Source organism: Yersinia sp. 22-579 (genome assembly GCF_030433455.1).
GTDB classification, from domain to species: Bacteria; Pseudomonadota; Gammaproteobacteria; order Enterobacterales; family Enterobacteriaceae; genus Yersinia; species Yersinia enterocolitica.
Genome location: NZ_JAUJTZ010000009.1, coordinates 1 through 57,671, shown reverse-complemented (window position 1 = coordinate 57,671; position 57,671 = coordinate 1). Strand labels below are relative to the sequence as shown.

Genomic DNA, 57,671 nt, shown 5'->3' with positions numbered 1-57,671 from the left:
CGATGACCCGCCCTTTACCACCGATCTGGGTTACAACATATTGGGACCAACCACCAGGTGCTGCGCCTAAATCGACCACAGTCATACCCGGTTTAAAAAGCTTATCGCTCTGTTGTATTTCATCAAGTTTAAACCAGGCGCGGGAGCGTAGCCCCTTTTTCTGTGCCTGAATGACATATTTATCGCTAAAGTGTTCTTGTAACCAGCGACTGGAGCTAGCCGAACGCTTTTTATTAGACATCTCTTTTTCCAACTATCTTAATTAAGAGCCCGCGCATCTCTTGCTTAGCTCGCGTAAACTCCCTCTCGGCGTAGACCGATTTGGTGATACACATGAGATGGCGGTAGAATGAACCGTTTTCAATCCCAACTTAAGCAAAAAAGACGATGAATCTGAATAACAAACAAAAACAACACCTGAAAAGCCTGGCCCATCCGTTAAAGCCAGTAGTGATGCTGGGCAACAACGGGTTAACCGAAGGGGTGCTGGCTGAAATCGAACAAACGCTGGAACATCATGAACTTATCAAGGTGAAGATCACTGCAGAAGAGCGTGAAACCAAAGCCCTAATTGCTGATGCCATCGTGCGTGAGACCGGTGCCGTTAACGTCCAAATCATCGGTAATATTTTAGTGCTCTATCGCCCAGCAAAAGAGCGCAAAATTATTTTACCGCGTTAATGACGCTTGTTTTAGAGAAAAGGTGCCATGCACTTTGTTCTGATAAAAGGCCGCAAGCGGCCTTTTACTTTTCTTTACAACTTCATTTTTTATAAACAATGTGTACTTACTATTCAGATGAACAAGTATTACACATAATCTACGGTAAGAATTTCATATTCTACTTCGCCACCTGGAGTACGAATAACAACCACGTCATCGACTTCTTTACCAATCAGGCCACGAGCAATAGGTGAGTTAACTGAAATAAGATTTTGTTTAAAATCAGCCTCGTCATCACCTACAATCCGGTATTGCTGCTCTTCTTCAGAAACCACATTTAATACACGTACAGTGGCACCAAAAATAACGCGGCCATTATTTGGCATTTTAGTGATATCAATCACCTGCGCATTAGAAAGCTTCGCTTCTATTTCTTGAATACGACCTTCACAGAACCCTTGCTGCTCACGGGCTGCATGATATTCTGCATTTTCTTTTAAATCACCATGCTCACGGGCAGTGGCGATATCAGCGATAATTTTAGGGCGGCGAACGCCTTTTAAATAATCCAGCTCTTCGCGCAGTTTCTCTGCGCCATTTACCGTCATCGGAATCTGTTTCATCTTTTAAATACCTCTAAATCTATCCTGTTCAAAAAACCGTCATCCTAACGTTTTCGAATGAAAATACGGCTAGTTTGATGCCCTACCCGCCTCCAGGCGATAAACAAAAAAAATCACCCCGGAGCCAAAACCCCAAGTCAGGATCAATTTTGCATTTTGATATGCATTTTAACGTAGAGTTCCTTTAGGGTCATCGTTTACTTTCGCCCTCGTTGCACCGTAGTATGGCAACACGTTATTCAGCAGTTATACCGAAATTATGCATTTTTCACGAATTGTCAGTGGATTGGCCTGTGCTATTGCGATCAATATCAGCATATCTAATGCCAATGCGGCTCAGGTTGAGAATTACACACAATATCTGCCTGATGGGGCAAATCTTGCGTTAGTCGTACAAAAAATCGGGGCCACAACCCCAGCAATAGACTATCACGCTCAGCAGATGGCATTACCTGCCAGTACGCAAAAAGTCCTGACTGCGCTGGCGGCATTATTGCAGCTTGGGCCAGATTTTCGCTTCAATACCACATTAGAAAGCCACGGCACGATTAGTGATGGGATTTTACGTGGCAATTTGATCGCACGTTTTGATGGCGACCCCACTTTAACACGCCAGCAATTGCGTAATATGGTGGCGACATTAAGAAAATCGGGTGTAAAACAAATCGCCGGTGATTTGATTATTGATACGTCGGTGTTTGCCAGCCATGACAAAGCTCCAGGTTGGCCGTGGAACGATATGACACAGTGCTTTAGTGCGCCGCCTGCGGCCGCGATTGTCGATCGTAACTGTTTTTCTGTCTCTCTTTATAGCGCACCGAATCCAGGTGACATGGCATTTATCCGAGTCGCATCTTATTACCCGGTGCAGATGTTTAGTGAAGTTCGCACCTTAGCCAAAGGTTCGCCTGATGCGCAATATTGCGAATTAGATGTGGTGCCTGGTGAATTAAACCGATTCACCCTGACCGGCTGCCTGACACAGCGCAGTGAACCGCTGCCTTTGGCCTTTGCAGTACAAAATGGGGCCAGCTATGCCGGTGCTATTTTGAAAGATGAATTAAAAAAAGCTGACATCCAAATTGATGGCAGTTTACGCCGCCAGACGACCCCCAATGCCGCTGGAACCGTATTAGCTCAAGCTCAATCAGCGCCGTTACATGACTTGCTGAAAATCATGTTGAAAAAGTCTGACAACATGATTGCTGACACCGTATTTAGAACCATTGGTCATCAGCGTTTTGGCGTGCCGGGAACATGGCGCGCCGGTGCTGATGCGGTACGCCAGGTGTTGCGACAAAAAGCAGGTGTGGATCTGGGGAACAGTATTGTCGTGGATGGGTCGGGCTTATCACGCCATAACCTTATTTCACCGGCAACCATGATGCAGGCCTTACAGTATATAGCTCAGCATGATCAAGAGCTTAACTTTATCTCAATGCTGCCATTATCAGGCTACGACGGCACATTACGCTATCGTGGTGGGTTGCACGAAGCGGGTGTTGACGGCAAAGTTTCAGCTAAAACAGGCGCATTACAAGGCGTCTACAATTTGGCCGGATTTATTACTACCGCCAGTGGGCAACGCATGGCTTTTGTGCAATTCTTGTCAGGCTACGCTGTGCCACCTGAAGATCAAAAAAATCGCCGCGCGCCATTGGTGCGTTTCGAAAGCCGACTGTATAAAGACATTTATCAGAACAACTAAAAACGATGAAACTACTGATTGTCGAAGATGATGAACTACTGCAACGAGGGATAGCTATGGCGCTGACCAGCGGAGGCTATGCCTGCGACTGTGCTGGCACCGCGGCACAAGCGCATAGTTTGTTACTCTCCAGTCAGTACAGCATGGTTATTCTCGATCTCGGTTTACCGGATCAGGATGGCGCAGTATTGCTGCGTCAATGGCGACGCCAACACATCACGCTACCCGTGCTTATCCTCACTGCTCGTGATGCCCTTGAGGATAGAGTTGATGGGCTGGATGCCGGAGCTGACGATTATCTGATAAAACCTTTCGCTCTGGCAGAATTATTGGCCCGTGTACGAGCGCTGATCCGCCGCTATCAAGGGCAAAGTGACAATCTGATACAACAAGATGACCTGAGCCTCAACCTATCAACACAGCAAGTGTGTTTGCAGGGGCAGCCGCTGGAAGTCACACCAAAAGAATTTGCGATTTTGTCGCGTTTAATCATGCGAGCGGGTCAAACCGTCAATCGTGAGTTATTGCAACAAGATCTGTATACCTGGAATGACGATCTTGGCTCCAATACGTTGGAAGTACATATCCACAACCTGCGGCGTAAATTGGGCAAAGATCGGATCCGGACAGTTCGGGGTATTGGCTATCGGCTGGAAGCACTATGATGGTCAGTATGCGGCGTCGTCTCATTTTAATGTTAGCGTTAATATTACTGATTACCCAGTTAATCAGTGCATTTTGGTTGTGGCATGAAAGCCAAGAGCAAATCAGCTTTTTGGTTGATGAAACGCTGAGCGCCAAAGTGCGCAATGAGCGGGTTGATACTGAAATAGCTGAGGCCATAGCCTCACTGCTTGCACCGTCACTCATTATGATGACGATTACCCTGCTGCTTTCTTTCTGGGCCATCAGTTGGATAATTCGACCACTGGATCAATTACAGCAGAAATTGGCTGAGCGCTCCGCAGATAACCTGACCCCTGTCGTCGTAAACAGTGACATGCAAGAAATTGTCTCTGTGACTTCTACCCTTAATCAATTGCTATCCCGACTCTCCAATACCATTGCGCAAGAGCGCCTGTTTACCGCCGATGCTGCACACGAGCTACGTACCCCCCTTGCCGGTATCCGGCTGCATCTTGAATTAATGGAACAGCAAGGTATTGCTGAAAGTAAGTCACTTATCAGCCGAATTGATTTATTGATGCATACCATTGAACAGCTATTGATGCTGTCGCGGGCAGGTCAGAATTTTGCCAGTGGCCTTTATCAGACATTGGATTGGATAGAGAACGTGGTACAGCCACTGAAAGAAGAGCTGGAAGAAATGTGTGCTCAGCGTCAGCAAAGCCTATGTTGGGAACTCCCCTCTGATGCTCAAACTCAGGGCGATGCCACATTGCTGCGTTTAATGCTGCGTAATCTGGTTGAAAATGCACATCGCTACAGCCCGGTCGGCAGTCAAATTTCAGTCAAACTGTCTTCTGAAGCACAGGGGACTCTGTTGCAAGTCATGGATGAAGGGCCAGGAATAAAGCAGGAACAAGCAGGTGAACTGACGCAGGCATTTCGTCGCATGGACCAACGCTACGGCGGCAGCGGCTTAGGGCTGAATATTGTGATCCGAATTGCCCAACTGCACCAAGGCAGGCTAACGCTGGAAAATCGTTCTGACCGTTCAGGGCTAAGAGCACAATGCTGGATACCGGCGACCACACACAGCTAAACGAGTTTAATAATACCAGCGCTCCTCTTGCAAACAAAAGGGCCACCACGAATGGCAGCCCTTGTTCACATCCTACTTCACTGACGTGCAACTACTGGGAAACTTAACGTTCGTAGATGAACTCTACGCCGTCATCATCTTCTTCATCCCAATCATCGTCGTCTTCTGATTCTGCTTCAGCTTCCACTTCAGCCAGTTGTTCACGATGATAATCGTCCCACATGAATTCAACTTTTTCTGGCGCGCTTTCAGCAATAGCCATCGCTTTAGGTTGTGAGTTCAGGAAGTTCATTACATCCCAGCATAAGGCGTTCACGTTATCGCGATTCGCAGCTGAGATCATATAATACTTATCTTCCCATCCCAGAGCTTCTACGATGGCCTTAGCGCGTACTTCAGCTTCTTCCGGCCCTACCAGGTCAATCTTGTTGAAAACAAGCCAGCGTGGCTTCTGGGCAAGGTTTTCGCTGTATTGTTGCAGCTCATTAATAATGATTTTGGCGTTTTCTACCGGATCAGATTCATCGATCGGAGCTAAATCCACTAAATGCAATAGTACGCGGCAACGTTCCAAATGTTTGAGGAAACGAATACCTAAACCAGCACCGTCAGAAGCACCTTCAATCAGACCAGGGATATCTGCCACCACAAAGCTCTGCTCGTGATCCATACGAACCACACCCAGACTTGGGATCAGCGTGGTAAATGGATAATCAGCAACTTTTGGTTTAGCAGCAGAAACGGCGCGAATAAAGGTTGATTTACCGGCATTAGGTAAACCCAACATACCCACATCAGCCAGTAACAGCAGCTCCAGCATCAACTCACGAGTTTCGCCTTCCGTCCCCATAGTTTTCTGACGAGGCGCGCGGTTTACTGAGGATTTGAAACGGGTATTACCCAATCCGTGGAAACCGCCTTTTGCCACCATTAGGCGCTGACCGTGGCGAGTCATATCGCCAACAATCTCACCAGTACCTTGATCCAGTACACGAGTACCAACAGGGACTTTAATGGTAATGTCTTTACCGCGTTTACCGGTACAGTCACGGCTCTGCCCATTCTCACCGCGCTCAGCACGGAAAGACTTCACAAAGCGGTAATCAATCAGTGTGTTGAGGTTTTCATCAGCCAGCAGATAAATATCACCACCATCACCACCATCACCACCGTCAGGACCACCATTAGGAATATATTTCTCGCGACGGAAACTGACACAACCGTTACCACCGTCACCGGCTACAACCAAAATTGTAGCTTCATCTACAAACTTCATTTACTTTCTCCGTAAATCATTCACCGAGCTGCTATTTTTGCGCAGCAACCCGATTTATTTCTGTCCGACGTGGCCACCAACGGTGCCCAATTGCGGAAAACATTGCACCTGCCACTACCACGAATGCGCCTACGTATCCCACAAAGTTAAGAGATGGTGCGGCGAACATATCTGGCCAGGCCAGCGCCAATAAGATTGAAAAGAACAAGGTAAACAGCGGCGTCAATGTGACGAGTGCACTTACCTGCGCGGCCTGCCAGCGCGCCATGGCTTCAGCCAAAGCACCATAACCAACCAGGGTATTAACCCCACAGAACAGTAAACAGGCAAACTGCCACCCATTTAGCTGAAAAATAACGGCGGGCTTTGCTAATGGGAATAATGCAATTGCACATAAAGTGTACAACAATAATAAGATTTGTTGCGATGCCATACGCCTTAATAGCACCTTCTGGGCAACACCATAGCTGACCCAGACAACCGCTGCACAAACCCCCAATGCCACGCCAAGGGTATAATCAGTCATGCGAGTAAAGAGTTCATGCAGACTAGTATTAAAAAATAACAGCAGCCCACAAATCAGCATGACCGCACCGATAACCTGGGTGATGCGCATCCGCTCTTTTAAAATCAGCACACTGGCAACCATCATCCCGACCGGCGAGAGTTGCCCGATAACCTGAGATGTGGTCGGGCTGAGATATTGTAATGATGAGCTGAAGAAGATGAAATTCCCCAGCAAGCCACAAGTCGCAACTATCAGTAATACTAGCCAGCGACGTTGGCGAAAAAGTTTAAGAGAAGGCAACTGACGACGCGAAGCCAGAATAATCCCCAAGCCGATAGCCGCCATCATAAAGCGATACCAAACAATGGTATAAGGCTCCATGACCTCGAGTACTTGCTTCATTGCAATCGGCAAGGCACCCCAGAATACGGCAGTGGTTAGTGCCAAAAAAATACCTAAACCAGCCTGCTGCTTCGTATCCATTTTTTACCAGGGGGGTTAACCCAGAAATGTAAAAAGCCCCGCAACGAAATTGCAGGGCTTACATCTATTTACAGGACGCGAAAAACTTATTCAGCTTCGATGCTGATAAATTTACGGTTTTTCGGGCCTTTAACTTCGAACTTGACTTTACCGTCTTTCAAAGCAAACAGAGTGTGGTCTTTGCCGCAACCTACGTCGATGCCTGCATGGAACTTAGTGCCACGCTGACGAACGATGATGCTGCCTGCCAAAACTGCTTCGCCGCCAAAACGTTTTACGCCAAGACGTTTACTTTCGGAGTCACGACCGTTACGAGTCGAGCCACCAGCCTTTTTATGTGCCATTTATCCGCTCTCCTAAATCTTAAGCGCTGATACCGGTGATTTTAACATCAGTGAACCACTGACGATGACCTTGCTGCTTACGGTAATGCTTACGACGACGGAATTTAACAATCTTAATCTTCTCGCCACGACCGTGAGCAACGACTTCAGCCTTAACCACGCCACCGACAACTAAAGGAGCGCCGATATTGATTTCTTCACCGTTAGCAATCATCAGAACTTGGTCAAACTCAACAGCTTCACCAGTTGCGATGTCCAGCTTTTCCAGGCGAATGGTTTGACCTTCGCTTACTCGGTGTTGTTTACCACCACTTTGGAAAACCGCGTACATATAAAACTCCGCTTTCCGCACACTCCACTTTTGTAGTCCAGAGCGCACTATAAATATTCACAATAGGGCGCGAATTCTACGCAAAAATGTAGTGAATGACAAGTATATAATCAGCCCAAGAGAAGAAAAAAAGCACAGTTTCTTACATCTCGTTTATTTGATGGATTTTTCAAGTACAATCATGGTCTCAGGGAACGTCATGTAATAATGTGGGCGGTAATCTCGTCGCAGTTAAAGAGAAAAACAGCTGAATATAACAATGAACCTAGAAAAGATTATCGACTTAACCGCGCCAGATATGGCGGCTGTAAACACAACCATTCTCGATCAATTGAACTCTGATGTTGTCCTCATCAATCAATTGGGTCATTACATTATCAGTGGCGGTGGGAAACGTATCCGTCCCATGATCGCGGTTTTGGTGGCTCGAGCGCTTGGCTATCAAGGCACTAAACATATTACGGTCGCGGCATTGATTGAATTTATCCATACAGCAACTCTGCTGCATGATGATGTCGTCGATGAATCAGATATGCGCCGTGGTAAGGCTACAGCCAATGCCGCCTTTGGTAATGCTGCCAGTGTATTGGTGGGCGACTATATCTATACCCGCTCATTCCAGATGATGACCAGCCTTGAATCGCTGCGTGTTCTTACATTGATGTCAGACGCAACCAACGTGATTGCGGAAGGTGAAGTTTTGCAGTTAATGAACTGCAATAATCCTGACATCACTGAAGAAAACTATATGCAGGTCATTTACAGCAAGACAGCCCGCTTGTTCGAAGCAGCTTCGCAGTCGGCGGCGGTCTTATCCGATGCGACTGAAGAGCAGGAACTCGCCTTACAGAATTATGGCCGCTATCTTGGCACCGCTTTTCAACTTATCGATGACCTGCTGGATTACAGTTCAGATGGCACCACTTTGGGTAAAAATACCGGTGATGACCTGAACGAAGGCAAACCAACCCTCCCTTTACTGCATGCAATGCACAATGGAACGCCAGAGCAAGCCGCAATGATTCGGCAAGCCATTGAAGAAGGTAATGGCCGCCATTTACTCGAACCCGTATTAGCTGCAATGCAGCAGTGTGGCTCACTCGATTATACCCGCCAGCGTGCTGAAGAAGAGGCAGATAAAGCCATTGCTGCTTTGCAGGTTCTCCCTGAAAGCGATTATCGCCTGGCTTTAGAAGGTTTGGCGCATATCGCCGTACAACGTTCGTTTTAAGAAATTATATGGAAACTCCGGTGTCATTGCCGGAGTTATCCATTGGCAACAACCCCTGCACTAATCTGTCGTCAACCGCTCTATCAAGCTTTTAGCGCCCTCACGAAAAATAAACGTAATGACTTGCTCACGTTCAGCCTCAGTAAAGTGATAATACGCTTCAACCCAGAGAACCAGCGGGTCCTGTCGTGTTGTTGTATATTGAGCAGGGTCTTCCCTTAACTGTAATGAATTCAGTATAGTGGGAGGTAAACTTTCAATATGGTACTCGACAGCCTTGCCTTGAACACCACGGCGGCGGCGCTGTTCCCATCCCTCACGTTTAGCCATGAGGTTAACTCCTTGTGGTGATGACGGTAGCCCATCAAGACCGGCCAATTCCTTAGCGGCAAACCACTCTTTTTTCATGGTGTTGCTTCCTAATATGCGTTACGACACAAAAAAGGAATATTTAGAAAACATTTAAAATCTTTCAGAAAATAAATGTTAGAATACTTCTAAATGATTACTTTCTGTTCACCGTATGATTAACAATGTACCGTTATTTATATCACTAACACGCCAGCGGCTTAGAAAAAAAAAGGATTAAAGATGATTTTAAGGAAATCTGATTGGCACCCAGCTGACATCATTGCGGCACTACGTAAAAAAGACACCACTCTGGCAGCAGTCTCTCGAAAAGCAGGTTTAAGCTCTTCCGCGCTTGCTAATGCGCTAACTCGGCCTTGGCCTAAGGGAGAATGGTTGATTGCAGAATGCCTGGAAATACATCCTTCTGAAATTTGGCCAACACGCTATTTTGACTCAAAAACCGGTGCACTTCTCGACCGAAAAGTGAGAATAAGACAGCCTATAACCGAAGCATAAAAAAACCGCCAATAAACTGCATCGGCGGTTGATGGTGTCATTCAAGGGGCTATTATAGCCCCTACTACACTGATTTATTTGACGAACTGCTCGCCTAACTCAATATCTTTATGCAGAACATCTAGCATGTTTTCCAGTGCTTGTTGTTCAAAAGCACTCAGTTTGCCGATATCTTTCCGTTCCACTACGCCATCTTTACCCAATAGAATTGGCTGAGCAAAGAAGCGGGCATACTTGCCGTCACCTTCAACGTAAGAACATTCCACAACATTGCTTTCGCCTTGCAAAGCACGAACCAAAGAAAGACCGAAGCGTGCAGCAGCTTGCCCCATAGACAGAGTTGCTGACCCGCCACCGGCTTTTGCTTCGACAACTTCAGTGCCTGCATTCTGGATACGCTTAGTCAGATCAATAACTTCTTGTTCTGTGAAGCTGATACCTGGAATTTGTGAAAGCAATGGAAGAATGGTCACACCTGAATGGCCGCCAATAACTGGCACTTCGATATCCTGAGGTTGCTTACCTTTCAGTTCTGCAACAAAGGTATTTGAGCGGATGGTATCGAGGGTTGTAATACCGAATAATTTGTTTTTATCGTAAACACCGGCTTTTTTCAGTACTTCTGCCGCGATAGCAACGGTTGTATTAACTGGGTTAGTAATAATACCGATTAATGCTTTCGGGCAAGTACGCGCGATTTGCTCAACCAGATTACGAACAATACCCGCGTTCACATTGAACAGATCTGAGCGATCCATGCCAGGTTTACGTGCGACACCCGCAGAGATCAGAACAATATCTGCCCCTTTCAGGGCCGGGGTAGCATCTTCACCGCTGAAACCTTTAATATTAACAGCAGTTGGGATGTGGCTCAGATCAACCGCAACACCAGGAGTCACTGGCGCGATATCATATAATGAGAGGTCTGAACCTGAAGGAAGCTGGGTCTTGAGTAGAAGAGCGAGGGCCTGGCCGATACCACCAGCGGCACCGAGAACTGCAACTTTCATCCTATACTCCTTATTATATTTAATTTAAATTTGCCGTGAATTCATCTATTTACGAACCTTAATTTATTGCGATTTTAAACACAATCTATTAACAGTCAGATTGAGATATCACGCATCAAAAAGGCGCATAAGGTTTGTCTATTTTAGAGTAAATCGCTTATTCATTAATGATATAGCGCACATTATTCTAAAATTCCTCGCAGTATTCATGACAGGTTAATCGGCGGTTACATTACACCCTTCCTTTACATCAAAACAACATCATTTTAATAACATTTTAGCTACTCAGCACTAATGTTAAAAAAAGCTGATTTAGCATAATCGTAACAGGCGGTTAGTGTTAGAATTTCAGCACACCTTGATATCAGGGCTTTTATCACCAATACTCCATAGTCATGTTGAATAAAAATTCATTTATATGCATAATAATCCTATTCACTATTGACTGTTCAGGGCATAAAAAATGCGTAACCCCGCCAAACAAGAAGATCTTATCAAGGCGTTTAAAGCGTTATTGAAAGAAGAGAAATTCAGTTCTCAAGGTGAAATCGTTTTGGCCTTGCAGGAAGAAGGCTTTGAAAATATTAATCAGTCCAAAGTTTCGCGCATGTTGACCAAATTTGGTGCGGTCAGAACGCGTAATGCAAAAATGGAGATGGTTTATTGTCTACCGGCTGAATTAGGCGTTCCAACAACCAGCAGCCCACTAAAGAACCTGGTATTGGATGTCGATTATAACGATTCGGTGGTGGTGATTAACACCAGCCCAGGTGCGGCCCAATTGATCGCGCGCCTACTGGACTCATTAGGTAAAGCGGAAGGTATTCTAGGCAGCATTGCGGGGGACGATACCATTTTTACCACGCCAGCCAGGGGTTTCACTGTCGAACAGTTACACGAGGCCATCCTCCGTTTGTTCGAACAAGAGCTTTAATTCTCCACGAATTTATAGATGCGGCCTATATGCCGCATTTTCTCATTTGGTACATCTCTACCTTATTAGTCCTAAATATCTCGCAATAAACAGGGCATCAGACTGCCTCATCTATTTAAAATCACTCAATACCCCTACTTTTATTCCATTTTTGGTCAAAATCACCATACTCTTTCGCACTTTTAGTCAAAAACACTTATCACATTGAAAAAACACTATTTTTTCTTAAAATTGCTGTTTTTTAATCAGTTTTTATTCCTTTTGGTTCTTAAAAAGTAATAACCCACGATAAAGTGACGCTAAATATTATTAGCTAGCTATTAATATTCTTAGTTACTAGATGTATACTCATTTTCGTGACGTAAATCACACTTCCTATGAAGTGATAAAAGAATAAATAGAGGCAATAATATGAAAGTTAAAACTACTATCGCAACCATGAGCATTTTATCTGCGCTGTCATTTGGTGTTTTTGCAGCTGATTCCATTAGTGGAAATCAGACTGAAAACTTACAGCCAATGGGGACTATTACCGTCAGTGGCCTGAATGGTGCACCTTCTGATATTCGCCAGGCACTGTCTGAGAAAGCCGATGCAATGGGCGCTAAAGCTTACAAAGTGATTGAAGCTCGCGAAGAGAACAACTGGCATGCCACTGCTGAGATCTACAAATAAGTTTAAGAAATAAAAGTAAATGCCCCGTAATAAGGGGCATACTTTCTATTTTAGGTTTTCGATATTTCGATGGTTTATTCAATAGGTTGAAAATTAAGACAAGGATGAATTTTCTGGCTATTGAATAGAATACTCATTGGAAATGATATTGATTTAACGGATGTATTAGATCACTACCACAACAGAATAATCCCTCGTCGTCTATCCGACGAACCCTTTTACCCCCGCTATGCGGGGGCTTTTTTTATCCTGCTTATTCCTGAGACTGTGCCTCATGCTCTGCTTTTTGACTCAAAGCGCTCAATAATTTGTCGTGAATACCGCCAAAGCCGCCATTACTCATCACCAGAATGTGATCCCCTGGTTGGGCTGTTTTGACAACCATATCAACTAACGTATCAATATCAGCACTCCAATACGCTGGCTGGATACAGGCTTCAGCAACCTCGACCACTTGCCATGGAATATGCTGCGGCTGGAACAGGAATACTTCATCAGCTCGGCCTAATGACGGTGCCAATTCGTTTCTACACATTCCCAACTTCATGGTGTTAGAACGAGGTTCCAATACCGCCAGAATTCGTGCTGTTCCGCCGACTTTACTGCGCAGCGCCGCCAGTGTCGCAAGAATTGCTGTAGGATGATGGGCAAAATCATCATAAACCGTGACACCATGGGCTTCACCGCGTAATTCCAACCGGCGACGAGCATTAATAAAATCTCCCAGCGCCCGACAAGCATCTGCCGGTAGCACGCCCACATGACGGGCAGCAGCAATGGCCATCAAACCATTATGCATATTATGCTCACCCACCAATGACCAACTGACCTCGCCCACTAATTCATTGTCGAGGAACACTTCAAAGACACTGGCATCCACTGCAACTTTACGTGCAAACCAGCTACCTGTTTCACCCACCAGCTCTTGTTCGCTCCAGCAGCCCATCGCCATCACTTGTTTTAAGTGATTATCATTATCCGGAACAATGATTTTGCCCGTCCCTGGAACTAAGCGCACCAGATGATGGAATTGCTTCTGGATGGCTTTAAGGTCATCAAAGATATCCGCATGATCAAACTCAAGGTTATTCATCACCAAAGTTCTTGGGCTGTAATGAACAAATTTGGAACGCTTATCAAAAAAGGCGCAATCATATTCATCAGCTTCGATGACAAAAAATGGGCTATTCCCTAAACGAGCTGAAACATCGAAATTACCAGGCACACCACCAATCACAAAACCAGGCTCATAACCGCAAGCTTCCAGAATCCAGGCCACCATCCCAGCCGTGGTGGTCTTGCCGTGTGTACCGGCGATGGCTAATACCCAACGCCCCGGCAACACATGATCATGCAGCCATTGCGGCCCAGATACATACGGGATGCCTTGTTCCAATACTGCTTCAACGCAAGGATTACCACGGGTCATGGCATTGCCGATGATAACGAGATCCGGTGCAGGATCCAGTTGAGCGGGATCATATCCCTGGATCAAGTCGATCCCTTGATTCTCCAGCAGTGTGCTCATCGGCGGATACACGTTAGCATCCGATCCCGTCACTTCATGACCTAATGAACGGGCGAGCATAGCCAAGCCGCCCATGAAAGTGCCGCAGATACCTAATATGTGAATGCGCATAAATTTTCCGTATTAATAGCTTCGAGTTTGCCACCATTCTACCGCTCAGAATCAAAGAGAAGAAATGGAATTGCCTATGAATAATTCTTACCTTTGGGCTACACTGCTGCCATTAAGTGAGTTGTTCGTTAATAAATCGATATTTAACCGTAGATTCAGGGATTGTGTCATGAAAACGTTAGGCGAATTCATCGTTGAGAAACAGTTAGACTTCTCTCACGCCACCGGCGAATTAACTGCATTACTTTCAGCAATCAAACTCGGCGCAAAAATCATTCATCGCGACATCAACAAAGCAGGTCTGGTTGATATTTTAGGTGCGAGCGGCGTTTCAAATATTCAAGGCGAAGACCAGATGAAACTCGATCTGTTTGCCAATGAAAAATTGAAAGCAGCCCTAAAAGCGCGTGGCGAAGTGGCCGGTATCGCCTCAGAAGAAGAAGATGACATTGTTATCTTTGATGGTGGCCGCGCAGAAAATGCCAAATATGTGGTTCTGATGGATCCGCTGGATGGTTCTTCAAATATTGACGTGAATGTGTCCGTCGGTACTATTTTCTCCATCTATCGTCGCATCACCCCATTTGGCACACCGATCACAGAAGCAGACTTCCTGCAACCAGGCACTAAGCAAGTTGCGGCAGGCTATGTGGTGTACGGGTCGTCAACCATGTTGGTGTATACCACCGGTTATGGTGTCCATACCTTCACTTATGATCCATCGCTGGGCGTTTTCTGTTTATCCGGCGAAAAGGTGCGTTATCCCGCAACCGGTTGCATGTATTCCATCAACGAAGGGAACTATATTAAATTCCCATTGGGTGTGAAGAAATACATCAAGTATTGCCAGGAGCAGGATGAAGCCACACAGCGCCCATACACTTCGCGCTATATTGGCTCACTGGTGGCCGACTTCCATCGTAACCTGTTGAAAGGTGGGATTTATATTTACCCAAGCACCGCCAGCCATCCGCAAGGCAAATTGCGTTTGCTGTATGAGTGCAATCCAATGGCATTCCTGGCAGAACAAGCCGGTGGGAAAGCCACTGATGGGGTTAATCGCATTCTGGATATCGTGCCGGAGAAACTGCACCAGCGCGCACCTTTCTTCGTGGGCACTAAATCCATGGTTGAAGATGCGGAAGGCTTTATCGCCAAATTCCCGGATGAAGAAGCTAAGTAACTATCGCTAACATGAGAAAACAGCGGCCCACTAAGCCGCTGTTTTTTTTATGCTACGACCGCCAGCTCATCACCTTGTAATTTAAATACTGCCATACTGGCTGACAGCGCATCGGCTTGTTCCTCTAATGAACGCGTTGCCGCAGCCGCTTGCTCCACCAATGTGGCATTCTGTTGCGCCACCTGATCCATCTGAGCTATAGCGACATTCACTTGCTCAATTCCGCTACTTTGCTCATAAGAAGCAGCTGAGATTTCGCGCATCAATGCAGTGACTCGGTTTACTTCATCGGCAATCTCATGCATGGTTTTCCCTGCGGATTCAGCCATATCCGCCCCTTCCCGCACTCGATTTTGCGATTCAACAATCAAGTCTTTAATTTCTTTTGCTGATTGTGCGCTGCGCTGAGCCAGATTGCGAACCTCGCCCGCCACCACCGCGAAACCACGGCCTTGTTCTCCGGCTCTGGCGGCTTCAACTGCCGCATTAAGCGCTAAGATGTTGGTCTGAAACGCAATGCCGTCAATCACAGCAATAATATCGGAGATACGCCGTGAACTGGTGGTAATCGCCTGCATTTTATCAACAACGTGACTGACGACTTGACTGCCTTTACTGGCGATATCTGACACACTCATTGCCAGACGATTGGCTTGATCCGAGTTTTCAGCATTCATTTTCACCGTCGAGGTCAACTGCTCCATACTGGCCGCAGTCTGTTCTAATGAAGATGCCGATTCTTCAGTTCGTTCCGCCAAATGGTTATTACCTGCAGCTAATTCTCGTGATCCAATACCAATTTGACCACCGACATCACGCACATTACTGACAGACACCACCAGCGATTGCTGCATGGTTTGTAGCGCTTTTGCCAGCCGGGCCAATTCCGTATTACCCTCACTGTTGATATTGTGAGTTAAATCGCCATCGGCTATATATTCCAACTGATGAATTGATTGCTCCAATGGCTGCAAAATGATGTATTTAAGCGCAAACCACGCCAATACCGCAGAAATTAAGGTGATTATGCCCGCAGCCACAATGATGGCTAATTTAATTTTGGCGGCACTATTGGCTTTATCAATTTGTAAATGGCCAGCATTCAACGCATAACTGCGAAAGGTCGCGACATCATTATTAAATGCTTTGCTGATATCAGTAATGCTCTTTTCCAGCACCTCGTAATACTCGTCTGCGTAACCGGCCTTGATAGCCGTCAACATGGGCATAACGCCTTTATCTACATAATTTTTATAACTTTTTTGGATATTAGTCGCCAGTTCCTGCCCATCTCCCCGCTCAGATACTGCGCTGACAAATCGTGCCATCTCCTTTTGTGATAATGCCAACGACTCTTCGGCCTGCTTTGCAGTTTGCAAAGACTCATCAATCAAACCTATCTCTAATTGATGAATAGCCAATGCCGCCTCAGTTCTGGCACTTAATGTAGCAGTAAAGCTATTTGATAATGATCCCAGTTCCTCCCCTTGGATTTGATTTATGGCCTGTAATGCGCGTGAGCTTTCCTGGATTGAATTAATGCCAATTACGCTGACGATTAATAAAATCAATGACATAAGGCTTAACTGGGCAATAAGCCCATTCTTAATGGTAATCTTTTTTAACATCGGTTTTTTCCGGTTGTGTGCAAATGGTTAAGATTACAAAGTGTTAGCAGTACAGCGGACGGTCTTATTATGTGATTAAGTTATCGGCGCTAAGAGAGTCGTCTTGAACCACCACCGGAAAAACAGCTTAAAATAGATGCAATTAGATAATGACGGTATTTTATCTTCCTGGAATGGCCTTGTTTCAGGCAATCTCACCATCATCAAGCAGTGAAAAGGACAGGAATTCAGATAAGACTTGGCTATAATAGCCAGCACTCCATTTCTGGTTTGATAAAAGGAAACCGACATGAGCTTGAACCAAGTACCCGCAGGTAAAGACCTGCCAGAAGATATCTATGTTGTGATCGAAATCCCGGCGAACGCGGATCCGATCAAATACGAAATCGATAAAGAGACTGGATCTCTGTTTGTAGACCGCTTCATGTCTACTGCGATGTTTTATCCGTGCAACTACGGTTACATCAACAATACCTTGTCATTAGATGGGGACCCGGTTGATGTGCTGGTACCAACGCCATATCCGTTGCAGCCAGGCTCAGTGATTCGTTGCCGCCCAGTTGGCGTGTTAAAAATGACTGACGAAGCAGGCGAAGATGCCAAGCTGGTCGCGGTTCCACACAGCAAACTGACCAAAGAATACGATCACGTTAAGGACGTGCAAGATCTGCCTGAGCTGCTGAAAGCTCAGATCAAACACTTCTTTGAGCATTACAAAGATCTGGAAACGGGCAAATGGGTGAAAGTTGACGGTTGGGAAGATGCCGCTGCCGCTAAAGCCGAAATCCTGTCCTCTTTCGAACGTGCTAAGAAGTAATTTCCTGTTTTATATAACAAAAAATACATAGCAAAAAGCACCTCCTGAAAAGGTGCTTTTTAAGTTAATCGCAAAAACACCGCCATTGTGCGGTGTTTTTTTTTGCTTATCTAGCTTTGCGGTTTATCATTTTCTTCATGGCGCTTAAGCCAATCACCACTATAAATTCGTGGTAATCCTTCAACCGGTAAACGGTAAAGGTATATCCAGGCACTGCCGTAAGGCGTCTGGATCAATTCACGCCGATAATCCTTGGTATTACTCTTCAGTTCATCTAACTCATTCATAATAGAAGAGTTAATCCGATAAACTTCACAATGCACAGTGCCATCTCCGGGAACCACTGCCGGATAATGACCTAAGTTGTACATATCAAAGCCTTCCAGGTCATGTTCGCCCAACAATTGGGCGTCCGTCATCCAGTGACTGTTACCTTGCTTGCGCCGTAAACTACCGTAGACAATAATTCGCATTGTTAGAACTCAAACTGATAAAGCACATCTAATGCCTGATCAATACCAGACACCGCTTCCAGATACAACCTGGGCATCAACCGATAACGTAATGTTAACGTAGCCAGCGAATCAAATATACCCACACCGTATTTTACTTGCAGATCTTTGGTGACATAGCCGCTCACCACCACTTGTGAGCTATCACCAACCCCTTGAGTATCCAGTGCCAGATTGCTGACGCCAAATGCCTCACCGATTTTACCCACAAGCTTACCACTTTGCGCAACCCCCATGCCGACCAGCATTGAGGTCATCAGTCCGCTGTCTGCTCCCGAATTACCCAGCCCTTGTCCACGTAACAAGTAGGATAGCGCTTCTTGCTGCGACATCGCCGGATCTGAGAATATTTCCAGCCGTGGTGAATCAGCCATACCTGTCACGCGCACACCAGCAGTCACGCCATCGGCAGTCGCATCAGGGTTACGGATTGCCTCAATATTAAGCAGCGGCTGATCCGGTGGCCCGGAGAACAGCAATACCCCTTTGTTAACAATCAAGTCCTGTCCATAAGCGCGGAAACTACCGGATGGGATATTAATCTGCCCATTCAGGCCCAAGCCGCGCTGGTCCTGTATCATTTTTAAATCGCCCTGTAGGCGCGCTTTCAGGCCAAATGCATTCAGGCGAACATCATTACCAACATGAATAACCAAGTTGCTGTTAATTGGGATACCAGCTGAGCGCGGTGAAATAGGCTGCAAATCATTATTGAGCATCACTTCATCCGGCGAGACACCGACGGCGCTTTCCGGTACTTCTTGCACCGTAATACGCGCCCACGGGATGTCCACCGAGCCATTAAGACTAAACAGTTGCGGCGTGGCTTCAAACACAATGTCCGGAGAAACATCAATCCGCACCATTGGCGGAACTGTAACCCGTAATTTATTACCTTTTGCCGCAATTCTGGCTCGCCAGGCATTGATATCACGCCAATCGGCATCACCGGAGAGATTAAGTTGCCCCTGCGAGGTGCGAATTAGCCCCTCTAGCGTCGAGGTCATACCGTCGAAATTCATCACCAGACGCCCTTCGGTGATATCAAATGGCATCCAACTACCATCGACATCCACATTGTCCAACGCCAGCCGGCCAAAGACTAACGGGCTTTTCGCATTGCCGCCTAAACGGAGATTGGCATTTAATAAGCCAGAGGCTTTTTCACCATCACTCAGGATAGGATTGATCATTGCCAACGAGAAATTACTGATAGCAATGTTGCCGGATAAATTACGCCGCCCCTCGGGGTCAGCCACCTGCACCTGTCCAGAGAATTGGCCATTATTCACCAGTTTAATCAACCAGTCGGCCCGTACCTGCCCATTAGCCAAACCACCATTTAAATTCAGTGTTTCAAAGGCGATCGGCAGTGGATTACCCTGTACCATTTGTTGGACTTTGACGCCATTGCCACTGAGTGATACCCGCACATCTGGCAAGCTACCACCGGCTTTCCAACTCACATCGGCCCGTCCTGTAAACACACCACTCATCGTGGTATCCGGGCCAAGGAACGGTTTTATCATCGCTAAATCAAAGCGATTAAGTACCACACTCGCCTGCCCACTCGGGCCTGCTTCAATCGCACGCGGCACACAAAGTTCCGCATTCGGATTAAGCCAGCAATGTGGCCCAATGGTGACCCGCTCAAGTGTGTTTTGGTAATCCAAGGCGATGGCTCGACTTAAACGCCATTCACCTACCGGCGTATCAAAGCGCGTGTTGTTGAGAGTCCCGCGCCAGCGCTCTTGCTGCCGGTCAAAGCTTCCCTCCAGCGCCAACTGGCCGGAAACCGGTTCACCCTGCATATTCAGGCGCAACTGATGCTGTTTTTCACTGCCACGGGCATCTAATGTTAGGAGGCTGACCACCAGCTCGGCTTGCTTGAGCTGCTCAACCCTAATGGCCAGTTGGCCTTGAATTTGATCTGTCGAGCGAACATCACCATCAATCTTGACCCGATTAATGGTCAATTCTTGCCATTGCAGGCGGCTCGCGGTGAGATCTGCCAACAGTTGTGGCGCTTTAAGGTTACCGCGTAATTTCAGTGTGCCTTTGACAATGCCGCCCAATCCCGGCAACGCGCCATCAAGCTGCGGTGCATCGACATTGGCATCAAGCAGCCAGTTGTCATTTAGGTCACCTTTGACATCCAGCTTATTACGGCCTAATGCCAGATTGATACCCGGAATATGCCACTGCCCTGCTGCATTACCGGTCAATGAACCGCGAGCAGTAACGCGATTCTGTTTCACATTGCCGTCCAACGTCAGCTCCGGCACTTGTAATTGCCAGCTGCCGCCATGAATACTGCCGCGAGTCACAATCTTGCCATCCAGTTTTGCCGGCCACTCCGGCCACTGTTTGGCGGTATTAATCCCTGACAGAGTTAATACCGAGTTCCAACTGATCGCCTTGCTCCAATCCACCACACCGGTCAGATCGGTATTACCTTGCAGCGCTGCCAGGCGCAAACGCATCAGATTGAATTGCTCAACATTCCCTTTGCCGTCCAATGTGAAAATAGCGGGCGGCAAGTCAGTACCTTTAAAGTCCGAGCGGATTGAGAGTGCGTAATCTGTCGCCTGCCCATTAAGCCGCATTCTGAGATTATCGAGTTGAAATTGAGGTTCGCCGCTCAGTGGCCAACGCAGTTGCTTACTTTGCAGGGTCAATGCCATTGGCAACCCCGCCTGTGCTAACGCGGTTTTAGCTTCCAATTGCGCGCTCACCGGGCCAGACAAGTTAAGCGCGACTTTGAGTTGTTCGCGTAACCCGCCGCCCACAGTCAGTTTCACTTTTTCGCCCTTCAGTGGCTCAATGTTCAACGCACTGTTGACGGTGATACTCAGCGGCCACGTATCTGCCAGCGTCGCCTCACCACGGGCAGACAGCCCGCCCTGTGGCGATTTGATATCCAGTGTATCCAGTGTGATGCGGTTATCTTGAGTGCTGGCTTGCAGTAACAGACTGGTGATAAGCACATCGGTGTCACCGGTTAGCCGAAGCTGCTGCCCTGAAATCTCTTTAATCTGTAAATCCAGCGGCAAACGGAAGTCTGGCAAATCGGGTAATAGTGGCTTGGCAAATAGCTCTTTTAAGGTTTCACCCAGAGGGGTTTCGGCTGGCGCGGGGGCCGCAGCCTGTTGCTCAACCGCTTCTTTGACGGCGATAGCGGTTTCCACGGCGGGCTTCGCCGCATCAGGGACGATAGCGGGCACTGTTTTTGGTAATGCAATCAATAACCCACTGATCTTAGTCGGCATCAAGTTTAATGCACGCTGCTGCCAATGCGCGCCAGTGCGGAATTCATTGAGTGAAATCGCCGTGTCATCAATAGTCACTTTGACATTATTCAGCGATAGTAAACGTAGGGTGATGGGATACGGGGTACTCAATTCGCCCATAGGTTCAGTGCTGGCAGGTGCGGGGGCGGCAGGTTCCATAGCTTTGGTATCGACCACCACATCTACATCTTGTGCTGTCAGCGCATTAACACACAGCTCACTGCGTTTCAGACAGGATAGCTGCAATGACAGATGAAACTGCCCCGCTTTCACGGTAACACCCGGCATTTGGTATTGGATGCCTTTGAGTGTCAGATCACGCCAGCCACCGCTGACACTGGCTATATCCAGGCCAGGCACCCAACGCGCGGCACTGTTGATAACAAAATGCAAACCACTGGTGGTGCCAAGTAAACCCGCCAGAGCTCCCACCAACAACAGGATAATGAGCAAAAAGGCGATACTGAGTCTCTTTACCCACCTCAGTTTCTTTACCGGCATCGGTTTCTCTGCCGGCACCTGTTCCTCTATTTGCGTCGGTTCTTTTATGCGAGTCATAGTTCAGGCCCCAAACCGATGTAAAATTGCACGCCATGTGCTTCGTTATCGCCAATAGGCTTCGCGATATCCAGTTTAATCGGGCCGACCGGGGAAGCCCAACGCACGCCAAACCCAGCGCCAGTTTTTAAATCACTTTTGCGAATATCATTTACCGCTTCACCGGTATCGACGAACACCGCCCCCCACCAACGGCCAGTGACGTTATATTGGTATTCGAGAGAGCCGGTAGCCAATTTAGAGGCACCAGTTAACTTACCTTCGCTGTCACGCGGAGAAATATCACGGAATTTATAGCCTCGAATACTGCGATCCCCACCGGCGAAGAAGCGCAGTGACGGCGGCACACGGTCAAAGTCATTGGTTTCAATCCAGCCTACATTCCCGCGTACCACAAAGCGATTTTTCTCACCCAGAGTGCGTATCCACACGTTTTGTGCCTGGAATATGCCGAAATCAACATCAGAACCCCAGGTGGTATCAGACCAATCAATGGAATAGCGTTGGCTATCCCCCCAAACCGGCATGGCTCCCCCACGCTGGCGGGTGCGGTTGATACTCACGCCCGGGTACAGCAGCATCGTGGTGTCAGTCACACTGCCCTGAGTAAAGTGATCCAAACTCCAGCGCAGGTTGATCGCGCGCTGCCAACCGCTGGATAAATCCCAGAAACGAGCAACGTTGAGTGTCGTGGTATCTGATTTAGTGTCATTAAGATCAGTGCGTCTAAACCCGCCCTGCAGCAGGTAATACTGCTCTAGTGGGTTTTTTAACAACGGGATTCGATAGCTGAAATCCAGCGTCTGCTCAGGAGCCGAGAGTGTGGTGCTGGTCGTCAGGCTGTGTCCGTAGGTGTTAACCCAAGGTTTACGCCAACTCGCCGTCAGGCGCGGGCCGACATCCGTGGCATAACCGCCCCCCAGCTCAACGGTATTCTCTGTTCGAGGGGTCACAACAGCATCAAGCGGCAATATTTTGGTTTTTTTCGCATCACGAAAATCTGGCGAAACCACCACAGAGTTAAACCAGTTGGTGGCGGATAGGCGGCGGTTCAACTCGGCCAACTCATCAGAGGTGTACAGCTCACCCTCATGAAATGGCACCAGATTTTGCAGATAGTCCTCACGGATTTGTGAGCCCTGGAAAATGACTTTACCGAAGCGATAGCGCTCGCCGCTGTCGAAATCGATATCCCAGAATGCTTCGCGCAGTTCAGCAGCAACGCCCAACTGACTTTTGATCATATTGGCGTCGAAATAACCGCGGCGTAAAGCCAGGCCAGTCAGTGAACTTTTGAAATTATCAAAATCGCCATGATTGAGAATAGAGCCAATTTTAGGCGTATCCCGGCGCACCAATGCCAGATAATCGGGATCGGTTTTCGCCCCGCCTTGCAGCACGATATCCACACCGGCAATCAAAACCGGCTCTCCGGGAACCACTTTGGCGATTAACACCGAACGAGCAGGTGCAGGGCGTTGTTGTAAATCGAAAGTAATGGTGGGGTCGTAATAACCCAAAGCACGTAGCCCCTGACGGATAGCCTCATCCACCCTGGAACGAAATCGCCCATCAGCCGTGACTTCATCAGTACCAATTGTTGATAAACGCGCCCTGACGTTTCTTTCTAAATCCCCGCTAAGACCCTCAACCTGCAACCGCACATTAGCGGCATAGGCGATAGGTGTGGCGAGCAATACACATAAAAAACACAGAATAGGGTATCGTGGCACGCGTACTCCTAATAAATTGTACTTTCCTGTAAAAACCGATCTTGCGGGCATTGCAAAAAAGTGGCATCAAACACACTATCATCCCGCGTACAAAGACCGATTAAAGCCTATAACCCCTAAAACTCTACCTTAAGCCGCTACATTTATGCGGAATGGGTCTTATTGTGTGCAAACTCGCAATCAGATACAACTGTCTATCGCCATTCACTGTAAACATCTTGTTAGCAATTTACTGTAAACTTAGGATTCACTGTCAACATCGGAGTCTATTGTGGTGCAAAATTTTGATAAAACTGCCGTCATTGATGCGGCGAATGCTTTGCCGGGCCGACTGACACCGATGCCGGTCGCAACTCTCCATGTGGTGAATGGGCACTCCATGACACATGTCCCCGAGGGTATGGAAGTTGCTATCTTCGCCATGGGCTGCTTCTGGGGTGTTGAGCGCCTGTTTTGGCAACAACCGGGCGTGTATAGCACCGCCGCAGGTTACAGTGGTGGATACACACCAAACCCAACCTACCATGAAGTGTGTAGTGGCCGCACCGCGCACGCAGAAGTGGTTCGAGTTGTGTTTGATCCTGCCATCATGAGTTATCAGCAACTATTGCAGATTTTCTGGGAAAATCACGATCCCGCTCAGGGAATGCGTCAAGGTGGAGATGTCGGAACGCAATATCGTTCAGCTATTTACCTGTTGACCCCCGAGCAGGAAACGCAAGCGCAAGAGAGTCAGACTCTGTTCCAACAAGCCATGACAAAAGCAGGTGACAGCCGAGCTATCACTAGTGAGATTGCCGTTGCCCTGCCGTTTTACTACGCCGAAGATGACCACCAGCAATATTTATACAAAAACCCACATGGATATTGTGGTTTGGGCGGTATCGGCGTTTGTATGCCTCCTAATTTGTAAGGCTGGCGGCGCTCTCATCGCTGCTGCTATACTACTTCGGGCTGTTCATATTCAGCCCGATAACGACTTTCTGCCGTTATTCAGAAACTAATTGAATTAACCGAAATAACAGTATGGCCCTTCCTTACGATCGCCGGCGCTATCGTCGGTACGACACGGACAGATTATGTTAAACAGTATTTTACTGATTCTATTTTTAATCGCAGTGAGTGCCTTCTTCTCATTATCAGAGATTTCACTCGCAGCATCGCGAAAAATTAAATTAAAACTTCTGGCAGATGAAGGCGATATCAACGCCTTACGAGTACTTAAATTACAAGAAACTCCGGGGATTTTCTTCACCGTGGTTCAAATTGGGCTGAATGCCGTCGCCATCCTCGGTGGTATTGTCGGTGATGCGGCATTCTCGCCCTCTTTCAAGGTGGTATTTGAACGTTTTATGTCGCCTGAACTTGCCGATCAAGTCAGTTTCATTTGCTCATTTGTCCTGGTAACCAGCTTATTTATTCTGTTTGCAGATTTAACCCCGAAGCGCATCGGTATGATTTCACCTGAAGCGGTTGCTGTGCGGATCGTCAACCCGATGCGTTTCTGCATAATGATTTGTCGTCCATTAGTTTGGTTCTTCAATGGGATGGCGAACCTGATCTTCCGTCTATTCAAGCTACCAATGGTTCGCAATGATGATATTACGTCGGATGATATCTACGCGGTCGTGGAAGCGGGTGCATTGGCGGGGGTGCTACGCAAGCAAGAACACGAGCTGATTGAAAACGTTTTTGAACTGGAATCCCGCACCGTTCCTTCTTCCATGACGTCACGCGAAAGTGTGATTTATTTTGATCTACGGGAAAGCGAAGACAGCATCAAAGAGAAGATTTCGACCCACCCGCATTCAAAATTCCTGGTCTGCGATGGTCATATCGATCAAGTGGTGGGTTATGTTGATTCCAAAGACTTATTGAACCGAGTCTTGGGCAACCAGAGCCTGGTGCTCAGCAGCGGTGTGCAAATCCGCTCAGCGTTAATTGTGCCGGATACTCTGACTCTCTCTGAAGCGCTGGAAAGCTTTAAAACTGCCGGTGAAGACTTTGCGGTTATCCTCAACGAGTATGCGTTGGTTGTTGGGATAATTACGCTGAATGACGTAATGACTACCTTGATGGGCGATTTGGTCGGCCAAGGGCAGGAAGAGCAGATTGTCGCCCGTGATGAAAGCTCATGGCTGATTGAGGGCGGTACGCCAATTGAAGACGTCATGCGCGTGCTGCATATCGACGAATTCCCGCAATCGGGCAATTATGAAACTATCGGCGGCTTTATGATGTATATGTTACGCAAAATTCCAAAGCGTACTGATTTCGTCAAATATGCCGGTTATAAGTTTGAAGTGGTGGACATCGATAGCTATAAAATCGATCAGTTATTGGTGACCAAACTCAGTGATCAGCCAGCGCCAATATTGCCAAAAGCACCGCATGAAAGCAGTGACGCATAACCGCTGATATTTTTGTGATGATTGAAACATTAGCGGCTCCTATTTAGGAGCCGCAATTAATTCGAACCGGGGATGTCACTAGACTTCAGTTTGCAGACGCATCACTTGCCGGTTAACTTCCGACATCACCTCAAAATGGCGTTTATCCCTAACTTTCGGGATTAAAATTTTGCCCTTATCAAACTCAAAAGCCCCCATATCCTTGATATACAACCGACCGCGAAATAGCGTTTTGACATACATCGCGATTTTTGCCGGATTGTAACGTTGGAAGATCCTCATTGTTTTACTTTCCTCCCATAGCACTAGTACGTACCCTCTGGCGCCTTAGCGACCAAGATCACAGGTAGCGTAAGATAATTGCAGAGTAATAGACCTAGAGTATGGAGTTAAGTTCCCGCAAAACCAGTCATTGATGCTGACTTTACATAATATTACAGTGTGAGTTAGAGAAAATGAGAGCTTAATGCAGAATAACCATCTAGTCAGTGCCAGAAATAATTATTTTAGACAAACAGGACAGACCTCTGATCTGCACCTATTATTGGGAAACTTGTCTGCTGTCAGGACTAAGTCATCATTCATAAGATCCTAAAGGACATCCCATGATAAAAAATAGCCTGCTTATACTGTCGCTGCTGTTAACCCCCTTTATGGCTAGCGCGCTCACCATCCAAGTTGACCAGCGGGTTCCGCCGGTAGGTGTCAGCGATAAAGGCGAATTAAACTACGATAAGGCTACTGATCAGTTTAGCTATAAAAACTGGAATAGCTCGCAATTGCCCGGCAAAGTGCGAGTTGTCCAGCATATTGCTGGCCGCACATCAGCAAAAGAACTGAATGCGCCGTTGGTGGAAGCGATTAAACACGCCAATTTACCACACGAACATTACCAAACGACGACAATCGTCAATACCGATGACGCCATCATCGGTACCGCGATGTTTGTGCGTAATAGCATTGAAAGCAATAAGCGGGAATTTCCCTGGTCGCAGTTTGTGGTCGACAGCAATGGGAGTGTCAAAAAGGCTTGGGGTTTAGCGGAGAAAGGGTCGGCTGTCGTGGTACTGGACCAACAAGGAAACGTTAAGTTTGTCAAAGACGGTGCGCTGACCGCAGAAGAAGTGCAGCAGGTCATCGACCAACTGCACCAGCTTGTGAAACAGTAAAACTAGAACAAAGACACTCTAAAGCCGGGGTTCAGGAAAGATTCACGTGGGATATAAGAAAGTGGTTTACCCTGCCAATCGTGAACTTGTGCCCCGGCAGCTATGGCGACTGCATGCCCAGCGGCGGTGTCCCACACATTGGTCGGCCCAAAGCGAGGATATAGCTGCGCTTTTCCTTCCGCGACCAGACAAAACTTGAGTGATGAACCCACCGCTACCGTCTGATGTTCGCCCAATTGCGCCAAATAATCTTCCAACTCAGCATCACTGTGAGAGCGGCTGACAACCACCAGCGGCGGGACGGCATCACGCACCTCAATCTGCATACGCCGACCACACTCTTCTTTCCATGCCTGGCCGTTTTCCGCGCTATACATCACTTCGCTCACCGGAGCATAAACTACCCCCAACACCGGTACCCCTTGCTCAATCAGGGCGATATTGACGGTGAATTCGCCATTGCGACTCAAAAATTCTTTGGTGCCATCCAGTGGGTCAACCAACCAATAGCGCTGCCAGTGCTGGCGCACTGCCCAAGTCGGTGGGTCTTCTTCAGATAACAGAGGAATGTCAGGGGTCAATACCGCCAACCCGGCTTTGATAATTTGATGGGCGGCAAGATCCGCCGCCGTAACGGGCGAATCATCTTTTTTATGGGCCACATCAAGGGGCTTCTCCCCCTGATAGACCGCCATAATCGCCACGCCTGCCTCGCGGGCCAACTGGCAAATTTGCTCTAACATCATCCACCCCTTGGTTTTATGAGTCATGTCGAATATTGATAGTAATTGTTAAATCAATAAGGGTTCCTGGAACTTGTCACTCACGCTATATTCATTCTAGAACGCAAAGCTAAAATAAAAATTAATCATCGCAATGCGTAATACCTGTTTGGCAGACTAATTATTTTCCGTCCAAATAGCCACCTTTGTCGGATAACCCTCAATAAAATCAGGGAAATTTGCCTACTGCAACTGTGAGCATCTCCGCGTTATCCAAAACCATTTTCTGCCAAACTTCACACTTTGTTATGACGACCTATTAAATTTACATATTCTTTTGCGATACAGGTCGAATTGTTTTCTTAATGGAAAAGCCACGATGGAGAAAGCCATGTTTAAGCGTCCGCTGACGTTATCCCTTCTTGCCAGCCTGATTGCTCTCACAACCTCAACCGCGCAGGCCGCAACTGTTGATTTGCGAGTACTGGAAACCACCGACCTGCACAGCAATATGATGGATTTCGATTATTACAAAGACAAACCTACGGAAAAATTCGGTCTGGTCCGTACGGCAAGTCTGATTGAAGCGGCTCGCCAACAAGCCACTAACAGTGTGCTGGTGGATAATGGCGACCTGATTCAGGGCAGCCCACTGGGTGACTATATGGCCGCGAAAGGGCTAAAGGCCGGTGAAATTCACCCTGTTTATAAGGCAATGAACACACTGGATTATGCCGTCGGCAACATCGGCAATCATGAATTTAATTATGGTCTGGATTATCTAAAAAAATCACTGGCGGGAGCTAAATTTCCCTATGTGAATGCCAATGTCATTGATGTCAAAACCGGTAAGCCACTGTTTCAGCCTTATTTAATTGTTGATACCCCAGTAAAGGATCGCGATGGGAAAAGCCATAACCTACGTATTGGCTACATTGGTTTTGTGCCTCCGCAAGTCATGATATGGGATAAAGCCAACCTTACCGGCAAAGTTACCGTCGATGACATCACCGAAACTGCTAAAAAATGGGTACCGGAAATGCGTAAGCAAGGTGCCGACTTAGTGGTCGCAATCCCCCACTCCGGCCTCTCCAGTGACCCTTATAAAAATATGGCGGAAAACTCGGTTTACTACCTCAGCCAGGTGCCAGGAATTGATGCCATTATGTTTGGCCATGCCCACGCCGTTTTCCCGAGTAAAGACTTTGCCACTATCAAAGGGGCGGATATCGCACAGGGGACATTAAACGGTATTCCAGCTGTAATGCCAGGCCAGTGGGGTGACCACCTTGGAGTAGTTGATTTTGTGTTGAATAATGACCAAGGCCAATGGCTGGTGACTCAAGCCAAGGCCGAAGCCCGCCCTATCTTTGATAAAGCGACACAGAAATCGCTGGCCGCCGAAAATGCAAACCTGGTGAAAGTGTTAGCCGCCGATCACCAAGGCACCCGTGATTTTGTCAGCCAGCCGATCGGCAAAGCATCGGATAATATGTATAGCTATCTATCGCTGATCCAAGACGATCCGACAGTACAAATTGTCAATAATGCCCAGCGCGCCTATACCGAGCACTTTATTCAGGGCGATCCTGACTTGGCCGATTTACCGGTACTTTCTGCCGCAGCGCCATTTAAAGCTGGCGGCCGCAAAAATGATCCTGCCAGTTTTGTCGAAGTGGAAAAAGGCGAACTGACCTTCCGCAACGCTGCCGACCTCTATCTTTACCCGAATACATTGGTGGTAGTGAAAGCCAGTGGCGCGGATGTTAAGCAGTGGCTGGAGTGCTCCGCCGCACAATTTAATCAAATTGATGTGAATAGCAGTAAACCGCAATCACTGATTAACTGGGATGGTTTCCGTACTTATAATTTCGATGTTATCGATGGGGTTAACTATGAAATTGATGTCAGCCAGCCTGCTCGCTATGACGGCGAATGCGCGCTGATTAATGACAAAGCTGAGCGCATCAAAAACCTGACGTTTAATGGTAAACCTATTGATCCAAAAGCCACATTCCTGATTGCCACCAATAACTACCGCGCCTATAGCGGTAAATTTGCTGGCACCGGTGATAGTCATATTGCATTCGCCTCTCCAGATGAAAACCGAGCGGTTCTGTCAGCTTATATCAGTGCAGAAACCAAAAAGCATGGGCAGGTGACCCCGCAAGCGGATAACAACTGGCGTCTGGCGACGCTGAATAGTCAGCAGCCGCTGGATATTCGTTTTGAAACCTCACCAAGTACCAAAGCCGCTGAATTTATTAAGCAAAAAGCGCAATATCCAATGAAAGCAATGGGTACTGACGAGATCGGTTTCGAAGTATACAAAATAGATTTACAGCAGAAATAATCTCTGGCCACAGCGCTTTACGGAGCGCTGTGGCTACCTCACCTACCTCTTTAGAGCTATATCGCAACCTATAACATGTATTTATTATGCATCTTATAGATATTTAATTACTCAATGAGGTGTCATCATGGATTACCGCAATCAATCTCTGGGTGCTTTGGCTATCGCCATTCCACGGGCAACAAAATTATTCCGTCAGCATCAGTTGGATTTCTGCTGTGGTGGCAAGCAAACACTGTTACGGGCCGCCACTAAGTTGAATCTGGATATTGATGAGCTGGAAGCGCAGCTCAATGCCTTGCAAGCCGAACCGCAGTCATCTGAGGATTGGCAACAGCAACCGCTGGCAAACATCATTGATTTTATTATCAACCGCTATCACAACCGCCATCGCGAACAACTGCCAGAATTGATTCTTATGGCTGAAAAAGTTGAACGCGTTCATGGCGAGAAACCAGCATGCCCTGGTGGATTAGCAGCCGAACTGACGGCGATTCTGGAAGAGCTGACCCAGCATATGTACAAAGAGGAACAAATTCTGTTTCCAATGATCAAACGCGGTATGGGGTCACAAGCCGGTGGGCCAATATTTGTGATGGAAGCTGAGCATGACGCGGTAGGACAACAGCTGGAAGTGGTTAAACAACTCACACAAAATATGACGCCACCAGAAGGTGCCTGCAATACCTGGCGCGCGCTTTACACTGGCATCAATGAATTCATAACTGACCTGATGGAACATATTCATCTGGAAAATAATTTGCTGTTTCCCCGTGCGCTGGATGGCGAATAACTGCACTGCTCATTATTTACCGGCTCAATAAATGCCAAAGGGCGACATCATGTCGCCCTTTTTTATTGTCACTGTTGGCGAAAATTACAGAATTTCCAACAGTTCCACTTCAAACATTAATGCGCTGAATGGTGGGATAGTCGCACCAGCACCACGCTCGCCGTAAGCCAGGTTGTGCGGGATGTACAACTTCCACTTAGAGCCAACTGGCATCATGGACAGAGCTTCAATCCAGCCCGGAATAACACCGCTGACAGGGAACTCTGCCGGTTGGCCACGTTCAACTGAGCTATCAAATACAGTGCCATCCACCAGACGGCCAGTATAGTGCACCCGTACACGGTCTTGACGGGATGGGATTGGGCCATCACCCGCCTGTAATACAGAGAATTGTAAGCCAGATTCAGTGGTGGTGACGTCATCACGCTTGGCATTTTCTTCCAGGAATGTTTTCCCTTCCTCTACCAAAGCCTGTTGGCGCTCAACACGCACTTTATCAGCTTTTTCATGCACTTCCTGTAGCGCGCGATGTATAACATCAACAGGAACGGTGGGTGCATTCCCTTCCATCGCGTCACGCAAACCTGCCAACAGTGCTTCTGGCAGTAAACCTTCCAGCCCGGACTCTTGCAATTGTTGCCCGATTTGTAAACCAATTCCGTAGCTTGCTTGCGCTTCAACGCTATCAAAAGAAGGGGTTGTCATGGATTTTCCTTTAGTCGCTAATCATGTCGAAGCCGCCAGCATAACAGCAGCAGGGGAGCGCGGTAAAATCTTGCTTCGCGAATGATGACTTTTGTCGTAGAAAAAGAAACAATGACAGCAGGCTAATGGGGAATACCCCGTTTAGGTATCATAATATTCTGTTTTTTGGCATTAGTCAGATAGTGGCTTAACCCAACTTCAAGCAAGAAGGGTTATACTTAGAAGCCTATGGGTAAAATGCCATTTTATTATTTATGTAGTTTTACGTAGTCGAAGAGAGGTCACCATGGGCAGAATCGCGCCCAGGAGAAGGAAAAGTACTCGGGTTTATCAGCCACTGCTGCACACCTGGCTGAGTATCAGGCAGAGAATAATGCCAGATGCTAAAAATGTTGATGATCACAATCTGATGTCTGAAGTCAGTGCGTCTGAACACATTTCTCCTGCTGAGGATATCACCTCTACTGAAAATAATGTGTCCCCTGAAACTGTTGCTACCGCCGCACAGGAAAAAGGGATTAAAAAGCTACTGCTGAAAATCTGGCACTTGCCAGACAGTTTTGAATGGATGGAGCCATTACCTAACTTTCACCGTCGCTGGGTCATTATCGCAACCGCAGTATTGCTGCTGGCACTGTTGTGGCCAGTTTCCCGTGATAACACCAATAACGCATTCCCGGTGAGTGCACCGTCCACAGACGTGCCACTACAGGCCCAATTACAGGGTAATCTTGATGCTCCGCCACCTCCAACGGTGGCGCCGCCGATTACACCTGAGGCGACTCCCCCGTTACAGGGAAATTGGCAGAGTTATCAAATTCAAGCAGGGAAAACGCTGGCACAGCTATTTCGCGATAATAATTTGCCGGTAAATGAAGTTTTTGCCATGGCGCAAGCCGAAGGTAATGATAAACCGCTCAGTAACCTTAAAGCTGGCCAGGAAGTCAAAATCATGCTGGATGCACAAGGTGTGGTCGCCGCTTTGGCTATTGAAACCACCAATAGTACAGAAGTGCTGTTTACCCGCCAAAGCGATGGCAGCTATCGTCGTGTGCGTTAATGGTAGCCAACCCTAGCCCCTTCTATCTAACGCCTTATTTTCTTTGATATTGTCATCCGAACTCCCCTCGAATTAAGTTGTTTTGGATGGTTAACGCCATCCACTAGCTGACGGTTGTATTCATAAACAGCTGTATTCATAAATTGAGGGGATGATGATGAAATATAAATTACCTTTTGTGTTGCTACTGATGCCCTTTGGCGCATTTGCAACACAGCATTGCCCAGCCATTGATAATATCAAGCACAACAATGGAGTCTATACCGCAACCACTGCCGGTGTGGGTGAGTGGGTTGGCGCCGTGCAAGGAGAGATTCCCCAGGACAGTGCGATTAAGAGTTTCCATGAAGCCCTTCTGATTCTCAATAGTGATGGTGGGGAAGATAATATTATTGATCAGGGGCGGTTCCAGAAATGTACCTATAACTTGCAAGCCGAAGGTAAGTTAATGGATATGTACTTCGATAACCAAACCTGGCGGGCATCCATTAGTGGAAAACCACATTGGCGGTATCAGCAAACTACTTTTCTTGAGATTTATAGCTGTTCGGGCGTGGCACCTGAACTGTGTGAATTTGAAATTATGTTACCAGCGGCACCCTAAGGCCTTTTGTCCCTTGACCAAAAAGCAAAACGCCAGCACGAGGCTGGCGTTTTAACAGGTTTACAGCAGCGTAACTTACGCTTCTGGAACCACAATCACGTTCAGTTTTGCGAATACGTCGCTGTGTACCTGGAAGTGAACTTCATGATCACCAGTGGTACGCAGAACGCCATTCGGCAGACGAACTTCGCTCTTGGCTACTTCAACGCCAGCTGCAGTAACTGCATCAGCGATGTCGCGAGTACCGATAGAGCCGAACAGTTTGCCTTCATCACCTGCTTTAGAAGCGATGGTGACGCTGACCAGTTCGTTAATTTTGGTTGCGCGAGCTTCAGCAGCAGCCAGAACGCCAGCCAATTTGGCTTCCAATTCTGCACGGCGTGCTTCAAAGAACTCAACGTTTTTCTTAGTTGCCGGAACAGCTTTACCCTGTGGAACCAGGAAGTTACGAGCGTAGCCCGCTTTAACGTTCACTTGGTCACCCAGGCTGCCCAGGTTTGCTACTTTATCAAGCAGAATAACTTGCATTACCTTATCCTCTCAAAGTCGTTAATGGACAGTGGCCGATTACTGATGACGATCAGTGTACGGCAACAAAGACAGGTAGCGTGCGCGCTTGATACAACGGGCGAGCTGACGCTGGTATTTTGCGCGAGTACCGGTAATACGGCTCGGGACAATTTTACCACTTTCAGTGATATAGTTTTTCAGCGTAGCGATATCTTTATAATCAATCTCTACAACGCCTTCCGCGGTAAAACGGCAGAACTTGCGACGACGGAAATAACGTGCCATTTGGCTAGTCTCCAGAATCTATAAATTCAATCTGCTCGGCATGCAGAACCAATTTGTTTAGCCCATTGCGGCCTTGATGGCAGCTAATGAAGCCTTCAACGGTTAACTGACTGCCGACCGTTATACTGTGAGTTAATGCTTGTGACTTTTGCCCGCTGACGATGATGGGCATTCTGCACCATGTTTGTCGGCTAAATCCGGCTTCCTGCTGTGTTGATCGGTGCTCAAGCACAAATTGACAATGCGGAATTCCAGAAGGACTTACTTTTCGAACCGGTGTCTTGCACACAGTGCCAGAAAGTACCAGACGATTAGTGGTCACCACGGCAATTACTCTTCAGAATCCCCAGCTTCAGAATCATCATTGGCTTCTGACGCGAAGTCGTGACGCTCACGGCGTTCGTCTTTCGCTTTAACCATTGGTGATGCTTCAGTTACCGCGTGCTTAACGCGCATAACCATGCTACGGATAACGGCGTCGTTGAAGCGGAAGTTTGTTTCCAGCTCATCGATCGCTTCCTGCGGCGCTTCAACGTTCAGCAGAACGTAGTGAGCTTTATGCAGTTTGTTGATCGGATAAGCCAGTTGACGGCGGCCCCAGTCTTCCAGACGGTGGATCGTACCAGCAGCATTAGTGATAGTTGCACTATAGCGCTCGATCATGCCCGGAACCTGTTCGCTTTGGTCAGGATGGACCATAAAAACGATTTCGTAATGACGCATCGATTATTGCTCCTTACGGATTATTCAGCCTCCTGATAGGGTCAACCGCGGCCCATGGAGGCAAGGAACGTGTTTGTGTGCGGCTGAAAAATGACGCGTAACTATACTTGCGGACGGTTTGAAACTCAAGGATTGCCGGGGATTTATTCTTGTTCTAACCATTACTCAACTAAAACCGCACTTTTTGTTCATTAAATAACCAATGGATGTAGATCCATTAGTCTACTAAATATTTCAATCAAATCATTAGCTCAACATAAATATCATTCACTTTTTTTGACAAAGTGAATCAATTCCCACGTATTTTTAAATTAACAAAAGCGACTAGAATTATTTACATCCACCGCAAAACAAGCGGCGCAGCTAACTGAAAGTCATTCAAAGTGTCTAAACATACCCTAAATAATTCGAGTTACAGGAAGGCGGCAAGCGAAAGAGTCCCGATGAGCTTACTGTGTTGTAAGTGATTCGGGTGATTGAACGCAGCCAACGCGTCTGCGGCTCGAAGTATAACGGGTATAAGATTTTGGAGTCACCTATGAAACATACACTTACTATCGCAGCCGCACTCGGCTTGGCATTATCAACCAGCACGTTTGCCGCCACAGAAATAACCGCTCAACAAGCTATGCAGCAACAGCGCGTCAGTATCGGTGCTCTGTCACTGGGTCACAATGTCATTTCTCCTGATGATGCCACTGCACAAATCAGTAAATTAGCTGATGAACGCGGTGCGACTTCTTATCAGATAATTGCTATGCATGAACCCGGCGACAATAGTTCCATACACGTTAATGCCGTTCTCTATCGCTAAGATTCAATAGATAAATACAACACCAGAGAAACACCGATAAAAAAGACAATACTCATACCCATTCCCCCGCTTGTCGGGGGTTTTTTATAGATATTTGCTAAAAAAGCGTGTTCCTGCGCTCAACGCTGTTGGCGTAATCTTATGTCCAATCCTCGGCTCTGTAAGATAGGTCAGGTGGTTATCACGCCTGCTGACTTGCAGTGCCTGAACCAAGCGCGCACTCTCCGCCGCTGGCACCACATCATCCGCTTCGCCATGCCAAACCAATAAAGGCCGCTCAGCAATTTTTTCCAACTGATGGGAAAGATCATAATCTGCCAGTGGTGCCAGGCGGCGTTCAAACTCTGCCGGGCTGAGCTCCCGTCCTCCATCCAAAGGTGGAAACAGCGAATGCGCCAACGAAGTAAAATAACCTGATCCCATAAAATCGGCAGCAACACTGATCCATGGGTAGCGAGCAAACGCGCCTAACGCGGTCATTCCCCCCATTGATGCGCCCGCAACACCGATCCGCTTGCAATCCATCAATCCAGCCTGTTGATAATGCTGCTTAAGCCCAGGTAGTTCATCAATATTCGATTTGAGGATCTCCCAGAAATGAGACAACCGCTGAGTTTCATTGCCGTCAAAACGCGCACCATGCATAGCTGCATCCGGCGCTATAGTGCGAAAACCGGCTTGGGCGAAAGCATAGGCAAAATAGGAATAGACTTCTTTTGACGAGGTGTAGCCATGATAAAAGAAAATGGTGGGTAACGGCTGCTGACGCTGGCCCGCAGGGGCCGCATGGATGACCTCAATCCCATTAATGTTTTCCAGCGACATCTCAATCATGGTGAGAATCCTTTGTTTATCAGGCAGCGAACAGGCTTATAACAGATAGATGCAGTGTGCCAAAATGAAGATATAAAGTCTTAAATCAATTTCTTCCAAGATATTCCCTCATACTTGAGGTTGCAGCGTTACACTTGAGAAATAATGGGCTTAGCAGTGATATCGCAGCTGACAAAGAGGCAAAAATGAATTTAAAACGTGTAATGGTGGTCTTACTGATCACTTTGGGACTCTCGGCTTGCAGTGCTTTTCACGTTACTCCGGTTCCACCACCTGTGGCTCAGCCCTATGCCCAGGAAATCACCCGCGCACAGAGCATTAATTTACAGAAAGTGGGCACCGTTTCAGCTCAAGTATTTGGCAGCCCGATGGATATTGAAGCTGAAATTAAACGTAGGGCCAATGCCAGTGGTGCGCCCTACTATTTGATTATCATGATGTCTGACAGTATTTATCCAGGCATTTGGTACGCCAACGCTCTGTTGTATAAATAACTAGCAGTATAAATAATTAGTTGTATAAATGATTTCGAGCTTATTTCATGCCGCTGCCGCGACTGAGCAGCAGCGCGCAAACCGCTTCAGGCACCATGTATTGATCCCGGTGATCTAGCGTCATGCGACACCAGGCATCGGCCAATGGCGGCGAGGCAAACCGCAGCAATTGAGATGCACAACACAAGTCAAACAGTTGCTGCGTTATCGCCCGCCCTTGCTCTTCCTTGGGGTTTTTCAGCCGCTGCTGCAATTGTCGCCATGCCCGGTCAAACAACCGATTTTGCCCTCGCACCGAATAAAACTCTTGCTGAAGCATTTCTATCGCAGAGGGGAGTTTGCGAAAGGTTCGTAGCACATCAAGGCACATAATATTGCCGGAGCCTTCCCAAATGCTGTTGACCGGCATTTCACGGTAAATCCGCGGCAGCTCACTTTGTTCGCAATAACCAATCCCGCCAAGAACTTCCATCGCCTCGGCGACAAACCCGCTGCCCAGCCCACAGACACGATATTTTGCCGCTGGCGTCAGCAGCCGACTGAATACCTGCTCATGAACCTCGCCGGTTTTTTCCCATGCACTGGCCAGACGCATCAATAACGCGGTATGGCCTTCTAAACGCAATGCCATACGGCTTAAGACTTGCCGCATCAAAGGCTGGTCAACGAGTGCTTTACCAAAGGCTTGCCGCTGCCAGGCATGGTACAGCGCGACGGAGAAGGCTCTTCTCATCAGGCCATGACTACCGAGCGCGCAATCAAAACGAGTATATCCACCCATTTTCAGAATTTGGCGAATGCCGTCACCTTCATCGCCCAATAACCACGCGGTCGCATTATCAAATTCAACTTCACTGCTGGCATTAGAACGATTGCCGAGCTTCTCTTTCAAGCGCTCTAAGCGAATGGCGTTATAGGTGCCGTCTGGCAATATTTTAGGCAGGAAAAAACAAGATAGCCCCCCTTCGGCTTGGGCCAACACCAGGTGCGCGTCACTTTGTGGTACCGAGAAAAACCATTTGTGCCCGACCAGACGATAAGCCTCACCATTGCCGCGAGCCTGCAGCGGCTCTGCTCTGGTGGAGTTACTTAACACATCGGAACCGCCCTGTTTTTCGGTCATACCCATGCCAATCAATAAACCACGTTTCTGGCTACCGACGATTTGATGCGAGTCATAACGATCTGAAAGCAGTGCTGGTATCCAGCTTTGGAATAGCGGTGGAAGTGTTTGTTGCAACAGCGGAATGGCACCAAACGTCATGGTTATTGGGCATAATGTCCCCGCTTCTACCTGAGCATGCAGGATGAAACGCGCCGCTCTGGCAACAAAAGAGCCTATCCGCGCATCTTCCTGCCAAGGTAAATTATGCACTCGGTGATTAACCAACTCTTGCATTAACACATACCAGGCAGGATGGAATCGCACCTGATCCAATCTCTGGCCAGCGGCATCATAGCGCAATAATTCTGGCGGATTGGCGTTTGCCAGCCGCCCTAATTCGAGTGACTCCTGTGAGCCAAGTTGAAGTCCAATCCGAGCAAGATCCTCTCCATCCCAGCCAGCATGTTCCCGTATCACTGCTTCCCGCAAGGCCATATCCGACAGATATAAATTACTGTTAGATAACGGCTCTGGCTGGTTGAAAACCAAATGAGTCTGCCACTCCATACCTTCCTCCATTTCGGTACTTATTGCGAAATCGGCATTCATAAATCAGGGTTAAGTATGGTGCAGGCGGGGGTTTTTGCTGACAGGCACATCACAAACAGCGATTAATCCACTCTATATCGCTGATAGTGATGCGAAATTCTCTGTGTGAAAAATAAAAAACAAAAAGCCAACATCCGGAAATGTTGGCTTCAGACTGCTGACAAACTCCAACGACTCGATCTTGCAAGGTGAGGACAGGGAGAAGAGTAAAGCGTCCGCGCCACGGATGGCGCGGCTCGAGCCCCCAGGGAAGGCTTGTTTTAACAAAAAAAGTGTGGCGTCTTTACGATCTGCCTGTTTTCACCGATACAGGCACTTTGTCATTAACTTCAATATTAAATTTTTAGCGCTCGCTGACGTACCGCTTCAAACAAACACACACCGGTAGCAACCGACACATTGAGTGAAGAAACACTCCCTGCCATCGGAATGCTGATCAGTTCATCACAGTGTTCGCGGGTCAAACGGCGCATACCTTCGCCCTCAGCTCCCATCACTAATGCCATCGGGCCGGTCATTTTGCTTTGATACAATGTATGGTCTGCTTCACCGGCAGTCCCGACAATCCAGACATTGTGCTCTTGTAACACTCGCAGCGTGCGCGCCAGATTAGTGACTTTAATCAATGGTACGTTTTCAGCAGCACCACTAGCGACCTTCTTGGCGATGGCATTCAGCTGCGCCGAGCGATCCCGTGGCACGATAACCGCATGGACACCCGCAGCATCTGCACTGCGCAAGCATGCGCCCAGATTATGGGGATCAGTAACGCCATCGAGCACCAACAGGAAGGGGGTTTCTACACTTTCCAGCAATGCTGGCAAGTCATTTTCCTGATACTGACGCCCTTCACGGACTCGCGCCACGATACCCTGATGGACACCACCTTCAACCTGTGAATCCAGCCACTGGCGGCTGGCAACCTGAATCACCAAACCGGCTGCTTCCAGTTCGGCAATCAAGGGCTGTAGGCGACGATCGTCACGACCTTTCAGAATAAAAACTTCCAGAAAACGTTGTGGATCATTGTCTAACAAGGCTTTAACGGAGTGAATGCCGTAAATAATTTCGCTCATGATGCTCTTTTATAAATGATTAAATATAAATGAATGCGGGCGACCAGGGCCGCCCGACAATCAACAGGCCATTATTGGTCACTGCTGGTTTTTTTCTTCGCGCGCTTGGCCTTGGTGGCAGCAGCAATTTTCTTGGTCTTGGCGGATGCTCTTTTCGCTTTAGCTTTGGCCTTTTTCTCGGCCAACGCTTTGTCATCTAACTTAGCGGCGGCATCTGCCGGACGGAAAGCACTATCTGGCTCAAAGTTTGCCGGTTTTTTAGCACGACGAGGGCGTTTCTGCCCACTTCCTGCTGGCGCGCTATCACGACGTGATGAACTCGATGAGCTCGATGAACTACCACGACCGCCACGGCCAGTGGAGGTATCGCGCATAGTGCGCTGACCATCGGCTTTCTTGGCTTTATCACGCGCCGTTTTGCCTTCACCGCGCGGTTTACGGGTACTGGAGACCAGAGCAAAATCAATTTTGCGCTCATCCATGTGTACCGCCTCAACCCGGATTTCCACGGTATCACCCAACCGGTAAACCTGACCTGAGGATTCACCGATCAAACGCTGACCAATGTTATCGTAACGATAGTAGTCATTATCCAAACTGGAGACATGTACCAAACCATCAATAAACAAATCATCCAGGCGGACGAAGAAACCAAAGCCGGTGACGCTGGCAATAATCCCGGTGAAGACTTTCCCCACCTGATCCTGCATAAAATCACACTTCAGCCAATCTGCGACATTACGAGTCGCTTCATCAGCACGGCGTTCAGTCATTGAGCAATGTTCGCCCAATTGCAGCATATCTTCGTACTCACTGTGCCAGCCACCGGTTGGTGTCCAGCGCTCTTTCACATTGCCGTGCTCTTTGGCAAGCTGGTACTTGATAGCCCGGTGCATGGCCAAATCGGGGTAACGGCGAATGGGTGAGGTAAAGTGGCCATAAGACGCCAACGCCAAACCAAAGTGACCACGGTTTTCCGGATCGTAAATCGCCTGTTTCATCGAACGCAGCAACATGGTTTGCAGCATTTCATGATCCGGACGATCCGCAACTTCATCCATCAGCACTGCATAATCTTTTGGCTCTGGTTTCAAACCACCACCCAGTGTCAGACCCAGCTCACTGAGCACACTACGCAGCGCTGAAATATGGTCATCACTTGGGCGGTCATGCACCCGGAACAGCGCCGGTTCGTTATGTTTTTCCACAAACCGCGCGGCGGCGATATTCGCCAGAATCATGCACTCTTCAATCAACTTATGCGCGTCATTACGCACCGTCGACTCAATACGCTCGATACGCCGTTCAGCGTTAAAGATAAACTTGGCTTCTTCGGTCTCGAATGCAATACCACCACGCTCAGCACGAGCCTGATCCAGCGCCTTGTACATGGTATGCAGTTCTAACAGATGTGGCACCAGCGGCTTATATTGCTCGCGCAGTGATTCTTCACCATCAATGATTCGCCATACTTTGGTGTAGGTCAGACGCGCGTGCGAGCTCATCACCGCTTCGTAGAACTTATACGACGACAGCTTGCCCTGTGCGGAGATGGTCATCTCACACACCATACACAGGCGGTCTACCTGCGGATTCAGGGAGCAAAGGCCGTTTGACAGCACTTCCGGCAGCATCGGGACAACTTGTGACGGGAAGTAAACCGAGTTACCACGGCTGCGAGCTTCATCATCCAGTGCAGTGCGCGGTCGCACATAATAACTGACATCAGCAATCGCCACCCACAAGCGCCAGCCGCCACCGCGTTTTTTCTCGCAGTAAACCGCATCATCAAAGTCGCGGGCATCTTCACCATCAATAGTCACTAAGGGTAGATTGCGTAAATCCACTCGCCCTTTTTTTGCTTCTTCCGGCACTTGCTCTTTCAGGTCAGCAACTTGTTTTTCAACTTGTGGCGGCCAGGTATGTGGGATCTCATGAGTGCGCAGCGCAATATCTACCGCCATGCTGGTACCCATGTTCTCACCGAGCACTTCAACAATCTTACCCACAGCTTTAGTACGGCGGGTCGGGCGCTGGGTCAACTCGACCACCACCATATACCCCATCCGCGCGCCATTGATGGCATCTGGTGGGATCAGAATATCAAAACTCAAGCGGCCATCATCCGGCACCACAAAACCCGTACCCGCATCAGTAAAATAACGCCCGACAATCTGGCTGGTTTTCGGTACTAACACGCGCACGATACGCGCTTCACGACGACCTTTGCGGTCAGCACCAACAGGTTGGGCCAATACCACATCGCCATGAATCGCGGTTTTCATTTGCTCGGCTGAGAGGTACAGGTCGTCTTTACTGCCTTCAACCCGTAAGAAACCAAAGCCATCACGATGACCAATAACAGTCCCGCGCAATAAGTCTAGGCGCTCCGGTAAGGCGTAGCACTGACGACGGGTAAAGACCAATTGCCCATCACGCTCCATCGCGCGCAGGCGGCGACGCAGCGCCTCTAGCTGTTCTTCACCCGACAAATTAAGTTCATTTGCCAGTTCTTCACGGCTGGCAGGTGTTTCGCGTTTCGCGAGATGAGCCAAAATGAACTCCCGGCTAGGGATTGGTGACTCATATTTTTCTGCTTCTCGCTCCAAGAATGGATCTTGTGACATTGCGGTTCCTCCGTTGTCAGCAGCAGCTTGCTATACGTGTTTTATTATAAGAATTACTCAACAAGTAATAGCTTGTAGAGCGGGGTATTATCTTGAACCATATCGGCTAAAGTATAGTTATCCAGCTCGTTAAGGAAACTTTGTACCGCCTGATTAAGCACTTGTTTCAAGCGGCAAGCGGGGGTTATATGGCAAAAATCACTACTGCAATTGACCAGAGAAAGTGGTTCTAACTGGCGCACAACGTCACCAATTCGAATTTGGTCAGCCGGTTTACCTAACCGTATGCCGCCATTCTTCCCCCGTACAGCGGTTACCAACCCGACACGACTCAACTGATTGATTATTTTAACCATATGATTGCGAGACACGCCATAGACCTCGGTCACCTGAGAAATGCTGGTCATTTGGCCTTCAGGCAGCGAGGCCATATAAGTAAGCGCCCGCAAACCATAATCAGTAAAACTTGTTAACTGCACGTATACCCCTGAGTATCAGTTTACCCGGCTTAAACCCATCTAAGATGACACGTTTTGGATAGGTTAATAAGTGCGATTCTAAGTGCTATTTAGAAACTTATAGATTGAATGATAAACCAGCCACAAAGCTTGCGACTAATCATTTAGATAAAGGGCGGGTTTTTTGATGTAAAAATGGCTGACCGGAGATAACTTTCTGGTGAATCTAAGACAATGAACCGGACATAAGCCCGGTTCATTAGCATCTGAATTCTGATTATTTAGCTATTTGCTAATAAATCATGCATCAAATGGGTCGCGCAGGATCATGGTTTCTTCACGATCCGGGCCGGTAGAGATGATATCAACCGGAACACCTGTCAGCTCTTCTACACGCTTGATGTAGTTCAGCGCTGCCTGTGGCAACTTGCTGTGTTCTTTTACGCCAAAGGTCACTTCTGACCAGCCTGGCATGGTTTCGTAGATTGGCTCAATACCTTCCCAGCCTTCAGCAGCCAGTGGAGTGGTATCAACTTCGCGGCCATCTGGCATGCGGTAGCCAACACACAGTTTCACTTCTTTCAGACCATCCAGCACGTCCAGTTTGGTCATGCAGAAGCCAGACAAGGAGTTGATCTGCACAGCACGACGTACTGCAACGATATCCAACCAACCGGTACGACGGCTACGGCCAGTGGTCGCGCCATATTCGTTACCTTGCTTACGCAGGAACTCACCTGTTTCATCGTTCAGTTCAGTCGGGAATGGACCTGCACCAACACGAGTGGAATAGGCTTTCACGATACCCAGCACGTAATCAACATAACGTGGGCCCAGGCCAGAGCCTGTCGCAACGCCACCCGCTGTGGTGTTCGATGAAGTCACATACGGATAAGTACCGTGGTCGATGTCCAGCAAGGTGCCTTGAGCGCCTTCAAACATCATGAAATCACCACGCTTACGCGCACTGTCCAGCAATTCGGAAACATCAACTACCATTGCAGTCAGAATATCGGCAATAGCCAATACTTCATCCAGCACTTTTTGATAGTCAACCGCTTCTTCTTTGTAGTAGTGCACCAACTGGAAGTTGTGGTAATCCACAATTTCTTTCAGCTTGATTGCGAAGGTTTCTTTGTTGAACAAATCACCTACGCGCAGACCGCGGCGGGCAACTTTATCTTCATAGGCAGGGCCGATACCACGACCGGTAGTACCGATTGCTTTTGCACCACGTGCTTTTTCACGCGCATTATCCAGAGCCACATGATATGGCAGGATTAATGGGCATGCTTCGGAGAGTAACAGTCGCTCACGTACAGGCACACCGCGCGCTTCAAGGTCTGTCATCTCTTTCATTAAGGCGTCAGGTGCCAGTACAACACCGTTGCCGATGATGCTGGTTACGTTTTCACGCAGAATACCTGAGGGAATTAAATGAAGAACGGTTTTCTCACCGTTGATAACCAAAGTGTGGCCAGCGTTGTGACCACCTTGATAGCGCACAACATATTTAGCCCGTTCAGTCAGCAGGTCAACGACCTTGCCCTTACCTTCGTCACCCCATTGGGTGCCCAGTACGACGACGTTCTTACCCATCTCAAAAATCACCAGGTTGCTTAAAAAAGGATTCTAACATCTCACTCGGCTGCTTTCAGTACTTTTTAACACATAACTGAACAATTTTTGTGCTTACATTTAGCCACCCATGCGGCTACGCAACATGTAGTAGATAACGACGCCCGCAACCACTAATCCTCCACCAAAACGACGTAAAGTGGCATCCGGTAATTGGGTCATTGCCAGAATCATTTTGCGCCAGGCTTTGGGATAAAGCATCGGGCCAAGCCCTTCCAGCACCAAAACCAAACCCAATGCTAATAAAATGGTTGAATTCATTTTCTGTCTCAATCAAATGGAAAGGACTGCCCAAAATAGAAAAGGCCCGCGTGAACGGGCCTTACTGTTACGGTCAAAAACGGTTTGTCACAGCAATAGTTATGGACGTTTGCTAGAGTTATCCGGCGATTTCATATAGCGGAAGAAATCGCTATCCGGACTCAGAACCATCACATCATTGCCGCTGCTGAAGCTGTTTTCATATGCACGCAAGCTACGAATGAATGCATAGAAGTCAGGATCTTTACTGAATGCATCAGCAAACAGACGAGCCGCTTCGGCATCACCGCCACCACGAGTAATACGCGCCTGACGCTCTGCTTCTGCCAGGGTACGAGTCACTTCATAGTCAGCTGTTGCACGCAACTTCTCTGCTTCTTCCTGACCTTGTGAACGGTGACGACGGGCTACCGCTTCACGTTCAGCACGCATACGTTGGAAGATAGCGTCAGAGACTTCAGCCGGTAAGTTGATTTGCTTGATTCGCACATCAACAACCTCAATCCCCAGCGCTGCCATGCTGTTCGGGTTAACCGCTGGCTGTTTGCCACGGGTTTCCTGTTCAACACGCGCCGCCGCAGAGGCAATAGCATCATCAGCTTCGGTGGTAACAGCCTCATCACCCACACTACCGGTGTTCAATGCATCACGAACATCAGATGTCAGACGACCACGTGAGTCGGTAACGATATCTCGCACATTCAGGCGACCAATCTCAGAACGCAAGCGGTCACTGAATTTACGTTTCAACAGCACTTCAGCCTGAGAAACATCACCACCACCAGTGGCCAGATAGTAACGGCTGAAATCGCTAATACGCCATTTCAAATATGAGTCAACAATCAGGTCTTTCTTCTCGTTGGTCACGAAACGGTCGGCCTGGTTGTCCATGGTTTGAATACGGGCATCCAACGTCTTCACTGTTTCGATAAACGGTATCTTGAAGTGCAGGCCAGGTGCGTACACCAGAGGCTTGTTATCACTATCACGTAATACCTTGCCAAAGCGCAGTACGATCCCACGTTGGCCTTCTTGTACCACAAACAGCGAAGCGTAGAGTGCGACTAACACCACAACGACGATAAGTAAAAAAGACTTACGCATTGGTTATTCTCTCCCTACGCGAGTGGAAGTATCACGCTGAGCATTCGCCCGGCGCTGATCCATGATAGAGCCACTGTTTGAACTGGTACCTGTGTTGCTGGCACCAGACTCTTGGCTGCTATTAGCAGAGGAAGGCGGATTCAAACGAATCAGACTTGTGTCTTTACTGCCATCTGCTTTATCTGCACCTTGGCCACGCATCAGTTGATCCAGCGGCAGCACCATCAGACTGTTACCTTTGTCATTAGCCAGCACTTTGCGGGTATGACCGAGGACTTTCTCCATGGTTTCGATGTACAGACGTTCACGGGTAATTTCCGGTGCAGCCTTATACTCAGGCAACAACTTCGCAAAACCGGCAACTTCACCCTGCGCTTCCAACACTTTACGTGCGGCATAAGCACGGGCATCTTCTAACAGACGCTGTGCCTGACCATTGGCACGAGGTTGGACTTCGTTGGTGTAAGCTTCTGCTTCACGAATATACTGTTGTTCGTTTTCACGAGCAGCAATCGCATCATCAAATGCCGCTTTAACTTCTTCCGGCGGACGTGCTGCCTGGAAGTTAACGTCCAGCAGAGTGATACCCATGTTGTATGGACGAATAGTTTCTTCCAGTACACGCTGAGTATCGCTACGGACGATAGTACGGCCTTCAGTGAGGATTTTGTCCATGGTGTATTTACCAATAACACCACGTACTGCGCTATCAGTTGCCTGACGCAGACTGTCATCCGGATTAGTCACGCTAAACAGGTAAGCGGCCGGGTCAGTCACGCGGTACTGCACGTTCATTTCGATGCGAACGACGTTTTCATCAGAGGTCAACATGACACCAGATGCCGCCAATTCACGAACAGATTCGACGTTAACCGGGGTGACTTCGTCAATAAAGGTCGGTTTCCAGTTCAAACCAGGCTGTACAATGTGGCTTAATTTACCCAAGCGAGTCACAACACCACGCTCAGCTTCTTTAATTGTATAGAAACCACTTGCCGCCCAGATAACCACAACCGCAACTACAGCGATACCAACGATACGACCACTGAAACCAGGGCCTTTTGACGCACCATTGTTATCATTGCCGCCATTACCGTTGCCGCCACCTTTACCGGTGAGGCTACTCAGTTTTTTGCTCAGTTTCCGGAAGATATCATCCAGATCCGGCGGCCCTTGGTCACGACCACCTTTATTATTGTTATTTCCGCCAGAGTTGCCGCCATTATTATTGCTGCTCCCCCACGGATCGCGGTCCTGTCCGTTATTACCGGGCTGATTCCACGCCATGTTTTAGCTCCATTCTTCTATGATTGGTTTTCTTCAGGCCAAGAGCACATGCCAAAGAAGCTGGCTCTTAATCTCACAAGAAAGGTCAAGTCACTCATTAATTAACCGTGCTTGGTTCACTAATAATATAACTGACCAACTCCTGCTCTTGTTTACAGAGACGACGCCAATCAACGATAGGCATTCTTACCACCATACCGACGTTCCCGTCCTCGTCTATCCACTCTTTTTCAATTGCCTGAAGCTGGTAAAAACGGCTACGTAAACGGCCTGCCTGAGGCGGCAAACGCAGTTCAAAGTGTGCGATCTCACCTGAAAGACGCTCCGTTAACGCTTGAAAGAGCAACGGGATACCTGCGCCGGTTTGGGCTGAAAGCCAAACTCTGACTGGCAGATTTTCTTCGTTGCGATCAATTCGCGGGACGAAATCATCCAACAAATCAATTTTATTCATTACTAATAATGTAGGGATTTCATCCGCTTCTATTTCTGCCAATACAGAATCGACTGCGGCCATATTCTCGGCCACCCGAGGATCAGCTGCGTCAATAATGTGTAGCAGTAATGAGGCTTGCCGCGTTTCTTGTAATGTTGCTTTAAAAGCAGCAACCAGATCGTGCGGCAAATGCCGGATAAAGCCTACCGTATCCGCCAACACTGTATCGCCCACATCAGCTACATTAATGCGGCGTAAAGTGGGATCCAGCGTGGCAAATAGTTGGTCAGCCGCATAGACATCAGCTGCCGTAATTTTGTTAAACAGGCTAGATTTACCGGCGTTGGTATATCCCACCAAAGACACTGTCGGGATATCTGCGCGAGTACGTGCGCGCCGCCCTTGCTCACGCTGCTTTGCCACGCGCTCCAAGCGGCTTAAAATCAAGCTGATACGGTCACGTAGTAAACGACGGTCGGTCTCCAACTGGGTTTCACCTGGCCCTCTTAGGCCAATCCCCCCTTTTTGACGCTCAAGGTGCGTCCAGCCGCGTACCAAACGAGTCGCAATATGGCGCAATTGCGCTAATTCGACCTGTAATTTACCTTCATGGGTACGGGCCCGTTGGGCAAAAATATCTAAAATTAGGCCAGTTCGATCAATAACCCGGCACTCACACAAACGTTCAAGATTTCGCTCTTGCGCTGCGGAAAGGGCATGATCAAACAGGACAACAGACGCACCACTGGCTTTTACTGCGTCAGCAATTTCTACTGCCTTTCCCTCGCCCACAAAAAACTTAGGGTGCGGTGCTTTGCGACTACCGGTCACAATTTGCAAAGCTTCTACGCCCGCAGAAGATACCAGCGCTTCGAACTCACGCAGGTCCTCTGAGTTTTTGTCTTGCGAGAAATAGATATGAACCAGTACGGCCTGCTCACCGCCTTCATAACGGTCAAACAAACGAGCAACCTCTCAAACGGATCAAAACCGCTAGTGCGGAGAACATAAGCCCGAATCCGTTGCTTATGTTCCCCGTCATGGTTGACCAGCAATGCGCTTTATTCAGCGTCATCGCTATCCTGCTGCGGCTGTTGCGGCGCAGATGGATTACTACCATGATAATTATTAGTGCTACCACTCGGATTATTGCTGTGATGCGAAACCGGGCGAGAAGGCACTACAGTAGAGATGGCGTGCTTATAAACCATCTGGCTGACTGTGTTTTTTAACAGAATGACAAACTGATCAAAAGACTCAACTTGGCCCTGCAGTTTAATGCCATTCACTAAATAAATAGAAACCGGAACCCGTTCACGACGCAATGCGTTCAGGAACGGATCTTGCAAAGATTGCCCCTTAGCCATTCTATATTTTCCTTATTTGCTTGTTGTTATTAACTAAGAACCTATCGGCTCGAAAATAAACTGCGTAAAAAAAATCCGCGCGTTGAGTACTAATCAATTGTACACAATCATTCAACCTATGCACTAACAACCTGTATTACAGAGTCTAAAGCCTCTCCCGGCTTATCACTGTCGAGCCACTGGACTGAACCCCAGCCCCGCAACCAGGTCATTTGGCGCTTTGCCAGTTGACGTGTCGCACAGATTCCGCGGTAAACCATTTCGTCGTAATCAATCTCACCGGACAGATAAGACCACATCTGCCGGTATCCCACACAACGAATGGCTGGCATATCCGTATGCAAATCACCACGGTCAAAAAGCGCCCTAGCCTCTGTTTCAAACCCTGCATCCAGCATCTGATGAAAACGTAATTCAATCCGCTGGTGCAACAGTTCCCGGCTAACAGGCGCAATCGCAAATTGGTGAACCCGATACGGTAAAGTTTCACCTGAAATTTTAGTCAGTTCTGTTAGAGTTTTACCTGAAATAAAAAAAACTTCCAGTGCTCTGGAGAGCCGTTGGGGATCATTAGGATGAATTCGCGCCGCAGCAACGGGATCGATCTCAGCCAATTGCTGATGTAAAGCCTCCCAACCCAGTTCCGCTGCCTGCTGTTCAATACGCTGACGCACTTGCGGGTCTGCTGACGGCAATGGAGATAACCCATCCAACAGCGCTTTAAAGTACAACATCGTGCCACCCACCAGCAGCGGAATACGCCCAGCTGCGGTAATGTCGGCCATCTCTTTTAATGCATCTTTACGGAAATCGGCGGCAGAGTATGATTCTGCGGGATCGCGAATATCAATTAACCGATGTGGTGCTAATGCCAGTTCCTCGGCACTGGGTTTCGCCGTGCCAATATCCATGCCGCGATAAATCAGGGCTGAGTCGACGCTAACCAGCTCGACAGGTAGCCGCTGTCTCAGTGCAATGGAGAGCGCTGTTTTACCCGAGGCAGTTGGCCCCATAATAAAGATTGCCGGTGGCTGGTCTAAATTTTCAATATCATTCATGTTTCAGGGTTGCCAATGCGGCCTTTATATCAATAGGTTGTAATAGCCCTGCTGGCGGTGATTTCACCAACTGCGGGCAAAGACGTTCAACATCCGTCAATAACTGTATCGCTTGAGACACATTCCATACCTCATGTTCGCTGCCTAGATGGCGAGAAATCCATGTGGCGAGAGCATCTGGCGATATCTCTTCATGTTGCGACAGATAGCCTAACAGTTCCGGTATCAGTTTTTGTAAATTTTGTTGGCGTAATGGTAAAGATACTGCACGTAAAGTCGCTCTTGTGTGCTCAACGGCCAATTCTATCCCCATGGTCGCTAACAACTTCTGATGGCGCTGGCAGGCAGTAGCCTCATTTTTATCTAATGTCAGCTTTAATGGAATCAGTAATGGCTGAGGACGTAGCCCTTCCGCAGGCGGATTCAATTGAGCTTGTTTTAACCAACGCTCTGCAACCGTTAGTTCAAGTAATGCTATGCCCTGCTTATATTCAATAAGAGCATAGCAAGGCGGAAATACGGTGAATACCCGGCCAAAACTGTAATTATCGCCATGCAGTGGCTCATCAGTCGATATCTGACGCGCTGCTGGAGCTGACGCGGCCAAAGGTTGACTGACTACCGCCGGTTTATTCACTACGGCTGGCTGCGCCAGTTGGCGATATAACTCACCTTGCTGTTTTTGGTAAGGTTCGCCCGCGTGATAAGTTGGGGTTCGTTCGCGGGCTATTGAGCGCTCTGTGGTAGCGGTTCGCTCAGGAGACGGCGTTCGTACAACTGGCGCGGTTTTCGCCGGCTCCGGTTGTGCATATTTATTAACCCCTGCCGCCACGCGATTTTCTGGTTGCCAGCGCGGAGCCTCAATTTCTTCGCCATCTTCATTGATGTTCAGCACCGGGGTCGCCGTTTGCTGTAATACCGTGGTGACCGCTTGATAAATAAAGTCATGCACCAGCCGCGCCTGATGGAAACGCACTTCATGCTTAGCCGGATGCACATTCACATCGACCTGATGTGGGTCAATATCCAGATACAATACATAAGCGGGCTGCTGGTCGTCTTTGAGTAAATCTTGATAAGCCTGGCGGATCGCATGATTGATCAGCCGGTCGCGCATCATGCGGTTATTGACGTAGCAATATTGCATTTCACTCAGTGTACGACTGACGGCGGGATCAGCGACCCAACCGCGAATGGTCAAATCACCGTGCTGCCAGGAAATCGCCAGCGCATGCTGCAAAAATGCCGGGCCACAGATACTCGCCAACCGGCGTTCATGCTGGGAAGGATCAGGGGCAGCGCGATATTGGCGCATTAACTTACCGTTATGGCTGAGATTGATCGCTACATCAAAGCGCGCCAGTGCAATGCGCCGCACCACTTCATCAATATGACCAAACTCGGTTTTCTCAGTCCGCATAAATTTGCGGCGAGCGGGCGTGTTATAAAACAGATCCAACACTTCCAGAGTACTACCAACCGGATGAGCCGCAGGTTTGATGGTCACGGCCATATCACGCCCTTCGGCATAAGCCTGCCAGGCTTCATTTTGTTCAGCGGTGCGCGAGGTCAAAATCAGACGTGAGACTGAACTAATACTGGCTAATGCCTCCCCGCGAAACCCCATACTGAGGATGGCTTCCAAATCTTCCAGCGAACTAATTTTACTGGTCGCATGGCGCGCCAGTGCTAATGCCAAATCGTCTTTACCAATGCCACAGCCATTATCACGGATACGAATCAGTTTCGCGCCACCACGTTCGATGTCAATATCAATCCGGCTGGCACCCGCATCCAGACTATTTTCTACCAACTCTTTCACCACTGACGCAGGCCGCTCTACCACTTCACCGGCGGCAATTTGGTTAGCGAGCTGTGGTGGTAGAATCTGAATTGGCATAGCAGTTCCTTTCGCTTACGACTGTGGAATAGTCAGGGTTTGCCCAAGTTGGACATTACCTGACTTTATCTTATTCGCCCGTTCAATCTCACTCATCGACACACCATATCTGGCTGCAATGGCAGACAGCGTATCACCGCGTTTTACCTGATGCTTAACCGGCTGGCTTTTACTCGGTTTCGCTTTAGCCACTGCTTTTGGCGCGGCGGCCGCGACTGTTACCCCCGACGCAGGGATTTTCAAACGCTGCCCCACCCAGACCACATCATTTTTCAGTGTATTATTTTGCCGTAACACAGCCATGCTAACGCCATATTGACTGGCAATACCGGATAAAGTTTCGCCACGTTGTACTTTATGAATCTGACTTCTATTTTTCGTCACGGCACCCGCTGCTACCGGCTTGGTAGCAGATACCCTGCCACCTTGCGCATTACTGCTTATATTGCTGACCACCGGCTCTGGCTGACTAACACCTGAACGTTGTGAAGAAGAATCAACCGCCGCCGTTTCAATGAGCGGGCGGTTTTCGACCTTTGGGTCGGCTTGTAGCGGATGCGCGAGGAAATAACTGCGCAAACCTTTATAAATGGCTTGAGCAATTTTCTCCTGATACGCGCTACTGCCAAGCAGCCGCTCCTCCGTACTGTTACTGATAAAGCCGGTTTCCACTAACAATGACGGAATATCCGGTGAACGTAACACCCCAAGACTGGCGTGTTCCGGCCGACGTTTATGAATATCACCCACTCTTTGCAGCTCATTGAGCACTTTGGTGGCAACGTCATAGCCCACCCGCTGTGAGTGACCAAATTGCAGATCAAGTACTGCCTGACTCAAATAAGGGTCAGAAGCGGTATTGGCCAGTACATCACCCGCGCCGCCGAGTAGTTCAGATTGCTTCTCATGCTGCTCCAGCCAGTTACCCATTTCACTGTTGGCGCGGCGATTCGACAATACCCAAACCGACGCCCCGGTTGCGCTGCGGTTAGGTGCCGCATCGGCATGAACAGATACCAACACGTTAGCACCCTGCTTACGCGCCACATCGGAACGGCCCATGACCGAAATGAAATAGTCGCCATTACGGGTCAATACGGGTTTAAACATCGGGTCACTGTTGAGCAGGGCCTCAAGTCGACGAGCAATGGCAATAGTGACATTTTTCTCTTTCAGGCCATTTTGCCCAATAGCGCCGGGATCCTGACCACCGTGACCCGCATCAATAGCGACCACTACACGGGAACTGTTCGACGCACTGGACGTTTTAATCGGACGCGAAGTATTCGTCGTGACGCTTTCGCTGCTCACCACCACGGTTGGTTTGTTATTAAACGGATTTTTAGCCACCGAATTGGTGTTTACGCTGGTCACCCGTGAGGCGGTATTGGTGTTCGACGCCTGCGATGTTAAACGGCCAGCATTGGGGCTGGGCGTATTGGTTTGATTCAGTGACGTATTGTTCTGGCTTAAAACAGACTGAGTTTGTCGCACAGGGGCGCTGGCCGCCGCAGACATAGTCATCACGACGGTGTAATTGTTACCTGACTGCTGAGTCACCGCGCGGGTTTTGGCTTTTTGTGTCAGTTCCAGTACCAGACGGGTGCTTTGCGCATCTTTCGGAGTACTGGAGCGGATTCTTTTCAGCAGATTCTGGCCACTGAACTCCAGCGGTAATCCGGAAAGATTGCCACTTTGACGAACATCAAGCACCACCCGCTCGGGTGAGTTTAAAGAGAAGAAAGCATAAACTGGCTGCCCATCAAAACTCAGCGTTACCCGACTTTCTGTCGGCCCGTTATTCACTTTAATATCAGTTAACTTCGCGGCAAATGCAGCAGGTAGGGTGAACAGCCCCACAATAACCAACATGACAGCGGTAAATGATCGTCTCCAGCGCGTTTTTTGCGTTAAACCATTTATTCGCGTTAAACAATTTAGTAGCGTCAAGCTATGCGTCATTATCAAATTATCCTTGCACAGCAGCTAAACGGCGCAGCACATCAGCACCCACATCAGAAATAGCCACCAGACGAGCCTCTCGCCCTTCGGCCTGATAAGCCAGATGCAGCTCGACATCAGCCTGAGGCAAGAACCCAGCGCCTTGCTGAGGCCACTCCACCAGACAAATTGCCTGCTTATCGAAATAATCACGAATACCCATAAACTCCAGCTCCTCGGGGTCAGCCAGACGATACAGGTCAAAATGGTAAACTGGCCTTGGGGTTAAGGCGTAAGGTTCAACCAAGGTATAAGTGGGGCTTTTAACATGCCCTGAATGGCCAAGGGCCTGAAGGAAGCCGCGGCTAAAAGTGGTTTTTCCGGCACCTAAGTCACCGAATAGATAAATAACGCTGGCACCCTCGAAGGCATGAGCCAAAGCGCCCCCTAATGCAACGGTCGCTGCCTCATCGGGCAGAGGTAAAACGAGTTCTTTCATTCTGTGATATCTATTTTGCTAACTCAGGATTAACGTACTTCGGAATAACTGACAGCAAATCTGTGGCCAGTAAACCCCGGGTGCCTTGAACTTCAGCCAGTGTGTCTGCGGCAACGCCATGCACAACACAACCTGCACAGGCAGCATCATACAGCACCAGCTTTTGTGCTATCAAACTCCCAATAATGCCGGACAGAATATCCCCCATACCACCGGAGGCCATACCTGCATTACCGACATCAGCAATCGCCATCTCGCCTTGTTCACTGGCAATAAGAGTACCAGCCCCTTTCAAGACCACCACACCACCATATTGTTTAACGATGTTACGGGCAGAAAGTAAGCGGTCACTCTCAATATCAGCGACGCGGCAACCGAGCAGACGTGCAGCTTCGCCAGGATGGGGGGTCAACACCCGATTCTGACGCTTCAGCGGATTTAATGCCAGCAAGTTGAGTGCATCTGCGTCCCATAATGCTGGTTTATCACTTTGTTGCAATAGATTCAGAGCATTCCTGCCCCAATCCGACTGCCCTAACCCCGGCCCGACCACCAATACATCAGCCCAATTCATACTTTGTTCGAGGGTTTCATCGGTTAATTCCTGCACCATCAACTCAGGGCGCGCAGCCAGAATCGGCGCGACATGTTCAATGTGAGTAAGTACTCGCACCAGCCCGGCACCACTGCGCAAAGCGGCCTCTCCTGCCATGCGAATAGCACCACCGAATCCTTTATCGCCCCCTACCAGCAATAAACGCCCATGCTCGCCTTTATGAGCACAGGGGCGGCGCGGTTTCAGCCACTGCGGCAGGTGGTCCGCCGTCATCCGCTCAATTTGCACCGGTTGAGCACTTAACCATGGTGTTAACCCCAAATCATTGCAGTGCAAATGCCCCACCCAATCACGGGCTTGCCCGGTGAGTAAACCGGGTTTCAGTGTGACAAAAGTCAGGGTGTGATCGGCGCGAATAACTGAGCCTGGAGCCGCACCGCTATCAGCACTCAGCCCAGACGGAATATCCAGAGCAAATTTTGCTGCACGATGGCGGTTTGCTGTGTCAATCAGCGTAGCATAAACCCCCTGTGGTGCGGCTCGAAGGCCAATACCCAACAAACCATCAATAATTAAATCGATATGTTGTGGCCAGGGTATATCAGGTTGGTTAATCACACCGCCGGCAGCCAGCCACTGAGATTGCGCCTGATGGGCTTCTGCGGGTAAAGGCCGATTACCAGGGCAAGCAATAAGAGTAACATTCAAACCCGCGGCCAATGCCCGGCTGGCAACAATGTAGCCATCGCCACCGTTATTACCGTGACCACACAAAATCAGCCAGTGGCGAGCGGCAGGATATTGCTTTCGCGCCAGTTCATATGCGGCATTTCCAGCTCTCACCATCAGGTCAAATAAGGTCAGAGAGAAGTGTGCCGCCGCAATCGCCTCATTCTGGCGCACCCAGTCCGCAGAAAAAACAGAGTGTGGTAAACTGGCTCCGATTTGTTTCTTACTATGGTCCGTCATGGCACACCCCCTCGATCTGAATCAGTTAGCCCAACATATCAAGCAATGGGGGCAATCGCTAGGTTTCCAGCAAGTCGGTATCTGCGATACAGATTTGTCAGCAGAAGAACCGCGATTACAGGCCTGGCTTGATAAACAATATCATGGCGAAATGGCCTGGATGGCCCGCCACGGTATGCTGCGCGCGCGCCCCCATGAACTATTACCCGGCACTTTGCGGGTGATCAGCGTGCGAATGAATTACCTGCCAGCCAAGGCTGCATTCGCCAGCACATTAAAGAATGCAGAACTCGGTTATGTCAGCCGTTATGCCTTAGGCCGTGATTATCATAAATTGTTACGCCAACGCCTGAAAAAATTGGGTGACATGATTCAAAATTATTGTCTGGAGCAGGCGGCCGGCGATGTCAATTTCCGCCCGTTCGTCGATTCTGCGCCAATAATGGAACGTTCCCTGGCGGCTAAAGCGGGGATTGGTTGGGTTGGTAAGCACTCACTAATTTTGAATCGTGATGCTGGGTCCTGGTTCTTTCTTGGTGAGTTACTCATTGATCTGCCGCTGCCGGTCGATAAACCGCAAGAAGAACAATGTGGGCGCTGTGTTGCTTGTATTACCACCTGTCCGACAGGGGCTATCGTCGCCCCCTATACCGTTGATGCGCGCCGCTGTATTTCCTATCTAACGATAGAGTTGGAAGGCGCAATACCGGAAGAGTTTCGACCACTGATGGGTAATCGTATTTATGGTTGTGATGATTGCCAGCTAATCTGTCCGTGGAACCGCTTCTCACAATTAACCGATGAAGAAGATTTCAGCCCGCGGGCTGTATTGCATACACCGCAGCTATTGGATTTATTCGCCTGGAATGAAGACAAGTTTTTACGGGTCACCGAGGGCTCAGCCATCCGCCGAATTGGGCACCTGCGCTGGTTGCGCAATATCTCGGTCGCATTAGGCAATGCGCCCTATCTCGATAATATTGTCCTGGCATTGGAAGCACGTCGCGGCATTGACCCCATGTTAGATGAACATATTGAATGGGCCATCTCACAACAATTGAAAAGACGGTCTACACTGATTGGGGATGTTCAATCGCCGCAGAAAAAACGGCTGGTGAGAGCGATTGAAAAAGGCCTGCCACGCGATGCCTGATGCTGCTTTTGCCTAATGTTGAATGACATTAAGCAGAGTTTTTTCAACTATTTTTATAATGAATGAACTCAGAGTTTTCCTGTGTATAAAAATAAAAACACCTTGGCAATCAAGTGCAAAAAAAAGCACAAGTGATCGGCATAACGTTTTTATATAAAAATATATGTAATTAAATCAGATGATTATAAAACAGGAAATTACAGCGGTTAAATTATGAGCTGAATACAAAAACAGCAGAATCTGTGGATAACTCTGTTGAAGAAGTTAATACAATGTATGTTAAATGAGGTACAGCGCGTGACTGGGCTGTGGATAATTAAGACAGAATTGAATGAAAAAATTTGGAGCGGGAAACGAGACTCGAACTCGCGACCCCGACCTTGGCAAGGTCGTGCTCTACCAACTGAGCTA

At 48.3% G+C, this 57,671-nt stretch carries 56 protein-coding genes (1 of these 56 running past the window's edge); 20 read left to right on the top strand and 36 right to left on the bottom strand.

Annotation, left to right across the window (positions count from 1 at the left end; all coding sequences use genetic code 11):
- A protein-coding gene (gene rlmE / locus QSV56_RS12445; protein ID WP_005175402.1) for a 23S rRNA (uridine(2552)-2'-O)-methyltransferase RlmE crosses the window boundary here: on the bottom strand, positions 1 to 241 show its 5' end (the start). 389 nt of this gene lie to the left of the window's left edge; only the first 241 of its 630 coding nucleotides appear in the window; the start codon lies at positions 239 to 241; its stop codon lies off the left edge, out of view.
- Positions 242 to 387: 146 nt separating this feature from the next.
- On the opposite strand from rlmE, the gene yhbY reads away from it, so the two are divergent.
- A complete protein-coding gene (gene yhbY, locus QSV56_RS12440; protein WP_004389225.1) occupies positions 388 to 681 on the top strand; it encodes a ribosome assembly RNA-binding protein YhbY in 294 nt (97 codons plus the stop codon).
- 128 nt (positions 682 to 809) lie between these two features.
- Here the strand turns inward: yhbY and greA are convergent, their stop codons facing one another.
- Positions 810 to 1,286: a transcription elongation factor GreA gene (gene greA / locus QSV56_RS12435; RefSeq protein WP_005156286.1), complete on the bottom strand. Its 477-nt coding sequence runs from the start codon at positions 1,284 to 1,286 to the stop codon at positions 810 to 812.
- A gap of 259 nt (positions 1,287 to 1,545) precedes the next feature.
- Here greA and dacB point away from each other — a divergent pair, with 259 nt between their 5' ends.
- The 3 genes from dacB to pmrB are packed head-to-tail and all read left to right on the top strand — an operon-like array spanning position 1,546 to position 4,720.
- Complete coding sequence (gene dacB, locus QSV56_RS12430; RefSeq protein ID WP_005175403.1) at positions 1,546 to 2,994, top strand: serine-type D-Ala-D-Ala carboxypeptidase; 1,449 nt, start codon at positions 1,546 to 1,548, stop codon at positions 2,992 to 2,994.
- 5 nt (positions 2,995 to 2,999) lie between these two features.
- Positions 3,000 to 3,659 carry a two-component system response regulator PmrA gene (pmrA, locus tag QSV56_RS12425; protein WP_019080690.1) on the top strand — a complete coding sequence of 220 codons (660 nt, stop codon included), beginning with the start codon at positions 3,000 to 3,002 and terminating at the stop codon, positions 3,657 to 3,659.
- Positions 3,659 to 4,720 (top strand): two-component system sensor histidine kinase PmrB, encoded by a 1,062-nt coding sequence (gene pmrB, locus QSV56_RS12420; RefSeq protein WP_046695733.1) that lies wholly within the window; start codon positions 3,659 to 3,661, stop codon positions 4,718 to 4,720. The genes pmrA and pmrB overlap by 1 nt, the downstream gene beginning before the upstream one ends.
- A 103-nt stretch (positions 4,721 to 4,823) precedes the next feature.
- Here the strand turns inward: pmrB and cgtA are convergent, their stop codons facing one another.
- The 4 genes from cgtA to rplU form a co-directional block, all read right to left on the bottom strand.
- Positions 4,824 to 5,996, bottom strand: coding sequence for an Obg family GTPase CgtA (cgtA, locus tag QSV56_RS12415; protein ID WP_019080692.1), 1,173 nt, complete (start codon positions 5,994 to 5,996; stop codon positions 4,824 to 4,826).
- Positions 5,997 to 6,027: 31 nt separating this feature from the next.
- On the bottom strand, positions 6,028 to 6,987 hold the full coding sequence (locus QSV56_RS12410; RefSeq protein ID WP_019080693.1) for a DMT family transporter: 960 nt from the start codon (positions 6,985 to 6,987) through the stop codon (positions 6,028 to 6,030).
- Positions 6,988 to 7,073: 86 nt separating this feature from the next.
- Entirely contained in the window at positions 7,074 to 7,331 is a 258-nt protein-coding gene (rpmA, locus tag QSV56_RS12405; protein WP_004699897.1) for a 50S ribosomal protein L27, read from the bottom strand.
- Between the two features lie 19 nt (positions 7,332 to 7,350).
- Positions 7,351 to 7,662: a 50S ribosomal protein L21 gene (rplU, locus tag QSV56_RS12400; RefSeq protein WP_004699896.1), complete on the bottom strand. Its 312-nt coding sequence runs from the start codon at positions 7,660 to 7,662 to the stop codon at positions 7,351 to 7,353.
- A gap of 259 nt (positions 7,663 to 7,921) precedes the next feature.
- On the opposite strand from rplU, the gene ispB reads away from it, so the two are divergent.
- Positions 7,922 to 8,893 carry an octaprenyl diphosphate synthase gene (ispB, locus tag QSV56_RS12395; protein WP_019080694.1) on the top strand — a complete coding sequence of 324 codons (972 nt, stop codon included), beginning with the start codon at positions 7,922 to 7,924 and terminating at the stop codon, positions 8,891 to 8,893.
- Positions 8,894 to 8,953: 60 nt separating this feature from the next.
- Here the strand turns inward: ispB and QSV56_RS12390 are convergent, their stop codons facing one another.
- Positions 8,954 to 9,301: a DNA-binding protein gene (locus QSV56_RS12390; protein WP_019080695.1), complete on the bottom strand. Its 348-nt coding sequence runs from the start codon at positions 9,299 to 9,301 to the stop codon at positions 8,954 to 8,956.
- 183 nt (positions 9,302 to 9,484) lie between these two features.
- On the opposite strand from QSV56_RS12390, the gene QSV56_RS12385 reads away from it, so the two are divergent.
- Positions 9,485 to 9,760 carry a helix-turn-helix transcriptional regulator gene (locus QSV56_RS12385; protein ID WP_301212553.1) on the top strand — a complete coding sequence of 92 codons (276 nt, stop codon included), beginning with the start codon at positions 9,485 to 9,487 and terminating at the stop codon, positions 9,758 to 9,760.
- Positions 9,761 to 9,834: 74 nt separating this feature from the next.
- Here the strand turns inward: QSV56_RS12385 and mdh are convergent, their stop codons facing one another.
- The gene (gene mdh / locus QSV56_RS12380) at positions 9,835 to 10,770 is read right to left on the bottom strand and encodes a malate dehydrogenase (RefSeq protein WP_046051706.1); all 936 of its coding nucleotides are present in this window, start codon (positions 10,768 to 10,770) and stop codon (positions 9,835 to 9,837) included.
- A 463-nt stretch (positions 10,771 to 11,233) separates the two neighbouring features.
- Between mdh and argR the strand changes: the two genes are divergently transcribed.
- Complete coding sequence (gene argR, locus QSV56_RS12375) at positions 11,234 to 11,704, top strand: transcriptional regulator ArgR (protein ID WP_004389210.1); 471 nt, start codon at positions 11,234 to 11,236, stop codon at positions 11,702 to 11,704.
- 411 nt (positions 11,705 to 12,115) lie between these two features.
- Positions 12,116 to 12,379, top strand: coding sequence for a peroxide/acid stress response protein YhcN (gene yhcN / locus QSV56_RS12370; RefSeq protein WP_019080698.1), 264 nt, complete (start codon positions 12,116 to 12,118; stop codon positions 12,377 to 12,379).
- Positions 12,380 to 12,632: 253 nt separating this feature from the next.
- Here yhcN and mpl read toward each other — a convergent pair whose 3' ends face one another.
- Positions 12,633 to 14,018 (bottom strand): UDP-N-acetylmuramate:L-alanyl-gamma-D-glutamyl-meso-diaminopimelate ligase, encoded by a 1,386-nt coding sequence (gene mpl / locus QSV56_RS12365; RefSeq protein ID WP_046051707.1) that lies wholly within the window; start codon positions 14,016 to 14,018, stop codon positions 12,633 to 12,635.
- 169 nt (positions 14,019 to 14,187) lie between these two features.
- Between mpl and fbp the strand changes: the two genes are divergently transcribed.
- Positions 14,188 to 15,201: a class 1 fructose-bisphosphatase gene (gene fbp, locus QSV56_RS12360; protein WP_004875434.1), complete on the top strand. Its 1,014-nt coding sequence runs from the start codon at positions 14,188 to 14,190 to the stop codon at positions 15,199 to 15,201.
- A 47-nt stretch (positions 15,202 to 15,248) separates the two neighbouring features.
- Here the strand turns inward: fbp and QSV56_RS12355 are convergent, their stop codons facing one another.
- Entirely contained in the window at positions 15,249 to 16,829 is a 1,581-nt protein-coding gene (locus tag QSV56_RS12355; protein WP_301212549.1) for a methyl-accepting chemotaxis protein, read from the bottom strand.
- 289 nt (positions 16,830 to 17,118) lie between these two features.
- Between QSV56_RS12355 and ppa the strand changes: the two genes are divergently transcribed.
- On the top strand, positions 17,119 to 17,646 hold the full coding sequence (ppa, locus tag QSV56_RS12350; RefSeq protein WP_002210169.1) for an inorganic diphosphatase: 528 nt from the start codon (positions 17,119 to 17,121) through the stop codon (positions 17,644 to 17,646).
- Between the two features lie 110 nt (positions 17,647 to 17,756).
- On the opposite strand, the gene QSV56_RS12345 is transcribed toward ppa, so the two are convergent.
- The 3 genes from QSV56_RS12345 to QSV56_RS12335 all read right to left on the bottom strand — a co-directional run bounded on the left by QSV56_RS12345 (position 17,757) and on the right by QSV56_RS12335 (position 23,739).
- Positions 17,757 to 18,119 (bottom strand): gamma-glutamylcyclotransferase, encoded by a 363-nt coding sequence (locus QSV56_RS12345; RefSeq protein WP_019080701.1) that lies wholly within the window; start codon positions 18,117 to 18,119, stop codon positions 17,757 to 17,759.
- Between the two features lie 2 nt (positions 18,120 to 18,121).
- Complete coding sequence (locus tag QSV56_RS12340; RefSeq protein ID WP_301212656.1) at positions 18,122 to 21,934, bottom strand: translocation/assembly module TamB domain-containing protein; 3,813 nt, start codon at positions 21,932 to 21,934, stop codon at positions 18,122 to 18,124.
- Between the two features lie 68 nt (positions 21,935 to 22,002).
- Entirely contained in the window at positions 22,003 to 23,739 is a 1,737-nt protein-coding gene (locus QSV56_RS12335) for an autotransporter assembly complex family protein (RefSeq protein WP_046695507.1), read from the bottom strand.
- Positions 23,740 to 24,013: 274 nt separating this feature from the next.
- Here QSV56_RS12335 and msrA point away from each other — a divergent pair, with 274 nt between their 5' ends.
- Together msrA and QSV56_RS12325 are read left to right on the top strand one after the other, a co-directional pair.
- Complete coding sequence (msrA, locus tag QSV56_RS12330; protein WP_026018340.1) at positions 24,014 to 24,652, top strand: peptide-methionine (S)-S-oxide reductase MsrA; 639 nt, start codon at positions 24,014 to 24,016, stop codon at positions 24,650 to 24,652.
- Between the two features lie 166 nt (positions 24,653 to 24,818).
- A complete protein-coding gene (locus QSV56_RS12325) occupies positions 24,819 to 26,150 on the top strand; it encodes a hemolysin family protein (protein WP_005175426.1) in 1,332 nt (443 codons plus the stop codon).
- Positions 26,151 to 26,228: 78 nt separating this feature from the next.
- On the opposite strand, the gene QSV56_RS12320 is transcribed toward QSV56_RS12325, so the two are convergent.
- Positions 26,229 to 26,432, bottom strand: coding sequence for a DUF1107 domain-containing protein (locus tag QSV56_RS12320; protein ID WP_005156335.1), 204 nt, complete (start codon positions 26,430 to 26,432; stop codon positions 26,229 to 26,231).
- 323 nt (positions 26,433 to 26,755) lie between these two features.
- On the opposite strand from QSV56_RS12320, the gene QSV56_RS12315 reads away from it, so the two are divergent.
- The gene (locus QSV56_RS12315) at positions 26,756 to 27,319 is read left to right on the top strand and encodes a YtfJ family protein (RefSeq protein ID WP_019080705.1); all 564 of its coding nucleotides are present in this window, start codon (positions 26,756 to 26,758) and stop codon (positions 27,317 to 27,319) included.
- A 2-nt stretch (positions 27,320 to 27,321) separates the two neighbouring features.
- Here QSV56_RS12315 and cysQ read toward each other — a convergent pair whose 3' ends face one another.
- A complete protein-coding gene (gene cysQ, locus QSV56_RS12310) occupies positions 27,322 to 28,062 on the bottom strand; it encodes a 3'(2'),5'-bisphosphate nucleotidase CysQ (RefSeq protein ID WP_019080706.1) in 741 nt (246 codons plus the stop codon).
- A 358-nt stretch (positions 28,063 to 28,420) separates the two neighbouring features.
- Here cysQ and QSV56_RS12305 point away from each other — a divergent pair, with 358 nt between their 5' ends.
- Positions 28,421 to 30,394, top strand: coding sequence for a bifunctional 2',3'-cyclic-nucleotide 2'-phosphodiesterase/3'-nucleotidase (locus QSV56_RS12305; RefSeq protein WP_301212541.1), 1,974 nt, complete (start codon positions 28,421 to 28,423; stop codon positions 30,392 to 30,394).
- A 127-nt stretch (positions 30,395 to 30,521) separates the two neighbouring features.
- On the top strand, positions 30,522 to 31,187 hold the full coding sequence (gene ytfE, locus QSV56_RS12300) for an iron-sulfur cluster repair protein YtfE (RefSeq protein ID WP_019080708.1): 666 nt from the start codon (positions 30,522 to 30,524) through the stop codon (positions 31,185 to 31,187).
- A gap of 84 nt (positions 31,188 to 31,271) precedes the next feature.
- Here the strand turns inward: ytfE and QSV56_RS12295 are convergent, their stop codons facing one another.
- Positions 31,272 to 31,892 carry a peptidylprolyl isomerase gene (locus QSV56_RS12295; protein WP_005156348.1) on the bottom strand — a complete coding sequence of 207 codons (621 nt, stop codon included), beginning with the start codon at positions 31,890 to 31,892 and terminating at the stop codon, positions 31,272 to 31,274.
- 286 nt (positions 31,893 to 32,178) lie between these two features.
- Between QSV56_RS12295 and QSV56_RS12290 the strand changes: the two genes are divergently transcribed.
- Together QSV56_RS12290 and QSV56_RS12285 are read left to right on the top strand one after the other, a co-directional pair.
- Positions 32,179 to 32,952, top strand: coding sequence for a LysM-like peptidoglycan-binding domain-containing protein (locus QSV56_RS12290; RefSeq protein ID WP_072082902.1), 774 nt, complete (start codon positions 32,179 to 32,181; stop codon positions 32,950 to 32,952).
- A 154-nt stretch (positions 32,953 to 33,106) separates the two neighbouring features.
- Entirely contained in the window at positions 33,107 to 33,556 is a 450-nt protein-coding gene (locus tag QSV56_RS12285; RefSeq protein WP_072082903.1) for a DUF3757 domain-containing protein, read from the top strand.
- Between the two features lie 75 nt (positions 33,557 to 33,631).
- Here the strand turns inward: QSV56_RS12285 and rplI are convergent, their stop codons facing one another.
- The 4 genes from rplI to rpsF are packed head-to-tail and all read right to left on the bottom strand — an operon-like array spanning position 33,632 to position 35,074.
- Positions 33,632 to 34,084 carry a 50S ribosomal protein L9 gene (gene rplI / locus QSV56_RS12280; RefSeq protein ID WP_005175476.1) on the bottom strand — a complete coding sequence of 151 codons (453 nt, stop codon included), beginning with the start codon at positions 34,082 to 34,084 and terminating at the stop codon, positions 33,632 to 33,634.
- A 39-nt stretch (positions 34,085 to 34,123) separates the two neighbouring features.
- A complete protein-coding gene (gene rpsR / locus QSV56_RS12275; protein ID WP_002210155.1) occupies positions 34,124 to 34,351 on the bottom strand; it encodes a 30S ribosomal protein S18 in 228 nt (75 codons plus the stop codon).
- 4 nt (positions 34,352 to 34,355) lie between these two features.
- Positions 34,356 to 34,676, bottom strand: a complete 321-nt coding sequence (priB, locus tag QSV56_RS12270; protein ID WP_020282467.1) for a primosomal replication protein N — start codon at positions 34,674 to 34,676, stop codon at positions 34,356 to 34,358.
- A gap of 5 nt (positions 34,677 to 34,681) precedes the next feature.
- Entirely contained in the window at positions 34,682 to 35,074 is a 393-nt protein-coding gene (rpsF, locus tag QSV56_RS12265; protein WP_002210153.1) for a 30S ribosomal protein S6, read from the bottom strand.
- A gap of 538 nt (positions 35,075 to 35,612) precedes the next feature.
- Here rpsF and QSV56_RS12260 point away from each other — a divergent pair.
- Complete coding sequence (locus QSV56_RS12260; protein WP_046051713.1) at positions 35,613 to 35,888, top strand: DUF1471 domain-containing protein; 276 nt, start codon at positions 35,613 to 35,615, stop codon at positions 35,886 to 35,888.
- 84 nt (positions 35,889 to 35,972) lie between these two features.
- On the opposite strand, the gene yjfP is transcribed toward QSV56_RS12260, so the two are convergent.
- Positions 35,973 to 36,722 (bottom strand): esterase, encoded by a 750-nt coding sequence (gene yjfP / locus QSV56_RS12255; RefSeq protein WP_046051714.1) that lies wholly within the window; start codon positions 36,720 to 36,722, stop codon positions 35,973 to 35,975.
- 185 nt (positions 36,723 to 36,907) lie between these two features.
- On the opposite strand from yjfP, the gene bsmA reads away from it, so the two are divergent.
- Positions 36,908 to 37,216, top strand: coding sequence for a biofilm peroxide resistance protein BsmA (gene bsmA / locus QSV56_RS12250; protein WP_050327775.1), 309 nt, complete (start codon positions 36,908 to 36,910; stop codon positions 37,214 to 37,216).
- A 40-nt stretch (positions 37,217 to 37,256) separates the two neighbouring features.
- On the opposite strand, the gene QSV56_RS12245 is transcribed toward bsmA, so the two are convergent.
- The 15 genes from QSV56_RS12245 to nnr form a co-directional block, all read right to left on the bottom strand.
- Positions 37,257 to 38,900: an isovaleryl-CoA dehydrogenase gene (locus QSV56_RS12245; RefSeq protein WP_172654318.1), complete on the bottom strand. Its 1,644-nt coding sequence runs from the start codon at positions 38,898 to 38,900 to the stop codon at positions 37,257 to 37,259.
- Positions 38,901 to 39,265: 365 nt separating this feature from the next.
- Entirely contained in the window at positions 39,266 to 40,006 is a 741-nt protein-coding gene (rlmB, locus tag QSV56_RS12240) for a 23S rRNA (guanosine(2251)-2'-O)-methyltransferase RlmB (RefSeq protein ID WP_004392482.1), read from the bottom strand.
- Positions 40,007 to 40,077: 71 nt separating this feature from the next.
- Positions 40,078 to 42,633 (bottom strand): ribonuclease R, encoded by a 2,556-nt coding sequence (gene rnr / locus QSV56_RS12235; protein ID WP_046051716.1) that lies wholly within the window; start codon positions 42,631 to 42,633, stop codon positions 40,078 to 40,080.
- A 53-nt stretch (positions 42,634 to 42,686) separates the two neighbouring features.
- Positions 42,687 to 43,112 (bottom strand): nitric oxide-sensing transcriptional repressor NsrR, encoded by a 426-nt coding sequence (gene nsrR / locus QSV56_RS12230; RefSeq protein ID WP_005156409.1) that lies wholly within the window; start codon positions 43,110 to 43,112, stop codon positions 42,687 to 42,689.
- A gap of 279 nt (positions 43,113 to 43,391) precedes the next feature.
- Positions 43,392 to 44,690 carry an adenylosuccinate synthase gene (locus QSV56_RS12225; RefSeq protein ID WP_005175500.1) on the bottom strand — a complete coding sequence of 433 codons (1,299 nt, stop codon included), beginning with the start codon at positions 44,688 to 44,690 and terminating at the stop codon, positions 43,392 to 43,394.
- A 99-nt stretch (positions 44,691 to 44,789) separates the two neighbouring features.
- Positions 44,790 to 44,990: a DUF2065 family protein gene (locus QSV56_RS12220; RefSeq protein WP_004713662.1), complete on the bottom strand. Its 201-nt coding sequence runs from the start codon at positions 44,988 to 44,990 to the stop codon at positions 44,790 to 44,792.
- 99 nt (positions 44,991 to 45,089) lie between these two features.
- A complete protein-coding gene (gene hflC / locus QSV56_RS12215; protein WP_005156425.1) occupies positions 45,090 to 46,094 on the bottom strand; it encodes a protease modulator HflC in 1,005 nt (334 codons plus the stop codon).
- A gap of 3 nt (positions 46,095 to 46,097) precedes the next feature.
- Positions 46,098 to 47,381, bottom strand: a complete 1,284-nt coding sequence (hflK, locus tag QSV56_RS12210; RefSeq protein WP_005175505.1) for an FtsH protease activity modulator HflK — start codon at positions 47,379 to 47,381, stop codon at positions 46,098 to 46,100.
- 97 nt (positions 47,382 to 47,478) lie between these two features.
- Positions 47,479 to 48,780: a ribosome rescue GTPase HflX gene (gene hflX / locus QSV56_RS12205; protein ID WP_019080715.1), complete on the bottom strand. Its 1,302-nt coding sequence runs from the start codon at positions 48,778 to 48,780 to the stop codon at positions 47,479 to 47,481.
- A 98-nt stretch (positions 48,781 to 48,878) separates the two neighbouring features.
- Positions 48,879 to 49,184 carry an RNA chaperone Hfq gene (gene hfq / locus QSV56_RS12200; RefSeq protein WP_004392473.1) on the bottom strand — a complete coding sequence of 102 codons (306 nt, stop codon included), beginning with the start codon at positions 49,182 to 49,184 and terminating at the stop codon, positions 48,879 to 48,881.
- 116 nt (positions 49,185 to 49,300) lie between these two features.
- Positions 49,301 to 50,242, bottom strand: a complete 942-nt coding sequence (gene miaA / locus QSV56_RS12195) for a tRNA (adenosine(37)-N6)-dimethylallyltransferase MiaA (RefSeq protein ID WP_050131047.1) — start codon at positions 50,240 to 50,242, stop codon at positions 49,301 to 49,303.
- Positions 50,235 to 52,142: a DNA mismatch repair endonuclease MutL gene (mutL, locus tag QSV56_RS12190; protein ID WP_050161984.1), complete on the bottom strand. Its 1,908-nt coding sequence runs from the start codon at positions 52,140 to 52,142 to the stop codon at positions 50,235 to 50,237. The genes miaA and mutL overlap by 8 nt, the downstream gene beginning before the upstream one ends.
- 15 nt (positions 52,143 to 52,157) lie before the next feature.
- The gene (gene amiB, locus QSV56_RS12185) at positions 52,158 to 54,014 is read right to left on the bottom strand and encodes an N-acetylmuramoyl-L-alanine amidase AmiB (RefSeq protein ID WP_050161986.1); all 1,857 of its coding nucleotides are present in this window, start codon (positions 54,012 to 54,014) and stop codon (positions 52,158 to 52,160) included.
- Between the two features lie 97 nt (positions 54,015 to 54,111).
- A complete protein-coding gene (tsaE, locus tag QSV56_RS12180; protein ID WP_005156441.1) occupies positions 54,112 to 54,582 on the bottom strand; it encodes a tRNA (adenosine(37)-N6)-threonylcarbamoyltransferase complex ATPase subunit type 1 TsaE in 471 nt (156 codons plus the stop codon).
- 10 nt (positions 54,583 to 54,592) lie between these two features.
- The gene (nnr, locus tag QSV56_RS12175) at positions 54,593 to 56,107 is read right to left on the bottom strand and encodes a bifunctional ADP-dependent NAD(P)H-hydrate dehydratase/NAD(P)H-hydrate epimerase (protein WP_019080720.1); all 1,515 of its coding nucleotides are present in this window, start codon (positions 56,105 to 56,107) and stop codon (positions 54,593 to 54,595) included.
- Here nnr and queG point away from each other — a divergent pair.
- Entirely contained in the window at positions 56,106 to 57,260 is a 1,155-nt protein-coding gene (gene queG, locus QSV56_RS12170) for a tRNA epoxyqueuosine(34) reductase QueG (protein ID WP_301212527.1), read from the top strand. The two genes, nnr and queG, sit on opposite strands and share 2 nt — an antisense overlap.
- The last annotated feature ends 411 nt before the right edge of the window (positions 57,261 to 57,671 follow it).

What these genes read in the sequence shown, in the direction of transcription:
- yhbY (WP_004389225.1), top strand. Translation starts at nt 388, where the DNA reads ATGAATCTGAATAACAAACAAAAACAACACCTGAAAAGCCTGGCCCAT.
- greA (WP_005156286.1), bottom strand. Translation starts at nt 1,286, where the DNA reads ATGAAACAGATTCCGATGACGGTAAATGGCGCAGAGAAACTGCGCGAA.
- dacB (WP_005175403.1), top strand. Translation starts at nt 1,546, where the DNA reads ATGCATTTTTCACGAATTGTCAGTGGATTGGCCTGTGCTATTGCGATC.
- pmrA (WP_019080690.1), top strand. Translation starts at nt 3,000, where the DNA reads ATGAAACTACTGATTGTCGAAGATGATGAACTACTGCAACGAGGGATA.
- pmrB (WP_046695733.1), top strand. Translation starts at nt 3,659, where the DNA reads ATGGTCAGTATGCGGCGTCGTCTCATTTTAATGTTAGCGTTAATATTA.
- cgtA (WP_019080692.1), bottom strand. Translation starts at nt 5,996, where the DNA reads ATGAAGTTTGTAGATGAAGCTACAATTTTGGTTGTAGCCGGTGACGGT.
- QSV56_RS12410 (WP_019080693.1), bottom strand. Translation starts at nt 6,987, where the DNA reads ATGGATACGAAGCAGCAGGCTGGTTTAGGTATTTTTTTGGCACTAACC.
- rpmA (WP_004699897.1), bottom strand. Translation starts at nt 7,331, where the DNA reads ATGGCACATAAAAAGGCTGGTGGCTCGACTCGTAACGGTCGTGACTCC.
- rplU (WP_004699896.1), bottom strand. Translation starts at nt 7,662, where the DNA reads ATGTACGCGGTTTTCCAAAGTGGTGGTAAACAACACCGAGTAAGCGAA.
- ispB (WP_019080694.1), top strand. Translation starts at nt 7,922, where the DNA reads ATGAACCTAGAAAAGATTATCGACTTAACCGCGCCAGATATGGCGGCT.
- QSV56_RS12390 (WP_019080695.1), bottom strand. Translation starts at nt 9,301, where the DNA reads ATGAAAAAAGAGTGGTTTGCCGCTAAGGAATTGGCCGGTCTTGATGGG.
- QSV56_RS12385 (WP_301212553.1), top strand. Translation starts at nt 9,485, where the DNA reads ATGATTTTAAGGAAATCTGATTGGCACCCAGCTGACATCATTGCGGCA.
- mdh (WP_046051706.1), bottom strand. Translation starts at nt 10,770, where the DNA reads ATGAAAGTTGCAGTTCTCGGTGCCGCTGGTGGTATCGGCCAGGCCCTC.
- argR (WP_004389210.1), top strand. Translation starts at nt 11,234, where the DNA reads ATGCGTAACCCCGCCAAACAAGAAGATCTTATCAAGGCGTTTAAAGCG.
- yhcN (WP_019080698.1), top strand. Translation starts at nt 12,116, where the DNA reads ATGAAAGTTAAAACTACTATCGCAACCATGAGCATTTTATCTGCGCTG.
- mpl (WP_046051707.1), bottom strand. Translation starts at nt 14,018, where the DNA reads ATGCGCATTCACATATTAGGTATCTGCGGCACTTTCATGGGCGGCTTG.
- fbp (WP_004875434.1), top strand. Translation starts at nt 14,188, where the DNA reads ATGAAAACGTTAGGCGAATTCATCGTTGAGAAACAGTTAGACTTCTCT.
- QSV56_RS12355 (WP_301212549.1), bottom strand. Translation starts at nt 16,829, where the DNA reads ATGTTAAAAAAGATTACCATTAAGAATGGGCTTATTGCCCAGTTAAGC.
- ppa (WP_002210169.1), top strand. Translation starts at nt 17,119, where the DNA reads ATGAGCTTGAACCAAGTACCCGCAGGTAAAGACCTGCCAGAAGATATC.
- QSV56_RS12345 (WP_019080701.1), bottom strand. Translation starts at nt 18,119, where the DNA reads ATGCGAATTATTGTCTACGGTAGTTTACGGCGCAAGCAAGGTAACAGT.
- QSV56_RS12325 (WP_005175426.1), top strand. Translation starts at nt 24,819, where the DNA reads ATGTTAAACAGTATTTTACTGATTCTATTTTTAATCGCAGTGAGTGCC.
- QSV56_RS12320 (WP_005156335.1), bottom strand. Translation starts at nt 26,432, where the DNA reads ATGAGGATCTTCCAACGTTACAATCCGGCAAAAATCGCGATGTATGTC.
- QSV56_RS12315 (WP_019080705.1), top strand. Translation starts at nt 26,756, where the DNA reads ATGATAAAAAATAGCCTGCTTATACTGTCGCTGCTGTTAACCCCCTTT.
- cysQ (WP_019080706.1), bottom strand. Translation starts at nt 28,062, where the DNA reads ATGTTAGAGCAAATTTGCCAGTTGGCCCGCGAGGCAGGCGTGGCGATT.
- QSV56_RS12305 (WP_301212541.1), top strand. Translation starts at nt 28,421, where the DNA reads ATGGAGAAAGCCATGTTTAAGCGTCCGCTGACGTTATCCCTTCTTGCC.
- ytfE (WP_019080708.1), top strand. Translation starts at nt 30,522, where the DNA reads ATGGATTACCGCAATCAATCTCTGGGTGCTTTGGCTATCGCCATTCCA.
- QSV56_RS12295 (WP_005156348.1), bottom strand. Translation starts at nt 31,892, where the DNA reads ATGACAACCCCTTCTTTTGATAGCGTTGAAGCGCAAGCAAGCTACGGA.
- QSV56_RS12290 (WP_072082902.1), top strand. Translation starts at nt 32,179, where the DNA reads ATGGGCAGAATCGCGCCCAGGAGAAGGAAAAGTACTCGGGTTTATCAG.
- QSV56_RS12285 (WP_072082903.1), top strand. Translation starts at nt 33,107, where the DNA reads ATGATGAAATATAAATTACCTTTTGTGTTGCTACTGATGCCCTTTGGC.
- rplI (WP_005175476.1), bottom strand. Translation starts at nt 34,084, where the DNA reads ATGCAAGTTATTCTGCTTGATAAAGTAGCAAACCTGGGCAGCCTGGGT.
- rpsR (WP_002210155.1), bottom strand. Translation starts at nt 34,351, where the DNA reads ATGGCACGTTATTTCCGTCGTCGCAAGTTCTGCCGTTTTACCGCGGAA.
- rpsF (WP_002210153.1), bottom strand. Translation starts at nt 35,074, where the DNA reads ATGCGTCATTACGAAATCGTTTTTATGGTCCATCCTGACCAAAGCGAA.
- QSV56_RS12260 (WP_046051713.1), top strand. Translation starts at nt 35,613, where the DNA reads ATGAAACATACACTTACTATCGCAGCCGCACTCGGCTTGGCATTATCA.
- yjfP (WP_046051714.1), bottom strand. Translation starts at nt 36,722, where the DNA reads ATGATTGAGATGTCGCTGGAAAACATTAATGGGATTGAGGTCATCCAT.
- bsmA (WP_050327775.1), top strand. Translation starts at nt 36,908, where the DNA reads ATGAATTTAAAACGTGTAATGGTGGTCTTACTGATCACTTTGGGACTC.
- QSV56_RS12245 (WP_172654318.1), bottom strand. Translation starts at nt 38,900, where the DNA reads ATGGAGGAAGGTATGGAGTGGCAGACTCATTTGGTTTTCAACCAGCCA.
- rlmB (WP_004392482.1), bottom strand. Translation starts at nt 40,006, where the DNA reads ATGAGCGAAATTATTTACGGCATTCACTCCGTTAAAGCCTTGTTAGAC.
- rnr (WP_046051716.1), bottom strand. Translation starts at nt 42,633, where the DNA reads ATGTCACAAGATCCATTCTTGGAGCGAGAAGCAGAAAAATATGAGTCA.
- QSV56_RS12225 (WP_005175500.1), bottom strand. Translation starts at nt 44,690, where the DNA reads ATGGGTAAGAACGTCGTCGTACTGGGCACCCAATGGGGTGACGAAGGT.
- QSV56_RS12220 (WP_004713662.1), bottom strand. Translation starts at nt 44,990, where the DNA reads ATGAATTCAACCATTTTATTAGCATTGGGTTTGGTTTTGGTGCTGGAA.
- hflC (WP_005156425.1), bottom strand. Translation starts at nt 46,094, where the DNA reads ATGCGTAAGTCTTTTTTACTTATCGTCGTTGTGGTGTTAGTCGCACTC.
- hflK (WP_005175505.1), bottom strand. Translation starts at nt 47,381, where the DNA reads ATGGCGTGGAATCAGCCCGGTAATAACGGACAGGACCGCGATCCGTGG.
- hfq (WP_004392473.1), bottom strand. Translation starts at nt 49,184, where the DNA reads ATGGCTAAGGGGCAATCTTTGCAAGATCCGTTCCTGAACGCATTGCGT.
- miaA (WP_050131047.1), bottom strand. Translation starts at nt 50,242, where the DNA reads ATGAATGATATTGAAAATTTAGACCAGCCACCGGCAATCTTTATTATG.
- mutL (WP_050161984.1), bottom strand. Translation starts at nt 52,142, where the DNA reads ATGCCAATTCAGATTCTACCACCACAGCTCGCTAACCAAATTGCCGCC.
- amiB (WP_050161986.1), bottom strand. Translation starts at nt 54,014, where the DNA reads ATGTTGGTTATTGTGGGGCTGTTCACCCTACCTGCTGCATTTGCCGCG.
- tsaE (WP_005156441.1), bottom strand. Translation starts at nt 54,582, where the DNA reads ATGAAAGAACTCGTTTTACCTCTGCCCGATGAGGCAGCGACCGTTGCA.
- queG (WP_301212527.1), top strand. Translation starts at nt 56,106, where the DNA reads ATGGCACACCCCCTCGATCTGAATCAGTTAGCCCAACATATCAAGCAA.
- nnr (WP_019080720.1), bottom strand. Translation starts at nt 56,107, where the DNA reads ATGACGGACCATAGTAAGAAACAAATCGGAGCCAGTTTACCACACTCT.